The sequence below is a fragment of the Pedobacter soli genome, from assembly GCF_900101435.1.
Lineage (GTDB): Bacteria > Bacteroidota > Bacteroidia > Sphingobacteriales > Sphingobacteriaceae > Pedobacter > Pedobacter soli.
In genome coordinates, this window is sequence record NZ_FMZH01000014.1 from 9020 (window position 1) to 66690 (window position 57671).

Sequence of the window (57671 nt, forward strand, 5' to 3'; positions counted from 1 at the left end):
CGCAGAAATTATCAGTTGGCAATTGGCAGTTTTCATTTATCCTCGCGCTCGTTTCTAACGCGTGCGTTATAATTAGGCGTTTTTAACGCAATACAGCAGTGAAATTTATTTCAACCCCATTCTTGTAACAAAAGCTGGCACGAGGTAAGCTTTTAGTTCAGCAAAAGGAATAAACACCACAATCTGCCCCTGCGCATAGCTGGCCACTTCGTAAGGGTTGTACATAAAAGCAAGCCCGCTGCTATTGAAGTAAAAGTTTTTGTTAGGCTTTAAAAAATTATCAAACAAAACCGAGTTAAGGGCATCGCTAGCTTTAACGTTGTATTCTTTTCTGAAGTTTTTTTCTACAATTCGTTGTAAGGTATTGCTATCAATCTTAACTACATCGCTTAAAGTCATTTGCTTTTTGCTCTGCACGTCTAAGCAATACATGGTACTGCTATAATTACCATGGGCTCCACCGGTGTAGCTATCAGCCAGAAAATCGATTACCACATAACCACTACCATTAAAACTTATGCTTTGCTGGCTGTTATTGGTATAATTCATCCAGGCTTCAAAATCGTCAGTCCTGCCATTTTTTTGCTGGTCGGCCACTTCGCTTACATAATCTTTGAAGTAGGCCTGTGCGATAGTTTTAAAGCCAGTTTCGCGATTTGCATTGTTTTTAATACCAACTATCTGTTTAAGCTGCTTATCTAACCACATGCCATAATCATCTTGCTTTTTAGCTTGTAAATATTCGAAGCTGATTTGTGCTGAAGGCGATTTGGCTTTACTCGCAAAAGCCTTTGCCGAATCCTGATAAATACCGGCTATAAATTCGTAACTACCTTCGGGATAGGTCTCTGTTAGTAAAACCGGATGTTGTTTGGTTTTATCGCCATTTTCCCAGGTACCTTTAAATGCGTTACCGGTCCATTTTAAAGAAAAATGGGGTTGTTTGGCGTTCTGGTCGAAGTAATAATCGTAAAAACTGTTCTCGCGCAACACTACGCTATCTGCTCCAATTAAAGTATCGCTGGCCAAATTAAGCCAGGAGCCATCATAATAATAGTTTCCATCATATTCGCCATTTACTTTTTGCAGATTCACTACAACTGTTTTACCGGCAATTGTACCTGTTAAACGTTTGTAAAAGTTTTCAGGTAAAGCGGTTTTGGTCGTTTGGGTACTGTCAGCACTTTCGGTACTGTTTGTATTGTTTTTAGGGTTGTTACAAGCCGATACAATCAGCAATCCGAAAAGGCAAAATGGGATAAGATATTTCATAAAGCAACAATTAATTCGCTTATAACTTACAGTCGAAACTAAGGTTTTGTTTTATTAAAGCTCTTGTTAATGCTGTAATACAGGTTTTTTGCGGTGTATCTTCCCGGGTCAATTATCCTCCTGATGGTAAGGAGGGGATAGTTTTCATCGCGTGCGGTCGATAAAATAAAAGCGGCCTTAAATCCGTGCTCTTTCAGTTTATGCAGATTTGCCGCTTTGTAAACCCCATAAGGATAGGCGAAATATTCCACTTTTTTGCCTGTAATTTCTTCCAGTTTTTTAGTTGGCTCGTCTATCTGGGTTTTCCAGTCTGCATCCGTAAACTGGGCAAAGTTTTTATGGTCGTAGGTATGGCTTGCAATGGTATTTCCTTCGTCAGAAAGTTGTTTAATCTGCTCTTTGGTCATGTAATTAATGCGGCCTTTTCTACCGATTGAAACCGTCATGATAAAATAAACGCCTTTAAACCCGTATTTTTTCAGTGTGGAGTTGCCCACCGTAAACTGATCTTCGTCGGTATCGTCGAAAGTAATCATAATGGGTTTCTCCGGTAATTTGGCACCATATACCAGATAATTGTACAGCTGATCGGGTAAAATAGAATGGTAACCACTATCGGCCAGCATTTTCATGTGTTCCCTGAATTTATCGGGCGCTATAATATCATCGTGCGCCCTTTTGCTGTCGCTCGCTGTGGTGTTTCTAATCTGGTGATAACACAAAACCGGTACTTCCCGGCGGGCGAGGATCGTTTTGGCATCAGCAGGTTTTGTATTTACCGAATCTGTTTTAACCGCTTCAGTAGCCGTTTTTGCGGCAGGTTTTTCCTTTGCTGCGTTTGATGGCTGGCATGAAGCAAATAACACAGCAGAAAGGGCGCCGTAGAGCAGAAATTTTTTCATGTTCCTTTTTTGGAATTAAAAGCTGTTTTTAATGCTGTTGCTCAACGTTTTTGGCGACCAGTAACCGCTTGCTATGATTCTGCGGATGGTAAACAAAGGATCTTTTTCATCACGTTTGGTAGAAAGCTGATAAGCCATTCTGAAACCGCGTTTTTTCAATTCAGGAATACCTTCTGCATTCCATAAACCAAATGGATAAGCAAATTCAGTCATTTTTTTACCTGTAATCTCTTCCAGTTTTTTGGTTGGCTTATCCAGTTGCTCTTCCCAGTCTTTGCCAGCATATTTTTTAAAGTTTTTATGGTCGTAAGTGTGGCTGCCAATTACATTGCCTTCATCAGCAAGTTGTTTAATCTGCTCCTTAGTCATGTAATCTACAAATTTACCCTTACGGCCAATCGAAACCGTCATGATAAAATAAACTGCTTTAAAGCCTAGCTTATCTAAGGTCGGACGTACAATCGTAAATTGGTCCATGTCGGTATCATCAAAAGTTAACATAATGGGCTTACTTGGCAAGGCTGCACCTGTGTTCAGGTAAGCATAAAGCTGATCGGGAAGGATGGTGTGGTAACCACTGTCGGCCAGCATTTTCATCTGATCTTTAAAATTCTGGATTTCTACGATATAATCTTTACCCACTTTTCCATCAGTCGGTTTCCAGTTTCTAACCTGGTGGTAACACAAAATAGGCACTTGTTTGCGGGCTAAGATGGTTTTGGCATCAGCCACTTTTATTTTCGATACATCAACGGCAGCAGCTCCGGTATTTGCAGTGGTTTGCACTGTTTTACCAGTCGAATCTTTTCCTGTTGAACTTTCTGTTTGTGATTTAGATTGGCAGCTGGCGAATAGGATGGCACCTGCTGTAATTAGCGTTAGTAGGCTGTATTTCATAGTTATTATATATGCTTGCAAAACTATAAAATCCCTTAGTTATTTTATATCAAATGTAATGTTGTTGATAATTATTTGTGTGGGCGTGATATTTAAATAAACTATCGTATTTATTACATAATTAAACACCTTAATCGGCTTTAATTAAATAATTTAGCCGCTCCAAACAATTATTCATGAATAAACTTTACAAACTACTTGTTTGCGCGCAGTTTTTGTCGCTAACTGTTGCCGCACAAACCAAAACATTTACCATTACCGAAAATATTCAGCCTCAACCCAAGGCAAATTATCAGCTTGCTTCGCGTTTTTCGCCAAATAAGCTGAAGAAAATGGTATATTCTACTGCTGTAGATCCACATTGGTTAAAACTAAGTAACCGTTTCTGGTACACTTTCGAAAGCCCAAAAGGCAAATTCTGGTACCTGGTTGATGCCGCTGCCAAAAGCAAAAAAGTAATGTTCGATAATGCCAAACTGGCTGCAGATATTACTTTAATTGTACGCGATCCTTTTGATGCCGAGCACCTGCCTTTAGAAAACCTGAAGTTTGCAGCTGATGAAAAAAGCATTTCTTTCGAAGTTAAAAGTACGGTTGATGAACTGAAAAAAGACCGCAAGGATAAAAAAGCGGCCGATTCATTGCAGAAAAAAGTCTATTCTTTTAAATACGACCTGGCTACGGCGAAATTAACTGAGATCCCTAATTTCAGCAGACCTAAACCAAAACCAGGCTGGGGTTCTGTAGCACCCGATTCATCGGCGATTATCTTTTCGCGCAATTACAATTTGTATTGGATGGATAAAGAGAACTACAAAAAAGCAGTTAAAAATGAAGACGATAGCACCATTGTAGAGCACCAGTTAACCAAAGATGGCGTTAAATTTTATTCGTACGGGAGTGATGGCGATGGTGAAAATAACGTAGAGAATGAGAAAAATAATAAAAAACGTCGGGGAGCTTATGTGCTTTGGTCGCCAAATTCGAAGTATTTTGTGTTAGATCGTACAGATTCACGTAAGGTGAAAGATCTTTGGGTAATTAACAGTGTTACACCTGGCCGCCCAACGTTAGAAACTTATAAATATCAGATGCCAGGTGAGGCAGAGGCCCCTCAGGATGAAGTATTGTTGTTTGATTTTAATGCAAAAACCTACAAAAAACTCAATGTTTCGGCGTTTAAAGATCAAAGCATTTCCGTTTGGAGCAAACCAGCCTTAAATAAAGATCGCGATAACGAATTCCGTCCGTCGGTTTGGCTGGGTAACGATAGCCGTTTCTATTTCTCGCGCACCAGTCGCGATTTAAAGCGCATTGATATCGGTACCGTTGATATTGCTACCGGTAAGGTTACTCCATTAATTGACGAGCGTTTTAATACCTATGTCGAAGTAAACCGTCCGGGTTTGGTAAACGATGGTAAAGAGTTGATTCACTGGAGCGAGCGCGATGGCTGGGCACATTTTTACCTGTTTGATGAAAATGGAAAACTGAAAAACCAGATTACCAAAGGTGCTTTCCACTGCGAAAGTATTGTAAATATCGACGAGAAAAAGCGTGTGCTTTATTTCACTGCAAATGGCCGGGAAGGTAAAGAAGACCCTTACTATTTACATTTATACAGCATTAATTTCGATGGCTCGAACATGAAATTGTTAAATGCGGGCGATTTCGATCATGCCATTAACATGAACGATAACAATTCTTTCTTTGTTGATAACTACTCGAGGGTAAACACAGCGCCAAAATCTACTTTGTATGATGGTTCAGGCCGAAAAGTAATGGAGTTAGAAACTACTGATCTTTCATTGCTGATGGCTGCCGGTTATAAATTCCCCGAGCCTTTTAAGGTTAAGGCTGATGATGGCATAACCGATTTGTATGGTGTAATGTATAAGCCTTTCGATTTCGATCCGAATAAAAAATATCCGATTATCGAGTATGTGTACCCTGGACCACAAACTGAGGCGGTAAACAAAGCCTTTAGCAAAAGCATGGACCGTACCGAGCGTTTGGCGCAGTTTGGCTATATTGTTATTACAGTGGGTAACCGTGGCGGTAATCCTTCGCGCTCTAAATGGTACCATACCTATGGTTATGGAAATCTGCGCGATTATGGTTTGGCCGACAAGAAAACTGCTGTTGAGCAGCTGGCTTCAAAATATGCATTTATCGACGATACTAAAGTGGGTATTACCGGTCATTCTGGTGGCGGTTTTATGTCTACAGCTGCCATGTTGGTTTACCCCGATTTCTTTAAGGCGGCTGTTTCAAATGCAGGTAACCACGATAACAGCATTTACAACCGCTGGTGGAGTGAGAAACACCATGGGGTGAAAGAAACCATTTCGTTAAAAGGCGATACTTCATTTAAATACAGCATTGATAAAAACCCTGATCTGGCTAAGAACCTTAAAGGACATTTATTATTGATGCACGGTGATGTGGATAACAACGTACACCCGGCAAACTCTATCCGTGTGGCTAATGCTTTGATGAAAGCTGGTAAACGTTTCGATTTCTTGCTTATTCCAGGGCAGCGTCATGGTTTTGGCGATATGACCGAATATGCCTTCTGGAAACTGGCCGACCATTTTAATAAATATTTAATTGGCGATTTTTCTACCCCAGCCGATGTGGATCTGGTAGAAATGGACCGTGATATTGAACAAAACGGAAAGTAAGGTTTTTGTTTTTGAATTTTTATGAAATGCCTTGTGGAAACACAGGGCATTTTGCATACCGCCATGGTTTGTGTCATCACAAACCATTTTTTATCTATCCAAAATGCCATGTCTTAGGTCTTTATTCCCTATCTCCATTTCCTAACACCATGGTACATGTCATCACAAACCATCAATTATTATCATTCGAAAAGCAATTGCAGTAGTACTTCGGCTATTGCAGTCCTGCTATTGCCCATAGTCCCGATTTGAAGGAATCGGGAGCTATCTGGCGCTATCAGGTTTGGTTAACTTTGTTCAGTGTTTCAAATGGCAGGGTCAAGGTTCGTGGTCATGGTTTTTGTCACACAAACCATATATCAAAAAACAAAAAAAGGTTCCGGATTCATATCCGGAACCTTTAAGGTAATTAGCTGATCTGATCTGATTTGTTTTTTACTTGTAAAGGTAGTTTACTGCAATTACGTCGTTTGCATTAAAGGTACGGTTACCACCATTAGAGCAGGCTAACATAAATGAAGCTGCATCAGGTTGAGAAGGGGTTCCCGGAATCTTTACGGCTCCTACGGTCGATTTACCTTCGTTACCGGCACCACTTGCCCCGCAACTAAAGGCACGGTTCATGTAATCGGTATGGCGGAAACCAATGCAGTGGCCTACTTCGTGCTGGATCACAGAAGCCAGGTACAATAAATTCGGGTTGCTGCCATAAGCCGCTTCATTGGTATTCATTTTGATCTGATTGTAAGGATTACCTGTAGAAGTTGGGAAACCGGCCGAACCTAAAGTAATGAAACCGCCGCTAGGGCCTTCGTTAAAACCAACTACATCAATGTTGCCTTTTGATCCTGTAGCTGCTCTTTGGAAAGTAATGCGCAGGCCTAAAGAATTATAGCGCGAAATCATGGTATTAACAGCATCGCTGTAAACCTGTGGCAGGTTGGTAACCGATACGGTAATTACACGTGGTAAAGATTTAACCAGGTTTGTGGTTCTGTATTGCTCGGTTTCAGCAATATTCAGATTCGCATCTGTGGAAACCTCGGTTAAATTATCTTCAGTTAAAAGGATATCTCCTTCAACTAAATAGCCACCCTCCACTTTACGGATATTATCGGTGCTAAAGCCCAGCGTTTTTACTTGTGCCAGGGTATTATTCGAAATATCAGTTTTATTCTCTACTGCGTTTTCTGTATTATTACTCTTACAAGAGTATGAGGCAGTGAATAGCAGGCACGCAGTTGCCAATGATAAAAATCTGGTGTTTTTCATTTCTGTTAGGTTTAAATGAATAATGATTGAATAAGTTAGTTAATAATATTTGCTAATTACCTTATAAATACTAATTTAGAGAACAATTGTGATGTAAACAAAATTTTACAATAAAATATTCTTGAAAGTCAGCACTGTATTTTTAGTTATATTATTATGTCTTTGCGTGGGTGCTTTAAACGCACAATCACAACCCGGTGGTGTGGATAAAAATTTTCAAAAATTTATTGCTACTAAAGGTAATATCGAATTATTACAGCCGAACGAGCTCTTATTAGTGAGGTTTAACCATGCCTTAACCGCAAGTGAAATTCAATTGTTAAAGCCCAAAAAGAAACTCGCCAGCGATTACTTTATTGCAGAGAAAAGCACAGTTTCAGTGCTTTCGTCTAGTTTGGTTTACCAGGGGGCAGCCAGTGGTTTGTGGAAGGTAAGCGATGGGTTAATGAAACTGCTAAGCAAAAACAGCAAAACAAGCGATTCGTTGCTGGTTAGGCTCGCTGTTAAAAATTTAGCCGTTTCGCCGGCTTTTCTCAAAAATTTAAAGGTTAAATCGGTTGATAACAATAACAATATCTGCACTGTTTATATCTTACCTGACGATCTACAACAGGTTTTAACTTACGGTGAAGTGCTCTATGCAGATATTATTGCACAGGCAAAAACCGAAGTAGTAATTAACGGTTTAGATTTGGGCCTCAACCAGATTGCCAACGCACATAGTCTGTTTCCCGGTATTGATGGAACGGGCATTAACCTTTCGCTTAAAGAAGGCATGTACGATGTAACCGATCTTGATATTTTGGGTAAAACCGTACAGGGAGCTACACTTACGGGCAAAGCTACTGCGCATGCAACTACCATGGCAACTTTGGCCATTGGTAATGGTAACTCATTTATTAGGGGGCTGGGGGCAGCACCAAAAGCAAAGCTGGCTTTTTCGAGTTTCGATAACCTGCTGCCCGATTTACCTACTGATTTGAATAAATTTCAAATTCGGGTTCAAAACCATTCGTATGGTGTGGGCATCGATAATAACTACGGTATTGAAGCTGCTGCATACGATAAACAGATTTTTGAAACCGATACCTTAATCCATGTTTTTTCGGCAGGAAATAGCGGAACCCAAACGCCTTCTGCAGGTTTTTATCAGGGTATAGCTGCCAGGGCCAATTTAACGGGGAATTTTAAACAGGCCAAAAACGTATTGGTTATTGGCGGGATAAACCGCGAAAATGTTGCTGAAAATTTAAGTAGCAAAGGCCCGGCTTATGATGGACGTGTAAAACCCGAAATAGTAGCTTTGGGCGAAGATGGTACTTCGGGCTCTGCAGCCATTACCAGTGGATCGGTAATACTCTTAGAGCAGTTTTATCACCAGAAATTTAAAAAGGCCCCTTCAGCTTCGCTCATTAAAGCTGCTTTAATTAATGCTGCCGACGATTTAGGAACGCCACACGTAGATTATGTATACGGCTATGGAAAATTAAACGTAGCACAGGCACTAAAAACTTTGGATGAGAACAGGGTTGCTGTTTATACGGTAGCCAAAGCCCAGGATCTGGTTATTCCTTTAAGCATCCCGGCCAATGTTGCCGAAGTTAAAATTACGCTGGTATGGAACGACCCTGCTGCGGTAGTAAATGCTGCACAGGGCCTGGTAAATGGTTTAGACTTGAGCCTCGAAAGTCCTGGTGGTAGCCTAACCTTGCCATGGGTTTTAAATGGAGCAGCCGATTTAAACTCACTTTCAGCGCCAGCTGTGCGTAAGGCCGATTTAATTAATAATATCCAGCAGGTTACTTTAGAAAATCCAGCGGCTGGTAGTTTTAAGATTCACGTAAAAGGGGATAGAATTACACAGGGCAACCAGCAAAATTTCGCTTTGGCCTATAGCTACAGACTTAAAAATACCTTTACTTTCATCACGCCCGAAAAAGAGGGCAGTTTTTTTGCCACAGAAAGCAATTATATCCGTTGGGATAATACCTATAATTCCCAATCGGGCAATTTATCCATAAGCTACGATGAAGGTAAAAGCTGGGAAACTATCGCCGCAGGTGTTGATTTGAGCAGAGGACTGTATAACTGGAATGCACCAGATCGTTTTGTGAAAGCCATTTTAAAAATGGAAGTAGAAGGAAATGTGATTTTGAGTCCTGCTTTTACAATTTCGAGCCCCCGCATATTGAGAGTAGGCTACGCATGCACTGATGGCATTGTTCTAAACTGGAATCCACAGCCTGGCGCCAAAGATTATACCGTTTACAATTTAGTTAACAATGTATTGTCGCCGGTTTTAAACGTAACCGATACTTTAATCAAGCTTGATATGGCTAAAGTTAGCAGTAAGTATTTTGCTGTAGCTGCGAACGGGACTAATTTTACTGGTTTAAAGAGTTATACCATCGATTATACCCAGCAGGGTGTTGCCTGTTATGTCAGGAGTTTATCGGCCAGTAATACCAGTGATGACAAAATCAGGCTCGACCTGAGCATTGGTACTACGCTCGATATTAAAAATATCATTTGGGAGAAACAGACGGGCGTAAATACCTATACGGTTTTAAAACAAACACAGCCCGTTCAAAATCAGCTGGATTACAGTATTTTGGACGAAAACCCAAAACTGGGGATCCAGTTTTACCGGGTTACTTTCGAAACCGCCAACGGGAAGTATAGCAGCGATTTAGCTTCAGCGGTATTTCTTAAAGAGAACGACTTTTCTTTTTATCCTAATCCCGTAAGCGATTACCTCACTATTTTAAGCGGTTCGTTTAAAGATTATAGCCTATCTATCTATAATATGCTTGGACAAAAAGTTTTCGATGAAAAAGCATCAAGCACTAACCGGTTTGGGGTAAATGCATTGGCAACCGGGGTGTATGTGGGGGTAATTGTACAGGATGGGCAGCAGGTTAAAAAGTTTAAGTTGATTAAGAAGTAACTGATTATATTCTCCCTATTTCTTCGTATTTTTCAAAAAATGACACCTTGATATGAAAAAAACATGCCTGTTTTCTGCTTGTGCGCTCTTATTTTTTGTTTCCTGTAAACAAGGAGCAAAAACAACTGCAATTACTGCCGATTCTTTGGCCATCAAAGCCATTAACGATAGTAGCTTAACGCAGTACCTTTCGGTTATTGCTGCCGATAGTTTACAGGGAAGAAAACCCTTTACCCAGGGCGAAACCAAAACCATTAACTATTTAAAGGCACAGTTTGAGCGACTGGGTTTAGCACCCGGCAATGGCAAGAGTTATTTTCAGGAAGTGCCCATGGTTGAGATCAAATCAATACCTGAAGACAAAATGGTGCTGAAGGGAAAAACAGCATCCCTCACACTGAATTACCTAACCGATTTTGTTGCAGGTACAAGGCGCGTGCAGGAGGAGGTAGGTATCAGCAATTCGCCTTTGGTTTTTGCCGGCTACGGTATTGTTGCGCCAGAATATGGCTGGAACGATTATGCCGGTTTAGATGTGAAAGGAAAAACGGTAGTGGTATTGATTAACGATCCGGGTTTTGCCGATTCGACCTTGTTTAAAGGAAAAAACATGACTTATTACGGCCGCTGGACCTATAAATTTGAAGAGGCTGCCAGACAAGGCGCTGCAGGGATTATTATTGTGCATGATACCGAGCCTGCCGCTTATCCCTGGACAGTAGTAAGAAGTGGCTGGTCTAAATCCAAACTCAATCTCCAATCGGCCGATAATGGCATGAACAGGGCAGTGGTTGAAGGCTGGATTGCTTTAGATAAAGCGAGACAACTTTTTGCACTGGATGGAAAATCTTTTGATCAGCTCGCTGTAAATGCACGCAAAAAAGGATTTAAGGCTGTTGATTTAAATGTTACTACCTCTCTTAAAATTAAAAACACCATTAAAAAGTCGGTCACTTATAACGTATTGGCCACTATACCGGGCAACAAGCGTAAAGATGAAGCCATTATTTATTCGGCCCATTGGGATCATTTGGGAATAGGGGAAAAAGTTAAAGGCGATTCGATTTACAATGGTGCGGTTGACAATGCCACCGGAGTAGCTTCGTTGTTCGAAATTGCCTCGGCTTTTAAAAAACTGCCCAAAAATCCTGAGCGCACCATCTTATTTATTTCCTACACGGCAGAAGAGCAGGGTTTATTGGGGTCAGAATTTTATGCCAAACATCCGGTTTTTCCGCTGGCTAAAACGGTTGCCAATATCAATATGGATATGATGGGTATAGCTGGTAAAACCAAAGATGTCGTGGTGTATGGTTTTGGTCAGTCAGAACTCGAAGATTATGCGGCCGAAGCTGCTAAAAAACAGGGAAGGGTAATTGTTCCTGATCCCGTTCCATCGTCTGGCCTGTACTACCGTTCCGATCATTTTAACCTGGCTAAAGTTGGTGTTCCGGCGTTATTTACGGGTTCTGGTGTAGATAATGTTAAGCATGGAAGGGAATGGGGATTAAAACAGGTTGCCGATTTTACCAAAATGCGCTATCACTCGCCACAAGATAATTTTGATGCCAAAACCTGGGATTTATCAGGTATTGTAGCAGATGTACGGATGCTTTTTGACTTGGGCTACCGCCTAAGCAATGAAGATACCTTTCCAAAGTGGAAAACAGGCTCTGAATTTAAAGCCATTAGAGAAGAGAAATAAACAAAAAGCGCCCCGTAGGTATTCGGGACGCTTTTCGAAAAAAAGTCATTAGTTAAATGCTTCCTGTTGGAAGGATTTAATTAAAAGTGAAACTGTACACCTAATTTTGGTGCGAAAGTATTAGCTTCTAAACCGAAAGAGTTGGTAGTAGTTTTTGCACCGGTTGCTTCAGCTTTGATTTGGTTGTTTGCATAACCTAAACCATTAACCGATACTTCGATACCGATTCTTTTGGTTGGGAAGAAAGCAAAACCTGGAGCAATGTTTACACCGATTGAGGTAGTAGTACCTACTTTAGCACCTGTATCGCCGTTAGCATCAACTGCTTTTACGGTACCAAAAGCCATGGGAACTGATAATTGTCCGAAGAATTTAAATTGCTCTGATAAACCAACATAGTAACGGCCAAAAGGCGAAACCTGGAAAGCACCAATTTGGTGTGGAGCTGCACCACTTACAGTTTTAGCATAAGTGTAACCTACACCAGTACCGATGGCAAAGTTGTTGCCTACAAAATAACCAACACTTGGGATTACGCTAAAGTCGATATCAGATTTAGCAGCACCTTCTACTTTGGTTGAATTAAAACCAACATTACCGCCTAAAATAAATTTTCCTTTTTCAGTTTGTGCTTTTGCACCAAAAGCTAAACCTGCTACTGCTACTAATGATAATAATAGTTTTTTCATTGTTTTATTAATTATATTTTGTGTTAAAAATATAGCCAGTTTTACTATTTTAATGTCTGACTATATTTGCCTAAAAGTCAACACTTGTGCCAAAAAACTTCCTTTAAGTCATCAAAAAATCAGTTTTCTGTCAACCCCTTAGTTTATAGTTAGATGTAAATTTAGTGTTAACTCAATATTATTTTCGTGTGACTAAAAATCAATCGATTGATTAATTTTTTGGCTATGACAAATTGACAATCTGACTTTTTTTGTATAAATGTCAGATTTTATTGTAGCAGAAATGGCAGTTTTGGAGAGGAGTGTGCCAGGAATTTTTTTATACTTTACAAGCTGAAATGAGGTTGTCTATTTTCTTTTTGATAATCGCAACAGTTCTTTCATCTGTTAAATTTCCGGTTGCATCGAATTTATTTTGGGCTTGGGCAATTAAAACTTCAGGTTGCAAAACAGGGTTCATATTTAAGAAGGTAAAAACGGGTAAAAAAGCAGTTTGCATTCTTACAGTGCCCCACTGGCCCTGGGTAGCACCCATTACCGCAACGGGTTTATGAAGCAGTGGAGAGTCTTTGCCCCGGCTGGCCCAATCTATGGCATTTTTTAATCCGCCCGGAATAGAATAATTATATTCTGGCGAAGCAATAATAAATGCATCGGCAAGAGCCAGTGAATCTCTGAATTGGGTAACACTTGCTGGTCTTTCAGCAGCTTCTGGTAAATCCTGATCGGCATTATAAAGCGGAATGTCTTCGAAAGATACTATTTCGAAATCAATACCTTCAGGAATCAGGCTTCCGGCAAATTTGAGTAACATGGCATTATAAGAGCCCTTTCTTAAACTTCCGCAAAGGCCAACAATTTTTCTGTTCTTTTCCATAGCTACTAAACCACAACATGATCAAAATGTTTGGCTTTTGCAAGGACAAGAGGTCTCCGTTAAAAAAATATAATCCTTATTTTTGGGACATAATAACATTTTGCTATGACCGAAAATACCTCTACCACAGCTATTATTGAAAAAACTGTTTTTCCGATCCTGTTTGCTTTAAGCTTTTCACATCTGTTAAATGATACCATTCAGTCGCTCATTCCGGCAATTTATCCTATCATTAAAACCAGCTATCACCTTAGTTTTTCGCAGATTGGCTTGATTACCTTAACGTTTCAGCTGGCAGCCTCATTATTGCAACCTTTTGTGGGCTTGTATACCGATAAAAAACCACAACCTTATTCGCTGGCGGTTGGTATGGGCTTTACGCTAATTGGTTTGGTATCGCTTTCACAATCCACGCACTTCTATACCATCTTGTTATCGGTTTGTTTTATCGGTATTGGTTCTTCTATTTTTCATCCTGAGGCTTCGCGCATGGCTCATGCTGCATCAGGAGGGAAGAGGGGCCTCGCACAATCTGTTTTTCAGTTAGGTGGCAATGCAGGCAGCTCTTTAGGACCATTGTTGGCGGCCTGGATTATTGTACCTTACGGACAGTTTAGCGTAGTTTGGTTTTCAGTTATTGCCCTTTTAGCCATCATCATATTAACTTATGTAGGCAACTGGTATAAAGGTTTTATGCTTTCCAGAAGTAAAAAAGTTAATATTCAGACCGTTGTTAACCAGTTTTCTAGAACCAAGGTTATCTTTTCGGTATGTATTTTATTGCTGTTGATTTTCTCTAAATACTTTTACATGGCCAGTTTAACCAATTATTTTACCTTTTATTTAATTGATAAATTCCATGTTTCGGTACAAACTTCGCAGGTTTACCTGTTTGTATTCTTGTTCTCGGTAGCTGCCGGAACGCTATTGGGCGGACCAATTGGCGATAAAATAGGTCGGAAATATGTAATCTGGGCCTCTATTTTAGGAACTGCACCCTTTGCTTTATTGTTACCTTATGCCAGCTTGTTCTGGATAGGCGTTTTAATTGTACCCATTGGGATGATTTTAGCTTCGGCATTTTCGGCTATACTGGTATATGCGCAAGAGCTTATTCCGGGCAAGGTGGGCTTGGTAGCCGGCTTGTTTTTTGGCTTCGCCTTTGGTATGGGGGGGATAGGGTCGGCACTTTTAGGTAAGCTGGCCGATTCAACCAGTATTGAATATGTATTTAATGTGTGTGCATTTTTGCCCTTGATTGGTTTGCTCACCGGTTTCCTTCCCAATATTGAAACCAAAAAGAAATAAAACAAAAAATCCCATCGCTGATGGGATTTTTGTTTTAATTGAGAATTTTGAGGTTAAAATAGGATATAAATTTTAAAGCCCAGGTTGTTGATAAAACCCTGGCTAGTTAAATAAGCCAAAAAGAAATAAGATAATCCCACTCTTCATACTAAAGAGCGGGATTATTTGTTAAAAGTGGAAGTTTAATCCAAGAAATGGATTAAAGGTATTAAGGCCAAATTCAAATGCTTCAGCTTCATACCAGCTATAAGTTGGCGCAGGGCCATCATAATCTATTTTATTATATGATAATAATGAGAAACCTAGTTCAATACCCAGTTTTTTAGTCGGAAAAAATGCTAAGCCAGGATTAATAGAGGCATTGTACTGGATGTATTTGGTATTTGGTTCAAAATTATAAGCATAGGTACTGATTTCATTGGTCTTTACAACTCCTATTGTTCCACTAAATTGACCAAAAGCTTTAAATTTTTCAGTAATATCAACATAATACCTCACTATTGGGCCTACCGAAATTCCCTTTTGTTTACTCGTTCTTGTCGAGGTAAGGTTACTGTTTGCATCATAATTATTATTCAGCGTTTTACCATAATTTGCCCCGATAGTTAATCCAACAGCTAAGTTTTTAGAGAAGAAATGTGCATACCTTGGAGTAATGCTGTAATAATTTCTTTTTTCGTAGTTAGAAGACTCTGTTTTTGAGGTAGAAATACTGAAACTCCCACCAATCATATTGTCTCCTTTTTCGGTTTGGGCATTAACTCCCATGGTGATAGCGCATAATGCTACCAGCGTTAATAATTGTTTTTTCATTTGTGTGTGTGTTTTTGTGTATTCAATTATAAACTAAAAAAATGATATAAAACTAATTTTTTAGTTAAATAATTGTTAAGCGATTGATTTTCAGAAGTAAAAATATTCTGTCCGGTAATCATCTGAATTCAATAGTTACTGGCGGTTAAGTTTTTGGATAAAATAATAGGTATCCAAGGCATCTTCCGATGCTGCATCATCATTTTCATTGGTGATTGATTTTACTTTACCATCACTTTTTGATGAACCAGTGTTATTGTACTCAAATTTGATGTTGCCAATCGATTTCATCTTTCCATCTTCAGATTTAAAAACAGAATTGTAATATTCAATTCTTATATCATCTATCGATTTGATTTTTCCATCCTCTGAGGCGAATACACTATTATAATATTCCACTTTTTTATCACCAATTGATTTTACTTTTCCATCTTCTGATTTAAAAACAGAATTGTAATATTCGATTTTAGTGCCATCAATAGATTTGATTTTTCCATCTTCAGAAGGGAATACACTGCTGTAATATTCTATTTTACCCCGAAAGCGCTGGGCATTTGCCTGATTGGAAAAACTTAATAGGAAAAGCAAGCTTAAACCTGCCAGGTTTAAAATTGAGGTTGTTATATTTTTCATGAGCGGTTAAGATTAGAAATGAATATTGACCGTGAAAGTAGGGGTGAAGTTCTGCAGGGCCAGTCTCAGGTTATTGGTCTTATCGTAATTGTACAGCGATTCAGAAGCATAGTAATTCTGATGAAAGAACGTTACGATCGGAAAAGAAAACTCGAGCGTGGTATGATCGGATATGGAATAAGTAAAACCAGGGCTTAAACTGGCGCCATACCCTTTAACCTTGGCATCGGTCTTAATTAAGTAGCCCTCCTCATCAATCCGATTAAAGGTATTAACCTGAAGCAACAGATTGGCCTGCATAAAGAACTTAAAATGGTCTTTTACGTCTACATATTTGCGCAGAAAAGGAGAAAAACCAAAGCTAAATTCCTTCGGACCATAACGGTCTTCGTAGCGACCATCTTCTTCATCCCACGAAATGTAGCTTTCGCCACGTAATTTGGAAAGGTTTAAAGGCAGCTCGAGGCCAATGGCCAGGTTATTGGCTAAAAAATAACCTCCTCGTGGAGTTACGGTAAAGGTGTTGAGACTTGGGGCCGAACTGTTTTGTTTAGAGGTACCAAAGCTTACGCTGAGGCCGGCAAAGCCTGTTCCTTTTTCAGTTTGGGCATAACAGCGCCAACTGACGGCGCATAGCAGCGCCATGATGATTAATTTAGGTTTCATTATGTTGTGTTTTTGTGTGTAATCAATAATAATCATTATTGAAACAAAAAGCAAGAAATGAAACTATTATGTTAGTTACTTTAAGACGGCTTAAACAAAAAAATCCCATAGACGTTAATCTATGGGATTTTGATTACTATGTTTTAATCTGCCTTTTGGTTCAGGAACACAAAATTATGATCGAACATATCTAACTTAATTTTACTGTCTTTATCTACCTTGCCCGCCAATATCTCTTTCGACAGCTCATTTAAGATTCTTTTCTGGATAACCCTTTTCAGTGGTCTTGCACCAAACTGCGGGTCGTAGCCCAGTTGCGCCAACCAATCTAAGGCTTCGTCGCTAGCTTCCATTTCAATGCCCATCTCGGCCAGGGTATGTTGCACCTGTTTAAACTGCAGGCTCACAATATTCCTGATTTCGCTGCGGTTAAGCGGGGTAAACATAATCAACTCATCAATACGGTTTAAAAATTCCGGACGAATGGTCTGTTTCAACACTTCAAACAGCTCATTTTTGGTTTTGGCAATCACTTCATCGCGGTTTTCATCACTTAAGTTTTTGAAATTATCCTGAATCAAGTGTGCACCAATATTAGAGGTCATGATGATGATGGTATTTTTAAAATTTACCGTCCTGCCTTTATTATCGGTTAAACGGCCATCATCCAGTACTTGCAACAGGATGTTAAACACATCAGGGTGCGCTTTTTCAATCTCATCAAGCAATACTACCGAGTAAGGTTTCCGCCTTACAGCCTCAGTCAGTTGTCCGCCTTCATCATAACCTACGTATCCCGGAGGTGCACCAATTAAACGCGATACCGCATGGCGTTCCTGGTATTCACTCATATCGATACGGGTCAAAGCATTTTCATCGTTAAATAAGAACTCAGCCAATGCTTTGGCCAATTCGGTTTTACCTACACCAGTGGTACCTAAAAAGATGAATGAGCCTATTGGTTTACGCTTATCCTGCAAACCGGCACGCGAGCGACGGATGGCATCTGAAATGGCTTCAATAGCTTCGTCCTGACCAGCCACACGCTGATGTAGCTCCTGTTCTAAATTCAGCAGTTTTTCGCGTTCGCTGGCTATCAGTTTAGTAACCGGAATGCCTGTCCAGCGGCCAACTACTCCTGCAATGTCATCAGCTGTAACTTCTTCTTTCAGCATGCGGCTGTCACTTTGCTGGCTTTCTAAATCGGCTTTTAACTGCTCAACCTTATCTTGTGCTTCTTTAATTTTTCCGTAACGGATTTCGGCGACCTTACCATAATCTCCGGCACGTTCGGCCTGCTCAGCTTCTAATTTATAGTGTTCAATCTGCTCGATCTGGTTGTTTACCGCATCAACTAAATCTTTTTCACCTTGCCATTTGGCCTTAAACTCATCGCGTTCGGCTGATAGATTGGCAATCTCTTCTGATAGTTCTTTAACTTTCCTGTCGTCTTTTTCGCGTTTAATGGCTTCGCGTTCAATCTCCAGACGCATAATTTCACGTTCTAGCGCATCTACATTTTCAGGTACGCTATCCATTTCCATGCGAAGCTTAGAAGCAGCCTCGTCCATTAAATCGATGGCTTTATCGGGTAAGAAACGGTCGGCAATATACCTTTGACTCATTTCTACGGCAGCAATAATGGCCTCGTCTTTAATCCGCACTTTGTGGTGGGTTTCGTAACGTTCTTTCAATCCACGCAGAATGGAAATGGCATCCTGGGTATCAGGTTCCTCAACCATTACCTTTTGGAAACGGCGTTCAAGGGCTTTATCTTTTTCCAGGTATTTCTGGTACTCATCCAAAGTAGTTGCACCAATTGCCCTTAGTTCGCCACGTGCCAAAGCTGGTTTTAAAATGTTTGCGGCATCCATGGCACCTTCGCCACCACCTGCACCAACCAGTGTATGGATCTCATCAATAAACAGGATGATATCGCCATCACTTTGGGTAACTTCTTTAACAACCGCTTTCAGGCGTTCTTCAAACTCGCCTTTATATTTTGCACCGGCAATTAATGCACCCATATCAAGGGAGTAAACGGTTTTGCTTTTCAGGTTTTCGGGCACATCGCCTTTTATAATCCTGAAGGCAATACCTTCGGCAATCGCCGTTTTACCCACACCAGGCTCACCAATTAAAATCGGGTTATTTTTAGTCCGGCGCGATAAAATCTGAATCACCCGGCGGATTTCTTCATCACGGCCAATTACCGGATCTAGCTTTCCACTCTCGGCATATTCGTTTAAGTTCCGGGCATATTTACTCAAAGCCTGGTAAGTGGCTTCGGCATTTTGATCGGTTACACGGTTATCGCCACGCAACTCGATAATGGCTTTTTTAAGGTCTTTCTCGTTAACGCCCTGTTCTTTTAATAATTTCGAAACAGAATCGTTTACGGCTAAAATGCCCAATAATAAGTGCTCTACCGAAACAAATTCGTCTTTAAACTCTTTTAAAAAGGTTTGTGCTTTTTGTAAAGCGCTATTGGCATTTGATGACAGATAGACATTGCTTCCGCTCACTTTCGGGAATTTGGCAATCTCCGCATCAAGGTTTTGATTTAAGGTATTCAGGTTAACGTTTAACTTCTTTAATACATAAGAAACTACGTTTTCATCAACAGTAAGCAAACCTTTAAGCAGGTGTGCTGTTTCAATAGCTTGTTGCTGGTTGCCCTGGGCTATTGCAGAAGCCTGTTGAACTGCTTCCTGGGCTTTTATGGTAAAATTGTTGAAGTTCATATTCCCTTTAAGGTCAAAACAAATGCCATAGCGATTTTGATTTTCAGAATCGGAAATTTTGTCGGTATGAAATTGTTTTTTATGACTAAATTGCTGATTTTTAGTGTTTTATGCTGAAGTTTTGTCGTGTGGTTTGCGTGGTTATTATTAATTGCGAAGAGGCATCTGAATGCAAAAACGATTTTTATTGTTCAGGTATATGTAATCTGCTAACTGATTTGGGCGTTACCCAAGCTGCGCAAGGGTCGGGCTTTTCAGGGCTGCGCTGCGCTCCGGTACCGATTTTTCATCGGTACTAAACCCTTACAATCCCTAACGCGGGATTACCGCTATCAGACCTCGCAGGTTTTTAAAACTTGCGAGGTCTGAATATCAATTTACCTATCGGTCGGTGTCTCACCGACCGAAACCCAACATGCAGGTTTAAACCTTACAGGTTTCTTTGCTACCGCGCTATTAAAACCTGTAAGGTTTATTTTGTCTCTATGGTATATTTTCCTGCTGTAAGTTCTATTTTGTTACTGCTAATTTTACCATTAACCAAAATTTCCATATTGCGAACAATAGGAAGTTCCATGCTGGCAGTCGAATTAGGAGGTATGACAATGTTATACGTCACACCTTTTTGTGTTCTTTTCCAATTACTGATAATTTTTCCATAAGGCCCAACGTGACTCGCATCGAAACCATCCAAACCTGCTACAACATGAGGTTCTAAAATAATATGTTTAAAACCAGGCTGCTTTTCATCAGGTCTGATACCACCCGGCGATTTATACAGCCAGGCGCCAATTTCGCCAAACATAATGTGGTTCATCGAAATATCCGATTTGGCATCAATTGGCCAGTTTTCGTACAACGTAGTGGCTCCGTTTTCCATCCACCAGCCCCAGCTTGGGTAAGTTTTTTGTGCTGCCACTTTATAGGCCATATCCGCATAACCATTCTCACTCAAAGCATTTAAAATGGCTTTGGTACCCAGCAAACCTACATCCAGGTGGAAACCATCTGCCTCAACGCGTTTGGCCAGGTTTTGAGCCACCAATTGTCTCGATTCTTCTGGAACAATTTTCCAATATAAAGGCACACTCATTTCCGTTTGTATACCGGTGCCATAAATACCTTTTTGCTTATCCAGGTATTTAGCGTTAAATGCATTTTTGATTTTCAGTGCCAATGCATTGTATTTTTCATAATCGGCATTCTTGCCTAAAATTTTGGCTGCTTTGGCCAGAATTACCACATCAGCATAATAATAACAGGTAGAAGTAAGCTCTACAGGCGATTTAGATTTCACCGGAATCCAGTCGCCCAAACCCCAGGTTGTTAAGCCAGTAGGGTAGTTTTCATCAATGTGGTTAACGTATTTTCTGATGTTTTCGTAGCAATCTGCGAGTAATTTTTTATCACCATAAAACAGGTAAACATTCCAGGGGATAATGGCAATGGTGCTGGTCCAGTCGGGGCCGTTGCCCCATTCATACCCCCAGCCATCGGTTGGGATAATAGAAGGCAATACACCATTGGGTTGTTGCTCGTCGCGGTGATCGGCCAGCCATTTTTCGTAAATGGTAATGCCATCAAAGCCATAGAGACCGGTTTCTATGGCAATTTGCGCATCGCCTGTCCACCCGTTTTTTTCACGCTGCGGGCAATCTGTTGGGTAACCGAAGAGGTTCGATAAATAAGAATTATTGGTTGCGTAATAAATTTTATTGATGATGGGATCGGTAGATTTAATATCGCCAACCGTCGGAACATCACTATGCATAAAATAGCCTACGAGGTCTTCTTTTTTTAATTCGATAGGAGTAGAAGTGGTAACCTCAACATACTGAAAACCTTTATAATTGAAGTGAGGCATAAACGATTGTGCACCTTTGCCACTTAAAATCAGGATATCGGTTTGAAATGGATCCGTATCATCAGTAGGGCGGTAGTGAGCATCGATATTCGAAACATCCAACCGACCATTTGCATATAAACGTTCACCATGTTTTAACCGAACCACAGTACCTGTCGGACCATTTAAAGTGATTTTACTTACTCCCGAAATGTTCCGCCCCAGATCGAAGAGGTAAGTGGTATCGTTAATTTTTTTAACCGTTTTGGTCGCAATTTCTTCCACATTACGAATGGGATGAAGCGCCTGCGCTACAATATTTCGCGATGGTGCCGAGCGGTAAATTACCGCTTTCCAGTCTTTATCATCAAAACTTACCGTATTCCAGCCTGTTTTTTCCATGGGGGCATCGTAATGCTCGGCGGTGTAAATGCTGTTAAAAACAATGGGGCTTAGCGCCGTTTTCCAGTCTTTGCCCGATTTAATGGTTTCGGTGGTGCCATCTTCGTAGGTAATCTTTAAATCGAAGCAGAAAGTAGGCCTGTTGCGCCAGGGAGCACGATCGAAATACCAAACCGCTGTAGATTGGTGGTTGTACCAACCATTTCCTAAAAGCACACCAATGGCATTATTGCCCTGGTTTATTTCCTGCGTTACATCGTAAGTTACATATAATGTTCTCCTGTCGAAACGGGTGTACATTGGGTCCATGCGGTGGTTGCCAATCTTTTTCCCGTTAATGGAAAGTTCGTATAAACCGGCAGCAGCAATATAGGCCCGGGCCGATTTTATTTTTTTACCGGTTGAAAAGGCATGACGGAAATAGGGGGCAGGCTTTAATTTAACATTTTCATTATCCGAAATCCAGGCACCCTGCCAATTGGCCATATTCATCATGCCCATTTCGAAAGCCGAAATTTTGCTTGCCGTTTTTTTATTTCCGTTGGTAATATCTAGCCGCCAAAAATATTTGGTAAAAGGTTTTAGTGGCTGGCCCGAATAAGTGGTTAAGTTCAGGTCTGACTGCTGCCAGCCCGTATTCCACAAAGTAGCTTTTCCATTAAGCAGTGCTACAGAATCGGTGTTGACCAAAATGCGGTAGGTAAGCTGTCTGGCGCCGGGCGTAGCATCGTTCATTTGCCAGGTAAACCGGGGATTGGGGTTATCTAAACCTATTGGATTGATTAAATATTCGGTTTTTAATGCCGTTAGTGTAGTTTGGGCAGATACACTGGCTACTGGCGCGAGCATTAAAAATAAAGCAGAAAATTGCAGCAACTTAGATTTCATTTGTTTGGTATTTGAAACTAAGGTATCAAAATAATGCGTGGATGGGCAAAGCGCAATGGATTTTTTACGCATAAAAAAAGCGAAGACTATGCTTCGCTTTTTTGAAATAAGATGCTAAATGCTATTGGTATAGTGTCAGGAGCTTATCCTAATATCTCTTTCAGCTTTTGTGTCTGATGATCGACCAGTTTTTGTAATGGGCCCGAAGCCAGCATTTTCATCATCATATTTAAATCAGCAGAGATGATGTGTTTTGCTGTGGTGGTACCATTACCATTATCGTTTAACGTCCATTTTAATTCTACTTCAAAAGGTGCTTTCTCAGTAGGGATGGCGGTTAATTCTTGATTTTCAATACGATTAGAGATTTTAATGGCCAGTTTTGCCATGTTTTGGATGGTAAAACGTGCTTCATCCTCTGTCGATTCCCAGTTATAGATATTCTCTGGCATCAGTTGCTGATGATTGTTCATGTTAGATAGAAAGGCATAAACCTCTGCAACGGGTTTATTTACTTCTACAGCGCTTTCAATAATCGTCATTATATATGGTTTTGTTTTTGTGTGTTAAGACTCTGAACTTAAAGCCTGGCCCCATTCTGATGGGTTTAAGCGCCATTTGCTCAATAATTCCATGTCGCTTTTCGCAATAATGCTGTGCTCGGCAGCATATTCGATTAATGCACCATAGTTTGATAGAGTTAAGTAACGGCATTTTGCAGCTGAAAAATTTTCATCCGCTTTTTCGAAACCGTACGTAAAGATTGCAGCTAAACCGGCAACTGATAAACCTGCGGCTCTTAAAGCCTCAACAGCCTGTAAGCTGCTTTTTCCGGTTGAGATCAAATCTTCGATTACCACCACACGTTGTCCTTCTACCACTTCACCTTCAATTAAGCTTCCGGTACCGTGTTCTTTGGCTTTCGATCTAACATAGATAAAAGGAAGGCCTAATTCCTGAGCTACCAAAACGCCTTGCGGAATTCCTGCTGTTGCCACTCCGGCAATCACATCTACCGAGCCAAACTCTTCCTGAATGGCTTGTGCAAGTTTCTGACGGATGTAAGTTCTAACCTGAGGGTGGGAAAGGGTAATCCGGTTATCGCAATAAATTGGCGACTTCCAACCAGACGCCCAGGTAAAAGGATTATTAGGTTGTAATTTAATTGCCTTTATTTGTAATAAAAATTCAGCTACCTTTAATTCAATATCACTTTTATTATACATGGCCCAAAATTACAGAATTTATATTAACGATAACACCTTGTTTATATCAGATGTTTTACCAGAACAAAAAGAAAAGATTCAACAGCTTGAATTTCAGGATTTTGATTTGCAAACATTTTATAAAAAATTAAAAAATGGGTCTAAAAAAAGCTACATTTTCTTAACAAAGAATCCTCAGGAGACTTTTAGAAAGCTAAAAAAAGATTGTACCATAATTAAAGCGGCCGGCGGATTGGTAGAAAGTGCCAATAACAACTACCTTTTTATTTTCAGGAACAAGAAATGGGATTTGCCTAAAGGTAAGCTCGAGGATGGCGAAAACATGAAAGAAACCGCAGTTAGGGAGGTAGAAGAAGAATGTGGCATTAAAGTTTTAAGGCGGGAAGAAAAGTTGTGCAAAACCTACCATGTTTACCCAATGGGTACCAAAATGGTAATTAAAAAAACGAACTGGTACAAGATGATCGTTAAAGGTGAGCCCAATTTAATTCCACAGAAGGAAGAAGGAATTGAGCAAGCAGTATGGCTGGATAAAAATCATGTTGGTCCGGTAATTAAAAACACCTTTCCATCTATTATGGATGTAATGCGCGCTGGTGGGATTTTGTAGGATATAAAGTTTCTGTGGTGTCAGATATTACTATCTGACGCATTGATAATCAATTAAATAGGTATTGTGAAACTGTCAGGTGGTAACACCCGACAGCACGCACAAAGTTTTCATTAGTGGTGTCAGATATTACGATCTGACACAGCGATAATCAAGAAAATAAATAACTCGGGCCAGTCAGATGGTAACACCTGACAGCGCTTTGGTTCCACTTATTCAAAATCCAGTTCATCTACCACTTTTTTAACCCGTTTTAAATATTTACCATAATAGTACCAGGCCCAAAGCTCGGTAATTATGCCAATAATCAGGATGCTGATAAAACAGTTCAGCAGGACATACACAGGCGAGAGTCTGGCTAATATTTTAGAAAGATCTGCGTTTTCTTCTACCAGGATATAGATTGCACCAAAGGCTACGGCGATAAAAGCTACGATATAAGTTAATGCTTTGTAAAGCTCTATATTCAGTTTCATTTCGTAATAAAACCACAGGATGCTTTTCCTGCTGTCCATGCTCATGTCGTAAGAGTTTTTGTAGAACTTGTAAAACTTAAAAAAGTAATAAGCAGAAAAGCCGCAAATAATAGCATAACAAGCTAAGTAAGCCATTTGTGTCGTGGTAGAAAATGATATCGTCACGGGTAAAAAGAACATAACAACCAGAAAGAAAATCTGGTAAAAAAACTCATGTTTCATTTTTTTTCTGATGATATCGATCGGGGTATAGGCTTCCTTTACCTTTAACATGCTGGCAGAAATGGTTTCTGATCCCGCATCCGGATTATTCCAGTCATTTTTAATGTCGTCAAAATTCATAACCGTTTTTCTTGATAATGATTTGTAATTTTTCTTTGGTTCTGTTGAGGCGGACCCGTGCATTAACTTCACTAATGCCCAGGTTTTCGGCAATCTCTTTATGCGATTGATTTTCGAGAAAAAGAAAAATCAGTGCCTTTTCAACTGCATTTAATTCCTGTACAGCTTTGTAGAGATAGGCTAGTTTTTCTTCTTTCCGATCGCTTTCGTTGTTATCTACCACATCAATGTGTGCATCCAATGGTGTTTTGTCTATTTTCCGCTGATCTTTTTTAAAATAAACCAGGGCGGTGTTTAAAGAAACCCGGTACATCCAGGTCGAGAATTTGCTGTTGCCCATAAAGCTTGGGTTCAGAGCTGCAAGACAATTTCCTGAAACAGATCCCGCTGTTCTTCAGCATCATCCGTATACATTTTCGAAATTTTATGTATAATCGCTTTATGCCGGTTAATCAGGTCGAGAAATGTGCTTTCAGTTTCTTTCATTGAATGTATAACACATTAGTAACAGATTCTTTTAAACGTTACAGATTAAGTTATAAATAATATTTAACCACAGATAAAAAAGATAAACACGGATAATTATTGGCGTCAGATATTACTATCTGATACCTTAGCTGGAATTTTTTACAGAAATACGATAGATAATGGATGAGAAATCTGTCGGATGGTAACATCCAACAGCACGGTCATAGGGGACTAATAAATAACCCTAGTCTGTCAGGTGGTAACACCTGACAACACGCGTAATTACAGAAATTTAAGCGCCTCTTGTGGCACAAAGGGACTCACGTCGCCGTGGTTTCTTAAAATATCGCGTACAATGGTGGAGCTAATGGCCGAATATTCGGGTTTGCTTAACAGTAAAATGGTTTCTACTTCCGGCATCATGGTTTGGTTAATCTGCGCAATGGCCCTTTCGTATTCAAAATCGGCAGCCGAACGGATGCCACGCACCATGTAGGTAGCATTAATTTTGCGACAAAAATCAACCGTTAAACCTTCGTAGGTTTGCACTTCGATGTTCTGATAACCTTCAAAAACGGTATTTAAGATCTGTAAACGCTGCTCTGCGGTAAGGAAGTTCTGTTTCGAACTATTTAAACCAATACCGATTATAATCTTATCGAACAGGGGAGTAGCACGCTGCAGAATGTTTACGTGTGCAATGGTTATCGGATCAAAAGAACCAGGAAATAGCGCTATTTTCATGATTCAAATATAGCTGTTTGTGATGGAATTATTAACCACCAAGACACTAAGGCACAAAGAAGGTTAATTTTTTGCCATGGATGCAAAGATTTACACGGAATTATTTTACCATTAAGAGATTGTGAATATCAAAGCATACTAAAAACTTTGTGTCTTCGTGCCTTTGTGGTAAAAACAATCCAGTTAACTTAATTCAAAGAAACTAAACGATGAATTTCCGTACTTCCTTGTTTCCTGGTAGCCAGGCTGGTTATTTAGCCGCATGTTGCTCTGATGTTCTACTACCAGCAAACCTCCGGGTTTGAGTAACTGTTGTTCCTGCACCAAAACAGGCAGTTGCGGAATATTGGGTAAATGGTAAGGTGGATCAGCAAAAATAAGGTCGTAAGCACCGGTAAGCTGTTTCAATAATTTAAAAACATCGCCTTTACGCACTTCTACCTGGTCAAATTCATATTTCTTTGCCGTATTTTTAACCCAGTTTACGCAACCGTAATCCATATCCACAGCCAGAATGCTTTCAGCATCGCGCGATGCAAACTCGAAAGTTAAATTACCCGTGCCACAAAACAAATCTAAAACTGCACAGTTTTCGAAATCGTAGCGGTTGTTAAGGATATTGAACAAGGCTTCTTTAGCCATATCAGTTGTAGGGCGTACCGGTAAGTTTGCAGGAGGCTGCAAGCGGATCCCCTTTAATTTGCCACCAATTATTCGCATAAATCTAAAGCAAGCAAACCGCTGAAATAGTGTTTGGGCATATCAGCTAACAATTCGCTGTTTTGTTTCCCAGCCGGGAGAAAGAAATAAAGTTGATTGAAATATTTTAACAGGCAGTTGTAATGCTCGTCGTCTTCGTTGATAATGCCCTGAATGTAAACCGGAATGCTGTCGTTTAAACCCAGCTGTTCTATAATCAGCAAAAGGAAATAATTAAATTCTTCGGCATTTTCTGACTGGTAATGGTTTTGGAAAACAACCTTTTTCTGCTTGGTGTACAATACATTGAAAGAAATTGCTGTGAAATCAATCAACAGCGATTCATCTGCCAGGTGGTTAAACAGTGCAACCAATGGTTCTGATTGTGGAAACAGATTCGCGTTTTCAGGTAAATGCGCCTTTACCTCATCATTTAAACAGAAAACGGTATTAAAACCTAAAGCGGGGTTACGTTTGTTGTAGATTTTTGCATCTGTACCCAGGTAGTTGGAGTAAACAGACAGGTTTTCGGCATCAAACCATTCATCCGGAATAAAGATAAAATTAGCAGTATGCACTGCAGCTTTAATTTCGGCATAATTGAGTGAGAGGTACTGATCGGTTTCAAAAGCTGTTTTTAAATCCTCTTGCACATCATCACAGCCTTGTTTGTCGAAAATTAATTTAATCTCATCCGTATCCTTATTTACCACTGCATAAGAAAAGCTATCATTCGTTATTTTTAATAATAAATGGCAGTTTACAGATGCATCAGCTTTAAAATTCGGGTCGACTAATAAAAGGCTGTTGTTACTCATTGAAACAAAAATAGGTTTTTTTAAGGATTAACAGCAAGGTATAGGCTAAATTTTGATTTGGAGGAGAAAGATGTGAGATTGGAGATATGAGATATGAGACTTGAAATTGCATGAAAACCTGACTTTGTTTCTTCACGTCCTGGTGGTTAATATGATAATTGAACTGATTATATTTTTTTAACACAGAATGTGCTGAGGTTTCTATAGTTTAATAAACTATGCAGTAAGGCATAGTTAACCGATTTAAACAGTTAACCAGTTAAGCACATTTTTACCTAAATCAAACCTTTCGGTTATTCAAAAATCAAAATATTCGGCTTAAATTCGGAACATGAGTTACAAGCCTACCTACAAAGCAGCAAACACGATTGCCACCACTATTGAGCAACATTTTATTAAACTGCATAAAAATGCCATTGCACAAGGTGAGGTAGATTTGGCTACCCAGCCCGGCAGTAATGTTATTGAAGCGATTATTGATGTGGCTTTCTGGAGCAGTTTGCGTAAGGAGGAAGGGCATTCACCACGGATCTCTATTGCCTTTTTGCCACCCGATCAGGCTTCTAAACCACTGCGTTTTGCTAAAAAACTGGCTTTAAATGCCAATACTTTAACTAAAATAGCACCGGGGATTGAACGTTCAGGGATCCATTTGGGGGTATGGGAAGAAGATGGCGAGCTGTATATCTGGGGAACTACGCTTAATATCCCGAACTTCTGCTTTGTGGTTGATGTTTCAGAACCGGGTTTGATTGTAATTAAACACCGCAGGATTTATGGCATAGGCAAATTTACCAATGTAGCGGTGCTTAAAGGAGAGCAAATCAGAATTGTGGATGACACAAGCTGTATCAACCGCGATTGCCCGCCTATTTTAAAAGCTTTACTCGATTTAACCGTTCTGGCCAGCTGGAACGATCCGATTAATATTCTTATTCAGTTTGCGGTTTCCATGCGTGCCCATGGGCGCGGCGGAGCCTTGTTAATTGTGCCCAAGGGCGATACCAAGTGGGAAGAATCAATAATTCATCCCATTCAGTATTTGGTTGAGCCTCCTTTCTGTGGCTTGTCCAATCTGGCCAGGCAAAGTGGTAACCAAAGCGAGATTTTCTCACAAGGTGCGGTTCGCCGTGAAGTTGATCATTTAGCTGGTTTAACTGCTGTTGATGGGGCTACTATTATTAATGAAGAATTTGGGCTGATTGCCTTTGGCGCTAAAATTGGTCGGGCAAAAGGTAAACCCACAGTTGAGCAGATTGCTTTTTCTGAACCCATTGTAGGTGGAGAAGATAAAATCCTATATCCTGGTCAGCTGGGAGGTACGAGGCACTTCTCTGTAGCTCAGTTTGTAAACGACCAACCCGATGCCATTGGTCTTGTTGCTTCGCAGGATGGCCATTTTACCATTTTTAGCCACAGCAAAAAACAAAATATGGTAATGGCACACCGTATAGAGACGCTGCTACTGTAGGGAGTATAGTGATAGCATTATTCTTTTGAAAATGTAAGCTACTGCATTTCGGAAAAAGCAGTCCGTCTTTCCATTTAATCTTTTTTGTGAATGTAAATGCTAATTTTGCCGTTAATTGAACAAAAAAGGATATCACTGCAATACGGTTTATTCAACATAACCTGTACTATATACTCAGGTTTCCTTGCAACACCCAAAACAATTAACCATTTCCAGCAATTTAAACAGTTAACCACTGATAAAAAATGATTACCGATAAAAGTCAACTGATTGCCCAGGCTTACGCACATCCACCAACCAAAGAGCAGATGCTTTTTTGCGAGCGGATGTCTGCCTTTTTGCAGGATGATGACGAAGAACGTTGTTTTGTATTAAAAGGTTATGCCGGTACGGGTAAAACCACATCGGTGGCGGCCTTGGTAAAGGTTTTAGCTAAATTTGGCCTCAAGAGCGAGCTACTGGCTCCAACCGGTAGGGCGGCGAAGGTAATGAGCCAATACACCAACCGCAAGGCCTTAACCATACACAAAAGAATTTACCGTAAACGTTCGGCCACCTCGCCCGAAATGCAGTTTCAGCTGGCACCCAATCTGGTTGATAATACTGTTTTTATTATTGATGAGGCCTCGATGATTGCCGATGAGTTTAACGAAACCGGTTCGTCGATACTACGCGATTTGCTGGAGTTCGTGTATAATGATAAGAATTGCTTTTTGGTTTTTGTTGGCGATACTGCACAGCTTCCTCCCGTGGGAAGCTTAGATAGCCCGGCCTTAAACGAGCAATACCTGAAAGATCATTTTTATCTCTCGGTTACTTCAATAGAGTTAAAAGAAGTAGTGAGGCAGGAAAAAAAGTCGGGCATTTTGGCTAATGCTACCATGCTGCGTAACCAGATTGCTAAAAACCCTGAAAAGCCTTTACCTAAATTCCTGACTAAAAATTATCAGGACATTTACAATATGCCCGGTGCACGTTTGGTAGAAGGGCTTGAATATGCTTACCGCAAATTCGGCATTGAAAATACACTGGTGGTTTGCCGCTCCAATAAAACGGCCAATGTGTATAACCAGCAAATCAGGGCACGCTTGCTTTACCGCGAAGAGGAGCTAACCGGTGGCGACCAGATTATGGTGGTTCGGAATAATTATTTCTGGCTGCCCGATAATGATGAAACGGCTTTTATTGCCAATGGCGATATGGCTCGGGTAATCCGTGTAAGGGGAGAAGAAGAGCGTTATGGCTTCCGCTTTGCCGATGCTACACTCGAATTTATGGATTTTCCGGCTGCGGGGCAGATTAGCTGTAAGGTAATGCTCGATACGCTGAATTTAGAATCGGCCAATTTACCTTATGAGCAAAATAAAAAACTTTTCGATGGGCTTAACGAAGATTACGAGCATATTGCCAATAAGCGCCAAAGAATGCTGGCCATTAAGGCTGATCCTTTTTATAATGCCTTACAGATTAAGTTTGCCTATGCAGTAACCTGTCATAAAGCACAGGGTGGACAGTGGGAAGCTGTATTTGCCGATCAGGGTTATTTAACCGAAGATATGATCGATCTCGATTTTCTGCGCTGGTTATACACCGCTGTAACCCGTGCAAAAAAAGAACTATATTTAGTCAATTTTGCGCCACAGCTTTTTGCAAAGACGGCACAGGAAGATTACTATTAAAGATGATCATTCGATTGATTATTTTGGAGTTTGTTTTAATGAGAGACCCTGAAATAAATCCGATAGCTATCGGATCAGGGTGACGGTTAACTAAAAATAAATATTAACCAAATTATACTATGAAATTTGCTTTTAGCCTCAAAAACAAAGTTAAAATTGCCTTTTTGCTGTTCTGCATCATGTGCTGTACGCTGCTGATTCGTTTTCTGGAAGATAAAAGTGTGAAGAAAATCAACGAATCTTTTATTTCAATGTATAACGACAGGCTGGTGCCGGCAACCGATCTTTATTTTATTGCTGAAAACCTGTACCATAAAAATGAAGTGCTCCAGGATGCTTTTATTACGGATAGTACAATACCTGTTGCGCATACCATTTCTAAAATAGACCAGCATAATCAGAAAATTGATTCGGCAATGCATAAATACGGGCTAACCTTACTGGTAAAACAGGAGAAAAGCTTCTTAAACGATTTAAAAAATGCACTTGCTGTGCAGAAAGCACTAGAAAATAAAGCGCTGAGCCTGGGTATTGCAGAAGGTAAAAAAGTTTACGAATCGGTTGGACGCAGTGCTGCCCATCAAACTTTCGATAAGCTTTCGGCTCTGATTAAAATCCAGTCGAAGGTAGGTGATGAACTGATTAAGGATTCGAAAATCTTTGTTTCAGGCACTAAGGTTTACTCTACCATGCAGGTTATCCTGGCCATTGCAATCGGGATTATGATTGTGGCCATTATTTCGGCATCAAATGCAGTTAAGATCAATAATGAGAAGTTTAATCTGAATTGATTTTTAGCCACATATTAGACTGACCAAAGGTCATTATTTTTTTACCACTAAGACACAAAGTCACTAAGTTTTTTTGCCACAGCTGCCCACCGTTCAGGTAGAGGAAACACAGATTTAAATCTGTGTTAATCCTTTTTATCTGTGGTTGAATATTGTAACTGATGCACGGAAAACACAGAAAAATAATCCGTGTTAAATCTGTGCATCTGTGGCTAATGATACGGAATTACTCCGCATCATCATCGCTTAACAATCTGATCGAGTCATCAGAAAGCATAATTAAACGCTCTTTGTATAAAGAACCAATGGTTTTCTTAAATGCACTTTTGCTGATCTGGAAACGGTGGTAGATCTCTTCAGGGGAGCTTTTATCGCCCAGCTCAATTACACCGCCACTCTTTTTAAGTGCAGCTAAAATCACTTCTTTCGAATCTAAAATATGGCCGTAACCACTTGGCTGTAACGTAAGATCAATTTTACCTTCTACACGGATTTTTTTAATCCATCCTTTGCGTGTATCGCCAATCTGGATGTTATCAAAAACCTCGTTGTGGTACAATAAACCAATGTAAGTATTGTTAATAATGGCATTAAAACCCAGGTCGGTTTCTTCGGTAATCAATAAACTTACCTCGTCGCCTTCTTCGAAATCGAAATTTTCTTCTTCTACAAAATCGTAAAGTTTAGATGAAGCCAGTAAACGGTCGTTACTTTCATCCAGGTAGACGTAAACTACATATTTATAGCCTTTTTGCATCGGCCTTTTTTGTTCACGGTCTGGAACATAAACGTCTTTATCAATACCTAAATCCATAAATACGCCATCCTCGTCCGATACAACCTTTAAAAAAGCAAAATCGCCAACCTCGGCGTAGGCTTTTTGTGTAGTTCCCGTTAAACGGCCATCTTTTTGTACAAATACGAAAACAGAGACATTATCGCCAATTTCGAGCCCTTTGGGTACGTGAACATAGGGCAGGATCACCATTTTATCACCATCGGTTAAATTTAAACCAGCTTCGCTTTTACTTAATACTCTTAATTCGTTGTATTTTCCTATTTCAATCATTTTTTGTGGGTTTAACCATTTTCTTCAATGGCTTTTGCTCTGCAAAGGTAACAATCTTTAGAGGCTATGCCCGATTTAAATTTTTAATAACGATTAGCCAACCAAATTTGTACAACTATGCCGGTCTACCCTGCATAAGCCTGTGGTTTTTAGCCCTGACAGAAGCGGGCACGCAGTAAAGCGGATGGCAGGACTGTACTTTAAAAAAAGCGAATATTCCTGCGCTTCAATTTTAAAAAAAAACATCCGATTCCCAAATTGCGGGTGTTCATTAAATTTTTTATATATTTTAGCAGCTTATCTAAATATGATCCATATATGAATAAGCAGATTCCAACATTTTTTCTAAGCGACGAGTATTTTATTGACGAAAAAGTAAACTTCTTAAAGTTTGCGAATGAGTACAAGGTTTACAACGACCAGGGTGCACAAATCGGTATCATTAAACAGCGCATTAGTGGCTGGCAAAAGGCCCTGACCTTATTAATTGATAAGCGCATGATGCCTTTTAAACTGGAAATAACGGATGTAAACGACCAGTTACAGGCAACCATTAGCAGAGGCTGGACTTTCTGGATGTCGAAGATTACCGTTACCGATCCGATGGGTGTTGAAGTGGGCATTATTAAACAAAAATTTAAGTTTTTTAAACCTACGTTTACCATTTCGAACCCGGTTTCGGGCGATGAGATTGCCAAAATAACCGGCGATTGGAAAGCCTGGAATTTTAATATCACCAATAATGCAGGTGCCGAACTGGGTAAAATTAACAAGAAATGGGCTGGGGCGATGAAAGAAATATTCACTACGGCCGATAAGTATAATGTTTCTATTGATCCCAATTACGCAGAGAGCGACCAGAAAGTGGCCATTGTAGCTACTGCCATCACCATTGATATGGTTTTGAAGGAAAGCAAATAGCGGTTAATTGCTCAAATTGTTAAACTGTTTAATTGTTGGGAGTGCCAATAATTAAAGTGAGCGAATTATTGAGTGAGGGTTTGCATATACATTCGCTCATTCAATAATTCAATTATTCAATCGTTTATTCATAATTTTCTTACAAACGAAATCAAATAATTGGGTTAAATTTGAGGTCAACAATTTAAGGTACCTCGTTGAATGGAAAAACCCAAAGCAGCCAAGAAACCCAGTATTTTCAGTTTATTGGGAAATTACCGCGGCCTGATATTAATGCTGATCCTGTTTGCCTTGCTTAGTAATGGTATAAACCTGCTCTTACCCAAAATCATTGCACACGGAATCGACTCTTATACCAACAAAACATTTCACCTTCAATCTATTCTGCTTCAATTTGCCGGTGCCATTGCACTGGTTTTTATCTTTACTTATTTGCAGAGTATTGTACAAACCTATGCATCAGAGCGGGTAGCGCGCGATTTGAGGACTAAACTTTCTGATCAGATATCGAGGCAGAGCCACGCTTATATCATTCAGGCCAATCCCTCAAAGTTGTTAACCAACCTTACCGCCGATGCCGATTCGATTAAGATGTTTGTTTCGCAGGCCATTGTTTCTATCTGTTCTTCTATCTTTTTAATTCTAGGTGCAAGTATCCTGCTTTTAAGTATCAACTGGAAACTGGCACTTTGTGTTATTGCCATTGTACCCATTATTGGCGGGGCTTTTTTCTTTGTGTTGAGCAAGGTACGGGTGCTTTTTAAAAAGAGCAGGGAAGTAATCGATTGGTTAAATAAAGTAATCAGTGAGAGTATTTTAGGTTCGGCTTTAATCCGCGTTATTAACTCGCAACAACTCGAATACAATAAGTTTTTAGATGCAAACGCCAAAGCCAGGGATTTAGGACTTTCTATTCTGCGCCTTTTTGCCGGTCTTATTCCCATCATCATATTTGTTTCCAATTTATCGGGCTTATGTATTCTGGTTTTGGGAGGTCATTTTGTAATCACCGATTCGATGAGCCTGGGTGAGTTTGCCGCTTTTAGCAGCTACCTGTCGCTCATTATTTTTCCTATTTTGGTTATAGGTTTCATGAGCAATGTTATTGCCCAGGCTACAGCTTCTTACCAGCGTATTGAAAGTGTATTAAACGCCGCAGAAGTTAATCATCCTGGTACCTTAACCACCACATTGGAGGGCGCGGTAGCGGGAAAGAATATCAGCTTAAACTTTGGACAAAAACCTATTTTAAAAGACGTTTCTTTTACTGCCAAAGCAGGTTCTAAAACGGCCATTATTGGCCCAACAGCAGCAGGTAAAACGCAACTGCTTTATATTTTAACCGGTTTAATTGAGCCCGAAAGCGGCGAAGTACTGTTTGATGGCCACGAAATTAAAAATTATAACCAGGAAGAGTTTCACAAGCAGGTAGGTTTTGTATTTCAGGATAGCATTATGTTTAACATGAGCATCCGCGAAAATATTGCCTTTAGCGATACCGTTACCGATGAATTTTTGGCCAAAGCCATAGCCACAGCCGAGCTTAAAGATTTTGTGGAGGCATTGCCCGATCAGTTAAACACCATTATCTCTGAGCGGGGCAGCAGCCTGTCGGGTGGACAAAAACAGCGCATTATGCTGGCGCGTGCACTCGCACTCAATCCTAAGGTTTTGCTGCTCGATGATTTTACTGCACGGGTAGATACCAACACTGAAAAAAGGATTTTAGCCAACATTCAGCAAAATTATCCCGGTTTAACCCTGATTTCCGTTACCCAAAAAATAGCTTCTGTTGAACATTATGATAAAGTAATTTTGCTGATGCAGGGCGAAATTATTGCAGAAGGAACCCATCAGGAATTGCTGAAAAGCAGTCCTGAGTACGTTCAGATTTACAATTCACAACAGAGCACCAGTAACTATGAACTACAATCTTAATCAGCTTAGCGAAAAGCGCGAGAAGCAATCGACTTTTAAATCGCTTAATAACCTGCTTAAACTGATCTCGGCCGAGCGTAAAAACCTTTGGCTGGCGCTTGTTATTATTTTAATTAACTCAGGTCTGCTACTATTGGGGCCATTGCTGGTCGGCCACACCGTTGATACTTACATTCGCACCAAGCAGTTTCATGGTGTACTCGTTTTTGGTGGCATCTTGCTGGGCATGTATATGGTTGCAATGGTTACGGGCTATACGCAAACCAAATTAATGGGCGGGATAGGTCAGCGGATGTTGTATACCTTGCGTAATGCCATTTTTAACAAACTGCAGGAGTTTCCGGTTTCATTTTTTAATGAAAACAAGGCTGGCGACCTGATTTCGAGGGTAAATAACGATACAGATAAAGTAAACCAGTTTTTTTCACAGTCGCTCATGCAGTTTATCAGTAGCATTGCAACCATGATTGGTGCAGGTATTTTCCTGCTTTCCATCAATTTCGAATTGGGTGCAGCAACACTGGCGCCTGCTGTAGGGATTGTACTTTTCACCATCACCCTATCACCCTGGGTTAAACGGAAAAATGCTGTAAACTTAAAAAGTATAGGCGGTATGAGTGCCGAAATTCAGGAAAGCCTGAATAATTTTAAGGTGATTATTGCTTTTAACCGGCGCGATTATTTCAGGAAACGTTTTGATGAGGCCAACAAACAAAACTATAAAACTGCTATTGCTGCAGGTTTGGCTAACAACATTTTTGTACCGGTATACGGGCTCTTATCAAGCACAGCACAACTGATTACGCTGTTATTTGGTATTTATTTGATCTCTGCAGGCAGTTTTACATTGGGTTTATTGGTGAGTTATATTGCTTACACCACCAATTTTTACAATCCATTGCGGCAACTGGCAGCCCTTTGGACGAGTTTTCAGGTAGCAATGGCCAGCTGGGACCGTATTTCGCAGATCTTAACACTCGAAAGCGATTTAAAGCAGATCGAAGATAAAGAAACTGCATCGTCTGATGCTTTGCTCGAGTTTAAAAACGTACATTTTTCTTATGATGAATCGAAAGAGATTTTGCACAACATTAACCTCAAATTCGAGAAGGGTAAAACTTATGCGCTAATTGGGCCAACTGGTGGCGGCAAAACCACTACGGCCTCTTTAATTTCGCGCTTATATGATGCTACTAAAGGTACGGTGCTGCTAAATGGCAAAGATATCCGTTCATTTTCGACGGCTGAGCGTACACAAAAAATAGGCTTTATCTTACAGGAGCCCTTTTTATTTACCGGAACAGTGAAAGATAATATCCTGTACGGCAATAGTCAGTACCAGCATGTTAGTGATGAGGAACTGGAGAAAATAATTAAAGAAGCCAATTTAAATGCCCTGCTGGCCATTTTTGATGAAGGATTGAATACACCAATCAACTCTTTAGCAGATAGCATTAGTTTAGGACAGAAGCAGTTAATAGCCTTTATGCGCGCTGTGCTGCGCAACCCCGAACTGTTGATCTTAGATGAAGCCACGGCGAATATCGATACCATAACCGAACAACTTTTGGGCAGCATTTTAAATAAGCTGTCGAAAGAAACCACCCTGGTTATTATTGCACACCGTTTAAATACCATCGAAAATGCCGATGAGATTTATTTCGTAAACGAAGGTGAAGTACAAAAGGCCGGAACATTAAACGATGCACTAAATATGTTACTCAAAGGAAAGCGCGTAAGTTAATATTTTTATAGACCTTACAGGTTGGTAACCTTTAAGTCTAATCAAATCATCATTAATGAAAAGATATTTTTTCGCGCTGGCATTTTCGGCCATTAGTTTAGCGGCAGTTGCGCAAACCCCGAAACAAAACATTTTTGTTCAGGATAGCTTAAAACTGGTTTCATCGCAGTTTAAATTTACCGAAGGTGCTTCGGTAGATAAGCAAGGCAATGTTTTTTTTACCGATCAGCCAAACGATAAAATCTGGAAATATGGAACAGATGGTAAACTGACGGTATATATGGATAAATCGGGCCGGGCCAACGGTACTTATTTTGATAAAAAAGGCAATTTAATTGTTTGCGCCGACGAGCACAACGAAATCTGGTCGATAGATAAAAATAAAAAGATTACGGTACTTTTCAGTGATTTTGAAGGTAAAAAAGTAAATGGTCCAAACGATATCTGGCTAGATGCAAAAGGCGGTATTTATTTTACCGACCCTTATTATCAGCGCGATTACTGGACGCGTAAATCTCCTGAAATTGAACCTCAAAGGGTGTATTATCTGCCGAAAGGTAAGAAAACAGCTGTTGTAGCTGCCGATAATGTTTTGAAACCTAATGGAATTGTGGGCACACCAGATGGAAAGTTTTTGTATGTAGCTGATATGAAAGCCAACAAAACTTACCGCTATAACATTGAGCCTGATGCCTCTTTAAGCAACCAAACCCTGTTTTTAAACCAGCACTCGGATGGGATGACTCTCGATACCGATGGCAATCTGTATGTAACCGGAAAAGGTGTGAATATCTACAAACCATCGGGCGAATTAATTGGCCACATTGATATACCAGAAGAATGGTGCGGAAATATTTGCTTTGGTGGAAAACAAAGAAATATCCTTTTCATAACTGCTTCAAAATCGCTCTACACTATTCCGGTAAATGCGAGAGGAGTAGAGTAGGCCGTTCAATGGCGTTTAAACTTAATTAGTACCTAAAAAACTCTCTGAATTAAACTTTATTTTTTTTCTGTTCAGTTTATTCAGACGCCAAAAATATTAAACGCATTAATTAGTTTTGGGTTCCTACTTATAGGGATAGACGACTATGAAAAAGCCCTCTCAGGATTGAAGGGCTTTTTTACTTTTCTTGCAGTAGTTATGGCTTTAGGTTTTGCATATAGCCTGTTGGTGTAACGCCAAACTCTTTTTTAAATGCCTTTGTAAAATACGATTGCGTTTGTATACCGATGCGGTACATCACTTCGGTCATTAATACATCTTCGTTTTTCATAATTTCAATAGCTTTTCTAAGCCTTGCTGATCGCACAAATTCACCGATAGATTGTCCGGTAATGGATTTTATTTTTTGATAAAGTTTGGTTCTGCTCATGCCGATTTCTTTACAGAGGTAATCGATATCCATTTCAGGGTTAATCATTTCTGCATCGATGATGGCCAGTAATTTGGTTAAAAAGGCTTTATCCTTTTCTGAGTGTGCCAGTGCTTTAGGTTCGGTATCTTTATGCTTTAAGTAATGATCTTTCAGTTTTTGCCTTTGCTCAAAAATATTTTTAATGGTTAAGCCGAGCAGGTTAATATTTATAGGTTTGGTAAAATACAAATCTGCCCCTGATTCGGCTCCTTCTATTTCGGCCTCTACGCTGTTTTTAGCGGTAAGCATTAAAAAGGGGATGTGGCTGGTTTCAATATCATCTTTAACCAAACGGCAAAATTCCGTTCCGTTCATGCCGGGCATCATCACATCGCTGATAATTAAATCGGGTAGTTCTTTTCGGGCCTGCTCAAGGCCGGTATGGCCGTCAACAGCTTCGATAACCTGATAAGCTGGACTTAAAGTATCTTTTAAAAAGGTTCTGAGTTCTTCGTTATCATCTACAATCAGAATGCGGGTTTCGTTAGCCGTGCTAGTTGTTGGTGTATTTTGAACCAGTATTTCGCTTTCTGAGCCGTAGCTGATACTTTCTAACCGTGTGCCGCCCGCTTCTGTTTGTGGGCTAAATTGCTCTGCCAGGCTGTAGTCTTCCTGTTTGTAAGGGATACCAATAATGATTTCCGTTCCTTTATTCCGCTCGCTCGATACCTGTATTAATCCCTTATGCAAAAGGGTTAGGCTCTTTACAAAAGCAAGTCCCACGCCTGAGCCCAAATGCGTTTCTGTAATGCGGTAATAACGTTCAAACAAGTGCTGGATAGATTCTTTTGAAATGCCGATACCACTATCAATTACACGAAGGTAAATGTAGGTCTTTGCTTCATAATCGCTTTTTACAATCAGCTGGTGCTCAAAAGCCGATTGTAAACGGGTTGTATCTGTAAAAATCTCGAGCTTTAAATTACCTCCTGTTTGGGTGTATTTAAGCGAATTGTTGATCAGGTTAAGGATAATTTTTTCGATTACCTGCCTGTCGAACCAGATATCAGCCGGGAGGTTTTCCTTCTCTACAGTAAAACGGATTGATTTTTCTGCTGCCATGTCCGAAAATTCTTCAGCCACTTCATCAATAAACAGGTTTAGGTTCCCATTTACCACATTTAGTTTTAACGCACCGGAAGCAGTTTTTCTAAAATCCATCAATTCATTAATCAGCCTTAACAAACGGTTGGCATTCCGGTGTATGGTCTGGTAATAGTTTTGGAAATTTTCCTGGGTATCTTCTTTTAGTAAACGCTCAATAGGCCCAAGTATTAACGAAAGCGGCGTGCGGAACTCATGCGAAATATTGGTGAAAAACTGAAGCTGTGTCTGGTGCATTTCTTCCCTTTTTTCTTCCTCGATTTTCCTGATCTCCAGCCTGCGTTTAAAGCTGAGTGCTGCATAAATGAGGTAAAGGGTAGTGGCTATAACCAATAACCTAAACCACCAGGTGCCCCAAAAAGGAGGCGAAATTACAATCTTTACTGATGTGCCTGTATTGTTCCAAACATTATCATTGTTAGCAGCTTTTACGCTAAAGGTATAAGTGCCCGGATCAAGGTTGGTGTAAAATGCCTGTTGGGCATGCCCGATATCGATCCAGTTATCATCTTCACCTTCTAATTTATAGGCATAATTGTTATTCTCGTTAGCTACATAATTTAAGGCAGCAAAACGGAAAGATATTGTAGCCTGATCGTAATCGAGATAGATTTCTTTGGTATAACTGATGTCGTTTTCGAGCACCGAACCACTTTCATGGGGTAAAATCAGTTGGTTAAAAATCCTGAATTCGGTAAGGTAAACCGGCGGAATGAATTTATTGGTTTTAATATCTTGGGGAAAAAAGGAGTTGAAACCTTTGGTTCCCCCAAAAAACATTTCACCGTTTCTGGCTTTTAAATAGGCATTGGTTTCAAATTCTAATCCCTGTAAGCCATCGCCGGTATTGTATTTTTTAAAACTATGATTTTGCGGGTTAAATTTGGTTAGCCCTTTTGCAGTCGAAATCCAGAAATTACCTTTTGTATCTTCGGTTATACCTTTTATAAATTCGGTAGTGAGGCCGGCCTTTGTGGTATACAGTTCAAATTTATTCTGGCTGTGGTTAAATAGATACAAACCCGCCTGACCAATCCATAGAACGCCTTTACTGTCAATAAAAATTACACGCAGATCGGGCCTTTTACCGCTGCCCATAAAATAATGGGTAAATACCTGTGTTTTCAGGTTGTAGCAGTTTAAACCACCATCATCGGTACCAATCCACAGGTTTTTGTATTGGTCTTCATTAATCGAAACCACATTGTTACCAATAAGCCGCGTGCCGTTATTGCCTTTTTCGATCCGCTTAAATTGCTGGCTTTGTGCATCAAAAAGGTTGAGGCCGCCATAGTATGTACCTACCCAAATATTTTTGTTGCTGTCTTCGAAGGTTTTCTGCACATAATCAGAGGAGATGGATGTTGGATTTGCGGGATTATGGTTAAAACGGGTAAACGTACCATCGCGGTGCATGAGGTTAAGACCACCTCCCCAGGTGCCCACTAATATTTGCCCGTTATGGCTTTCTGCTATATCGAGCACGGCATCAGCCCCAATGGTATTGGTGTTGAAAGGATTGTAACGGTAGTGCGAAAAGGTTTTATTAGTCCGGTTGTAAATGTCAAGACCGCCACCATCGGTGCCAACGTAAATATTACCACTCCGGTCTTCGAGAAAGGCCTTTACATCGTTATAGCTTAAACTGTTTTTGTTGTGCTCCTGCCTTACGAGATTAAATTTTTCTGCCTGCGGACTATAAAGATTTACACCCCCGCGATGTGTGCCAATCCACAAATTTTCCTGCCTGTCGACAAACAGGGCCGAAACCGTACGTTGCGATAAACTTGATGGGTTTCCGGGTTCGTTTTGGTAATGGGTAAAGGTTCCGGTTTTAGGATTTAAATGATCTAGGCCTCCATTTATTCCACCAATCCAGATATTGTCTTGCTTATCGAAGGCAATGGCCCTTACCAGATCACTACCCAGGCTGTTTTTGCTGGTTTCGAGGTGTTGGTAGCTTTTGACCGAATTATTGCCAGGGATATAGTGAATCAGACCACTTTCTTCGGTGGCCAGCCAGAAAGAGCCGTCTTTTGCTTTTCTTATCGCTCTGAAAGATTTGTTGCTTAATGCGCTTAAGGCATTGGCTAATCCTGTTTTAAGGTTTAATATACGGATCCCGGCATCGGTTGCCATCCAGATATTTCCATTGGTATCGCTATAAATATCGTTAATGTAATCTTCACGGCCGGTTTTAGCCGGTGCTTTAAAGGGATAACGGCTAAAAGTAAAACGATCTGCATGGAGCAGGTTTAATCCGCTGCCATAAGTGCCAACCAAAATGCCTTTGGCAGTTTCAGTAATAGATGTAACAGCGTTGTTGGTTAGGACATTTTGCTCTTTGGTGCGGTAAACTGTAAAGTTATCCTGTTGGGCATTAAATTTGTTTAATCCATCTGAGGTACCGATCCAAAGGGTATGGTTTTTATCTTCAAATATGCACCTGATAAAATTATCGCTTATGCTGTTGGCTTTTTTATCGTGTTTATAGACTTTAATCTGATTGCCATCGTACTTATTCAGTCCATCGCGTGTACCGAACCAGATAAAGCCCCTATGATCCTGAAAAATACATTCGATGGTGCTGTTCGATAAGCCATCTTCTATACTTACCTGTTTAAACCTTAATTGCTGGGCCTGCACATTTCCCAGAGATAGAATAAAAAGTAGGAGGAAAATGGTTCTAATTGGAGCAATCATTTGGTGTTTCGTCAGAAGGTTCTGATGGGGTAAATATAATTTATTTTTTACGAATCAGAATAGCAATGTCATTCCCAGCTGGCGTGAGAATCTCAATGTTTTGGCTAAAATTATATTTGCTTTAGGATTCCCGTTTTCACGGGAATGACGGATCGTGGCAGGGGGGGATGCTTGACAGATCGTGTTAGAAAGTATACTAGAGAATCACTCGTAGACAATCGTCATTCCCAGCTTGACTGGGAATCTTAACACTTTAGCTGGGTTGATACACCGCTTTAGAGATTCCCGTTTTCACGGGAATGACAGATCACGGCAAGGGGGGATGTTTGACGGATCGTGGCAGGGATCATACTTTAGCATCACTCGTAGACGATCGTCATTCCCAGTAAAAACCTGCTCCAATCCCTTAAAATGTATATAATATGTCTGTTAGCACAAAAGATATGAACAATAGCACAAAGCCAATTGAGGCATATCCTGTTCATTTGTCCTAATAATTCTAACCATAATATTCTATGCACATTTTTACATCTTTCTTCAATGGTAACAAGCGTATGTTGATGCTTTTACTTTTGATTTTTACCCACGGATATCTTTTTGCGCAGCAGGCTACCATTTCAGGTGTGGTGAAATCGGCTCCTGATAATCTGGGATTGCCCGGCGTGAGTGTTCGATTAAAGGGTACCAATATTGCCACCTCAACAGATGGAATGGGTAGTTTCAGTATCAAGATTCCCGCAAAAGCCGGAATTTTGGAATTTAGCTCAGTGGGTTACCAAACACGTGAGATTCCGGTATCGAAAACCACGATTTTAACGGTTACCTTAACCGAAGATGCAGCTACCTTAAATGATGTGGTTGTAGTAGGTTATGGAACAACCAGAAAGCAGGATCTGACCGGTTCGGTAGCAGTGGTGGGAGTAAAGGATTTCCAAAAAGGAAACATTACCACGCCTGAGCAGATGTTATCGGGTAAGGTTTCGGGGGTCGCCATTACTTCTAACAGCGGTCAGCCGGGCAGTGGTAGCACCATCCGTATTCGCGGTGGTTCTTCGCTTAATGCCAGTAACGATCCTTTGTTTGTAATTGATGGTGTTCCACTAGAAAATGGAGGGGTTTCGGGCGCATCAAACCCACTCAGTTTCATCAATCCGAATGATATTGAAACTTTTACCGTACTAAAGGATGCCTCGGCAGCGGCCATTTATGGTGCCAGGGCAGCAAATGGGGTAATCATCATTACTACTAAAAAGGGTTTGAGCGATGGACTAAAAGTGAGTTTCAATTCAGTTAATTCGATTTCGAAAATTGTTAAACAGCTGGATGTACTGAGTGCAGATCAAATCAGATCGATTGTAAATGCAAATGGTACTACGGCGCAAAAAGCCATGTTAGGCAGTTTTAATACAAACTGGCAGGACCTGATTTACCAGGATGGCATTTCGACTGATAATAACATCAGTATTAGCGGTGGAATAAAGAAATTGCCTTACCGTTTATCTATCGGCTACCAGAATCAGAGCGGTATTTTAAGAACTGATCAGCTGGAAAAAAAATCTGCTGCATTTATATTGAATCCACGCTTTTTTGATAACCATTTAAAAGTAGACCTGAACTTAAAGGGGAGTATGCAGAAAACCCGTTTCGCTAATACATCAGCTATTGGTGGAGCGGTGAATTTCGATCCTACACAGGCTACCTATACCAACCGTGCAGATTATAACGGTTACTGGGAGTGGCTCGATCCGACCAGCCCAACAGGTTTGGTTAACCTGGTAGGGCGTAACCCTGTTGGTCTTTTGGAACAACGCGAAGATCGCGCTAAACCTTTGCGCAGTATCGGTAATATCCAACTCGACTATCAGTTTCACTTTTTACCGGAACTGCATGCCAATTTTAATGCCGGTTACGATGTAGCATCGGGTAAGGGAACGGTATATGTAGATCCGAATGCGGCCGAATCTATTTTAAGCAAAGGGGTAAATAACCAGTACAAAACTAACCGGAGAAATACGGTGGTAGATTTTTACCTCAACTATATCAAAGAATTTAAATCGATCAAGAGCAGGATAGATGCAACAGCGGGTTATTCGTACAACGATTACTTAACTACCCAATATTTTTATCCGTCTTTTGATGCTTATGGCACTAAAGTACCCAATTCGGATCCTGCTTTTGCCACTAACAAACCGCAATACCGTTTAATTTCTTATTTCGGCCGGTTAAACTACAATTACGATGAACGCCTTTTATTAACGGCAACGGTTCGCCGTGATGGTTCATCCCGTTTCGGACCTGCTTATAAATACGGTGTTTTCCCATCTGTAGCTTTAGCCTGGACGGTTAAAAACGAATCGTTCTTAAAAGATATCAAAGCTATTTCGGCCATGAAACTGCGCGCCAGTTACGGTATAACCGGTCAGCAGGATGGGATTGATAATTATGGCTACTTATCTACCTATGGTTTAAGTACACTTAATGCACAATATCAATTTGGCAATAGCTTTTACCAGATGTACCGTCCGAGTGCCTACATTGCCAACATCAAATGGGAAGAAACGGCAACAGCAAACATTGGTTTGGATTTTGGCCTTTTCGATAACCGCATTACCGGTAGTTTGGATGTTTACCAGAAAAAAACAAGCGATTTGTTAAACCGGATTCCACAACCTGCCGGAACCAATTTTGCCGCTACGGCTGTAGTTAATGTGGGCGATATGAAAAATGAAGGGGTAGAGCTTACCTTGAATTTTAACCCGGTTAAAGCGAAAGATTTCGATTGGAATTTCAGCTTTAATGCTACTTATAACAAAAATACCATTACCAATTTAACCGTGGTGCCGAACGATCCGAATTATGCGGGCTTCCCGAGTGGTACCGTTGCAGGCGGTGTTGGTGGGCAAAATGCATTTATTAATGCTGTTGGCGGACCAAAAAATACATTTAACCTGTTCGAACAGGTTTACGATCAGGCAGGAAACCCGATTGAAGGGGTGTATGTAGATCAGAATGGTGATGGCATCATTAGTCCAGGCGATTTTAAGAAAGGTAAACAGGCCGATCCAAAAGTGTTTCTGGGTTTTAGCAATAACCTGAGCTATAAAAAATGGAACCTGTCTTTCACTTTACGGGCTAACCTGGGGAATTACGTGTACAATAACAACTTTAGTCAAAGTGGCAACCTTACACAGATTTTGGGCACTGCGGTTATTTTAAATGGCTCGCCCAATTATCTGACCACCAATTTTAAAGGCCAGCAATTGCTGAGTGATTATTACGTGCAGAATGCTTCTTTCCTGCGCATGGATAACCTGAACCTGGGTTATTCTTTTGGTCAGCTGTTTAAAAGTAAGGCCAATCTTCAACTTACTGGCAGTGTGCAAAATGTATTTGTGGTTACCAAATATAAAGGACTCGATCCAGAAGTGGCTTCCGGTGTAGATAATAACATCTATCCAAGGCCCCGTGTATTTTCTTTAGGCTTAAACCTTAATTACTAAACCATGAACTGCTTTAACAAAAAATATATGAAACCGCGTGTTTTACAACTCTTCATACTTGCCTGCACAGCTGTAATTTTTACCACATCGTGCAACAAATTAGATTTGGTACCCACCAACGATTTAACGGCAGATAAGGTTTATACCAGTGCCGCAGGTTACAAACAGGCTTTAGCCAAAGTGTATGGTGCTTTTGCGCTTACCGGAAATGCATCAGTAGGGCAGCCCGATATTCCTTCAGAAATTATTAAAGACGAAGGTAACTCAGATTTTTTACGCCTGTACTGGAATTTACAGGAATTAACCACCGATGAAGCGGTATGGTCGTGGAAAAATGATGCCGGTATTCAGGGCTTGCATGAATTAAGCTGGTCGTCAATCAACTCGATCATCAATGGCCTGTATTACCGTTCTTTCTTCCAGATCACCTTGTGCAATGATTTTATCAACCAATCTTCTGATGATAACCTGAGTAAAAGGGGAATAACAGGTGCTGATGCCGATCAGGTACGTAAATTCAGGGCTGAAGCGCGTTTTATCAGGGCTTACCAGTATGCTGTGCTGATGGATATTTATGGCAATCCGCCACTGGTAACCGAAACAACTGAAATTGGAGGAAAAGACCTGCCAAAGCAAATTCAGCGGAAAGATCTGTTTGTTTATGTAGAATCTGAATTAAAGGCCATAGAAAACGACCTTGCAGCACCCAAAGCCAATGAGTATGGCCGTGCAGATAGGGCTGCAGACTGGGCTTTGCTGAGCCGGATTTACCTGAATGCCGAGGTATATACCGGAACGGCGCGCTATACCGATGCCATTACCTATTGCAATAAAATTACTGCCGCAGGTTACACCCTTCATGGCAATTACCGCGAATTAACCATTGCGGATAACCACTTAAATACCGATGAAAATATTTTTACCATTAATTATGATGGTACCAGTACCCAGAACTATGGGGGTACAACTTATTTAATGCATGGTCCGGCAGGTGTGCCCGCTGATGTTTCAGGATCTAACGGTAACTGGGGTGGTTTACGCATTACCCAACAGTTTGTAAATCTATTTGCCGATAAATCAGGTAATACCGATACCAGGGCACAATTTTACATGTCGGGGCAAAATATGGAAGTAAATGATCTTTATACTTCTACCGATGGCTATTCGAGCACCAAATACCGGAACAAAACCCGTTCTGGCGGACCTGCACCACACCAGGATGTGGCTAAAGATTTTTCGGATATCGATTTTCCACTTTTCCGCCTGGGCGAAACCTATTTAACTTATGCCGAAGCTGTTTTACGCGGTGGATCGGGTGGTAGTTTAGCAACTGCGTTAGATTATGTAAACAAATTGCGTACGAGGGCATACAATGGCAGCACAGCCGGTAACATTACTTCGAGTGCCTTAACCACCGATTTTATTCTTGATGAACGTGGACGGGAGCTTTGGTATGAGGCGGCCAGAAGGACCGATTTGATCCGCTTTGGCAAATTTACTACCGCTGCCTACTTATGGGCCTGGAAAGGTGGGGTTAAAGCAGGTACGGCTGTAAACAGCAAGTATAACCTTTATCCATTGCCACCAACCGATCTTTCGGCCAATCCAAATTTACGTCAAAATACAGGTTATTAATTTTATATAGCATGAAAACGATATTTAAGCCATTTTCTATTATTTTTCTTTTCTGCAGCATTTTATCTGCCTGTAAAAAAGATGCGAGTACCAATGTGGTAACGCCTCCGGCTTCAGCTTCGCTGGCCTTTAAAAGCTCAGCAGGAGCGGTGGTTCTAACGGCTGCAAACGATGCCGAAAAGGTAATTACCTTTAGTTTTAAAGCTGCCAACTTCGGTGTAAGCATAACACCAACTTATTCTTTAGCTTTCGATCTGCCATCTGATACCAGTGGTGCCAATGCCTGGGGCAATGCCATAGAGGTAAAATTGCCGGCCGGAGCATTGGAAAAAGTTTATACAGGTGCCGATTTAAATGCATTGGCTGGTGTTCAGCTTAATTTACCTACAGGTGCGGTTAGCACTTTAGCGGTACGGTTAAAGGCCGAGGTTACACAAAATACCGGGGTTGCCTCGAGCATTAAACCCATCTACTCGACCATTACTTTTACCGTAAATCCTTACAAAGCAACTGTCGAATATCCTGCGTTGCTGATTAGGGGCGGCAATTCATGGAAAACGCCTGAAGTGCGTACCAATGGGTTGATTTTAACCTCATCGAAATTCAATTCGAAATATGAGGGATACCTGAACCTGCCAAATGCCGATGGATGGGGAGGTGACGGCTTTCAATTGGTATCCTCAAAAGAACCTGCAAAGGTTTATGGCTGGGGCACTTCGGCTACAACCATGAGCCTGGGCGGTGGCAATTTGTGGCTAACCCCTTCGCCAGCTTACATGAAAGTGAATGCCGATGTAGATGCTTTAACCATTTCTTACACGCCAGTTAAGTTTTTCATTTCTGGCGATGATAACGGATGGAGCACTTCATCAACCCCAATGGTGTACAATGCCGGTACCGGTAAATGGGTGGCGGCAAATGTAGCCTTAACTGCCGGAAAAACCTTCGTTTTTACCTGTAATGGTGGTTACGATATCAGTTACAAAGTAGATGCAAGCGGAGCTCTGGTTTATGCAGGCGCACCAACCTGGGGCGGTATCAATATTCCGGTAGCCAAAACAGGTGTATACACTGTTACTTTAGATTTAAGTGCAGGAGATGGAAATTATACCTATTCAGTAAAATAAAATGATTATGTTAACCATAAAAAATATAAAACGCATGAAATGTTTTGCACTAATTGCTTTGTTAATTACGGCCAATGTGAGCTGCAAAAAAAATGTTAAAGGTGAAACGCAGCTTTATCCTGCACCCGATCCGGTGGGTACTTATGCCAAAGGTGCCGATGTAAGCTGGATTACCGAAATGGAAGCTGCAGGTAAAAAGTTTTACAACAACGCCGGCGAACAGCAAGATATTTTTAAAATATTGAAAGATAAGGGGATGAATACCATCCGTTTACGGGTTTGGGTAAATCCTTCATCGGGTTATTGCAATACGGCAGATGTATTGGCTAAGGCTAAGCGCGCACAAGCTGCCAATATGCGTTTGCTGATCGATTTTCACTATAGCGATTCGTGGGCCGATCCTGGTCAGCAGAATAAGCCTGCCGCCTGGGCGAATCAGGATTTTGCTACCTTAAAAACTTCGGTATACAACCATACCGTAGAGGTATTAACGGTTTTAAAAAACAATAAAATTGTGCCGGAATGGGTACAGGTGGGCAACGAAACCAATAATGGCATGTTGTGGAATGACGGGAAAGCCTCAGTAAATATGAAAAACTTTGCCGATCTGGTACTATCCGGCTACAATGGCGTTAAAGCGGTTGATCCGACCACTAAGGTAGTGGTGCATATTTCCAATGGTTATGATAACGGCTTGTTCCGCTGGATTTTCGATGGATTGAAAAACAATGGAGCCAAATGGGATGTAATTGGTATGTCGATGTATCCTTCGGCAAGCGACTGGGCTGCAAAAAATACACAGTGTTTAGCCAACATGAATGATATGATTTCGCGTTACGGTTCAGAAATAATGATTTGCGAACTGGGGATGCCGGTTAGTGACGCTGCTGCCTGCAGGGATTTTATTAAAGATTTGATGGCGAAGAATAAGTCGTTGCCAAACAATAAAGGCCTTGGCGTTTTCTACTGGGAGCCACAATCTTACAACAGCTGGAAAGATTATAAGTTAGGCGCTTTTGATGATTCGGGCAAACCAACAGTTGCCATGGATGCCTTTTTACCCTAATATGCTGTTGGTATGATGTTGGTCCGGATTTGTAATCCGGACCAGTTAAATCCCGACTAATGAAGATCATCTATTTATTATAAGTAATCATTTCTATACATGTCCCTATTTAGAAAAATATTTTTTACCGTTTTAGCGCTTAACCTTTTTTACTTTAATGCTGTTGCCCAACGAACAGAAGTACTGTTAGATGAAGGCTGGAAGTTTTCGAAAGGGAGTTTTCCTGCCGCTATTGAACCTGGTTTTAACGATACACGCTGGGAAACCGTAACGGTACCGCACGATTGGGCCATTAGTGGTCCCTTTGATAAGGAAATTGATAAGCAGGTAACTGCCATTATGCAGAATAATGAAACCAAGGCCACCGAAAAAACCGGTAGAACCGGGGCTTTGCCCTATATTGGCGAAGGATGGTACCGGAAGAATCTGAATCTGCCTGTAATTCAATCCAATCAAAAAGTTTTATTGCAGCTTGATGGTGCCATGAGTGAACCCCGTGTTTACCTGAATGGGAAACTGGTAGGGCAGTGGAACTACGGTTACAACTACTTTTATATCGATATTACCAATGCGCTAAGGGCGAAGGATAATGTGCTGGCGATCCAATTGCAGAATAAACCTAAATCTTCGCGTTGGTATCCCGGGGCAGGTTTATACCGTAATGTGCATATCATTATTAAAGACAATAAAAGTATCGATCAATGGGGAATTACCATTACTACACCGCTTATAAAAAAAGAATTTGCCAAGGTTAACCTCAAAACCAGATTCACCGGCAAAGGATTAAAACTGGTGACAAGGATTTTAGACAGTTTAGGTCATCAGGTGGCGGTAGATACGGCAAAATCAATTTTTGGTAGCGAAGCAGATCAAAATATAGCGGTACAAAATCCACATCTGTGGAGCCCTGAAAATCCTTATCTCTACGCTGCCGTTTCAACCCTTTACGAAGGAAATATACCAAAAGATGTAGTGCGCACCCGTTTTGGGATCAGGGAAATAAAATACACTGCAGGTACGGGTTTTAGTCTGAACGGTCAGGTGCGCAAGTTTAAGGGGGTTTGCTTGCACCACGATCTAGGTCCATTGGGAACGGCGATTAATACAGCGGCGCTGAAAAGACAACTTACCATTTTAAAAGAGATGGGCTGCGATGCCATCAGAAGCGCGCACAACATGCCTTCGCCCGAGCAGCTGGAGCTTTGTGATGAAATGGGTTTTATGTTCCTGGCAGAAAGTTTTGATGAATGGGCAAAAGCCAAGGTCGAAAATGGCTATCACCTGTATTTCGATACCGATGCAGAAAAGGATGTCGTGAATCTTGTACAGGCCAATAAAAACCATCCCTGCATTGTGATGTGGAGTTCAGGAAATGAAGTGCCCGATCAGTTTGGCGCCGAGGGGGTAAAAAGAGCAAAATGGTTACAGGAAATCTTTCACCGCGAAGATCCAACTAGGCCGGTAACTGTTGGGATGGATCAGGTTAAGGCCACCATGCAATCGGGTTTCGGCGCATTGTTGGATATTCCGGGATTAAATTACCGCGTACATTTGTATGAGGAGGCCAATAAGGCTTTTCCGCAGGGTTTTATCCTTGGTTCAGAAACCGCTTCAACTGTAAGTTCGAGAGGCATATACAAATTCCCGGTAGAAAAAGGAGCAGATAAGCAATACCCTGATTTTCAGTCTTCTTCATACGATATGGAATACTGCAGCTGGTCTAACCTGCCTGATGATGATTTTGTGCTGCAGGACGATAAGCCATGGGTAATTGGCGAATTTGTTTGGACAGGTTTCGATTATCTCGGTGAGCCTACACCTTACGATACCAGCTGGCCATCAAGAAGCTCTTATTTCGGGATTTCTGACCTTGCGGGTTTACCTAAAGATCGCTATTATTTGTACAGGAGCCGCTGGAATAAAACCAAACCAACTTTACATTTATTGCCACATTGGAACTGGGAGGGTAGAACCGGGCAAACTACACCAGTTTTTGTGTACACCAGTTACGATAGCGCCGAATTATTCTTAAACGGTAAAAGTTTGGGCATTCGAAAAAAAGATAAATCGTCGCCTCAAAACCGTTACCGTTTAATGTGGATGGATGTTAAATACGAACCCGGTACTTTAAAAGTTGTGGCATTCGATAGCCAGGGCAAGCCAGTAGCCGAAGAACAGATTATCACAGCAGGCAAACCTGCTAAAATTGTGCTTAGTGCTGACCGGAAGGAAATTATGGCAGATGGTAAGGATTTATCTTTCGTAACCGTTTCGGTGGTAGATAAGGATGGAAATCCATGTCCTACGGCAACTGATCAGTTAAATTTTGAGGTAAGCGGTTCAGGTAAGTTTAGGGCCGTATGTAATGGCGATGCCACTTCGCTCGAATCGTTTGTAAAGCCTACCATGAAACTTTTTAGTGGTAAACTGGTGGTTGTAGTACAAGCTGATAAAAAAGCTGGGGAGATAAAACTGAAAGTAAGTGGTAAAGGTTTAAAATCGGCACAGGTTGAAATGCTGGCTAAATAATTTTAGCCCAGGTAGCATACTGGCTTTTTTGAATAATAATTACTAAACCAAAAGTTTAACCGGCCATTTGTGTTAAATACCGCTAAAACTGAAAGTTTTAAAAGGCTGCAGCATTTTGCTGTGGCCTTTTAAATTTCCCTTCAATTGTAAAAATAAACATACCACACAATTTCTGCTGCATTATAGGGTTTAATGGTAAAGGTTTTTATGCAAAAAGTTGAATGTATAGGTACTGTTACAATTCACCACCATTCAGATAATTTTTTAAATTAGCATATATTAACAAACCTGATCAGCTTATGGAAAAACTTAAAGAAGAAACCAAAATCAAAGCTTTCTTAAGCAAGATAAAAACAGAGTGGCCTGGAATAGTGGAGCGCTTTGAGTTTAAAACAAAAAGTGTAATCTACGTACATTTAAAAGAGGGCGTATCCAGTATCGATTTTCTGGGTAAACTTTCGAGGCAGGTTGAACGTTTTGTCGATTTTACCATGCCAATTATCCTTTATCACATCGAAAGTGATGGTATGAATTTAAGATCACATCCAATTAACTGGTATTCATCTATTGCACAAAGAAATAGTCAATAAAGTGGTTTTTGTGCCTGCTTAAAGCATATTTAACGGTCAAAGTGTAAAGTTAAACGGAATAGTTGTAAAACTTTTTTTCCATTATTGTCAAATTTATTTGCCTGTAATTTTGGTTTTTGGGTTTTAATCCTATTTTTGGGTCTTTAAATTTAAAAACATCCAGTATAATGAAAAACGGAACAGTAAAATTTTTTAACTCAGAAAAAGGCTTCGGCTTTATTAAAGAAGAAGGCGGAACTGAGATTTTTGTGCATGCATCAGGCCTGATTGACGAAATCAGAGAAAATGATACAGTTGAATACGATGTTCAAGAAGGCAAAAAAGGCCTTAATGCAGTGAAAGTAAGAGTTGTTTAATTCTTCCCCTAAAAAGATTTTGAGCAGGATTTAGTCCTGCTTTTTTTATGCCTTATTTTTGGGTTTTGACTTCTTCCTGCCCAATTAAACGGAAATTAAACCTACAATAATATCGTTCAGAAAATGAACAGCGTTCGTTGAAAAAATTTCAGGCTCATTTCTAGTGAATTACCTTTTTTAACACTTTAGCGAAGCTTTTACATAGTTGTTTTCTGGATTGGATTTTTATTTTTGTTATTGTCGATACAGTCGGCCGGAACCAGAAAACTACTTATTTTTGCAACTTTCTATTTTTTCAGTATCTACGCCCGCTACACACAATAAACGTCTGGATGAAGGCACTTTTATGGCAGCAGCACAGTTTGTAATGGCACTTAACTTTGCCGCTGAATTTGAACTGCTAAGCCTTTCGGCCATGAATGTGCAGGCGACCGCTAAAAAGGGTGGATTGGTATTTGTGCGAAATGGAAAACTGAAAATGCATCCCGAAATTTACGATCACCTTTCGCTCATTTCCATTTCTTCTATTTGTGCTTCGAGCGTATATGTTCATGGACTTGATAAGATTTCAACAGAAATTATACACCTGCCATACAGCGATGGTTTGTTGGATGTGAAAGGAGCAGAAGAAGATTATATGTCGTTTAAGCGCTTATGTAGTCCCATTTGCAGATTCTTCTTGCTTCATCCTAAGAAAGTGCAGTGGTCGGCAATTCTGGCTGCATTCAGGTTCTTTTTAATGGATGGTGTTTGGGAAGTAGTTGGCTTTGTAGCTAAGGCCATTCATCAGGCCGATGCTGATGTGTGCTCGTGTGCACAACTTTTAGATGAAATGCAAAAACAGGATTGGTATCCCGGTTTTGCTGCAAACCTCCAAAATTTTCACCAATCCAGATATCCGTTAAGCAAGCAGGGTTTAACTGCTGAACTTCCTGAGATGGCTTAAAACGGATCTACTTCAGATAATTTTCGAGCATTTCAACAATAGGACCATCAATAGTCCTGTTGCCCATATTATTTAGCTTTTGCTGAGAAGAATTGTGTTTTTCGATGTATGTAGCTTCGGTTTTGTTGAATTTTAGATAACCTTGCTCAAAATAGCGCTCCTCAATTTCCGATGAAGAATCGAGCGAACGGAACCATAATTTGATCAATGAACCTGTCATTTTATCAAAGTACAGCCAGTGGTAAGTTGTTTCTGCATCTGCATTTGGAGGTAAATCAAGACGTTGTATTTCCAGTATAATTGTTTCTGAATTTTGGAAGAAGTATAAAACCCTGTATTTAGCCGACATGCGGCAAAAATAAGACATAATTTTTGATCAGAAAAGGGAATTATGTTGTTTAGATTGAATTAAGATTAATACGTTAATTGTATAAAAATACAGATCGCCTGGTAATCAGGCGGGTACTTCTAGCAAATCGTCATTCCCGAGCAAACGGGAATCTTAAAGCGAGTGAGGGATGTATCCAAAGCATTAGGATTCCCAGTCAAGCTGGGAATGACGGATTTTCTTTAGACAATCTTTTCTAGCCTAATGTTTTTCGCCTTTAATTACTTTGAACAAATGAAATACATGCGGAAATAAAGCATCCATACTTTCTTCTACACCGTTTTTTGATCCCGGAAAGGTAAGGACAAGCGTTTGGCCAATAAAACCGGCTACTCCACGCGAAAGCATGGCGTAAGGCATGCGTTCCTGTCCATAATGGCGGGCAGTTTCCATAATGCCTGCTATGGGCCGGTCAATTAAAGGTAAAATGGCATCAGGGGTTACATCTCGCGGCGATAGACCAGTACCTCCGGTAAAGATCAACAGCTGGAAACCTGCATTGCTCAGTTCAGTAGCTTTATCGCCAATGGCTTTAACTTCATCAGGCACGATTTCGTATTTTATAGTATCGATACCAAATTGCTCCAGGCGGGCCATAATGGTTTTGCCAGAGCCATCTTGCGCTTTATTTTCGTAAACAGAATCAGAGCAAACCACAACTGCTGCCTTGATTTCAGGGAACCGTGCATTTTTAAGGTCGGTTTTACCCCCCGATTTTTTAAGCAATTTAATATTGGCTATTTCTACACCTTTATCAATCGGTTTCAGCATGTCGTACATGGTCAATGCTGCAACAGAAGCACCGTGCATGGCCTCCACTTCTACACCGGTTTTGTAAACGGTATGCACTTCAACGGTTATGATTACCTCCAAATTAACGATTTCGTAAGTAATTGCGGTATATTCTACCGGGAGCGGATGGCAATCGGGAATAACATCACTGGTTTTTTTAACGCCAAACAGCCCTGCTGCGCGAGCAAATTCGAACACATCACCCTTGGGTATTTTACGCTGTTCAATGGCATCAATCGTTTCCTGTTTCGATACTTTTACCGTTGCGGTAGCAATGGCAATCCTTAAGCTGTTCGATTTTTTTGTGATGTTAACCATATTAAATATTTTCTTTCCACTGGTGGGTTGTGTCTTCAAAAATTTCTTTTCCCCAAACCGGTAATTCGGCTTTTAAACGTTCTACCATTTCGCTACAGGCATCTATAGCCGGTTTGCGGTGGGCAGAAGAAGTAAACACAAATAAGCAGATTTCACCTGCCTCAATGGTGCCTAAACTGTGGTAAACGTGCATGCAGCTAAGCGGATACTTTTCAAAAATAGCTTCCCTGATTTCGTGCATTTTTTCGAGTGCAAGGGGTTCGTAGGTGGTATATTCGATTGCAGCAACCTTTTTACCTCCAATTTCATCTTTTCGCACCTGACCCATAAAAATGCTGTGGCCACCAATACCTGTTTTGCTACTGTGTTTGGCAATGCTATCGGCAATAAAGGCAGGTTCAATCTTTCCCTGTACAAATATGTTTTTGATCTTCTTGTCGCTCATGTTAAGGCCTCATAAAATAGTCTCTCGATTTAACAATTCCACCTTTTAAGCTGTATATTTTCTTGCTGTTGCCAAATTTTTCCTGTAATGTTTCGGCAGCAGCAACACTTCTGATTCCATGCTGACAAATTAAAACGACATGTTTTTGCGAAAATCCTTTGGTAATAAAAGCATTCAATTCAGACATAGGAACCTGTGTGAAAACCTGTTTATCCAATACCGGTACCTCGTGTTTTTCGCGTACATCGATGAGTATCACCGATTCTTGCTCCCTGAGTTTGCTTAGTGCAATTGTATCTATCTCTTCGTATCCGTGGGGCGCTTCGCAGGTATCCTGATATTCCATATTTAAAAATTCAGCAACAGATTTGGGCAGCACATAATCACTGCTCTGGCTAATGTTGATGATATATTGCTGGTGTGTAAGTAAGTTGTAGTTTAATATTTTATTGCGCAAAGGCTCGCCGGTTTTGGTAATCAGTTTAATGGTTTCGGCTGCTGCCATAGTACCAATTATACCAGGTAAAACACCCAGTACGCCGTTTTCTGCACAATTTGGAATTTCGCCTTTATCGGGCGGCACCGGAAAAATGTCGCGGTAATTGGTGCTTCCTGCCAAATTATCGGCTGCGTTAAATATGGCCAGCTGACCTTCAAAGCCCGAAACGGCTGCAAATATTAAAGGTTTGCTGAGTATGGCACAGGCATCGTTAATTAAATACCTCGATTCAAAATTATCGGTACCGTCTAAAATATAGTCGTAGCGGGATAAAATATCAAGGATATTGCCTTTTTGCAGCCGGATAGGGTGGGTAACGATCCCAATCTGGGGATTCATTTCCTGTAATCTTTTTGCAGCAACCTCTGTTTTTAATTTACCGATATCGGGCGTCGTAAATAGAATCTGACGGTGCAGGTTAGATAAAGAAACGGTATCATCATCAACAATACCCAAATGGCCTACACCAGCTGCTGCGAGGTACTGCAACGCCGGGCAGCCCAATCCGCCAGCACCAATAACGAGCACTTTTGCCTTTAAAAGCTGCTGTTGCGCCGCTTCACCAAACCCTTTCAGGATAATTTGCCTGTTGTATCGTTCTGCACTCATTTTTTATCCTCCTGAAAAAGGCGGCATGATGGCCAATATATCGTTTTGTTCAATTGCGCTGTTTGCCTGTACCAGCTGGTTGTTTAAAGCAAATTTGTATTTGATAGC

At 40.6% G+C, this 57671-nt stretch carries 45 protein-coding genes (1 of these 45 cut by a window edge); 20 read left to right on the plus strand and 25 right to left on the minus strand.

The genetic code is table 11. The features are described 5' to 3' along the window. Nucleotides 1-105: 105 nt before the first annotated feature. Genes BLR37_RS21810 through BLR37_RS21820 form a run of 3 tightly spaced genes read right to left on the minus strand, consistent with a single transcriptional unit; the run spans nt 106 to nt 3071 of the window. A complete protein-coding gene (locus BLR37_RS21810; protein WP_090772374.1) occupies nt 106-1272 on the minus strand; it encodes an RsiV family protein in 1167 nt (388 codons plus the stop codon). Between the two features lie 38 nt (nt 1273-1310). Then, nucleotides 1311-2174 (minus strand): polysaccharide deacetylase family protein, encoded by an 864-nt coding sequence (locus BLR37_RS21815; protein WP_090772376.1) that lies wholly within the window; start codon nt 2172-2174, stop codon nt 1311-1313. Nucleotides 2175-2189: 15 nt separating this feature from the next. Continuing rightward, complete coding sequence (locus BLR37_RS21820; RefSeq protein ID WP_039480003.1) at nt 2190-3071, minus strand: polysaccharide deacetylase family protein; 882 nt, start codon at nt 3069-3071, stop codon at nt 2190-2192. A 176-nt stretch (nt 3072-3247) separates the two neighbouring features. On the opposite strand from BLR37_RS21820, the gene BLR37_RS21825 reads away from it, so the two are divergent. Then, complete coding sequence (locus BLR37_RS21825) at nt 3248-5755, plus strand: S9 family peptidase (protein ID WP_090772378.1); 2508 nt, start codon at nt 3248-3250, stop codon at nt 5753-5755. 435 nt (nt 5756-6190) lie between these two features. On the opposite strand, the gene BLR37_RS21830 is transcribed toward BLR37_RS21825, so the two are convergent. Continuing rightward, a complete protein-coding gene (locus BLR37_RS21830; protein ID WP_090772380.1) occupies nt 6191-7027 on the minus strand; it encodes a M57 family metalloprotease in 837 nt (278 codons plus the stop codon). Nucleotides 7028-7229: 202 nt separating this feature from the next. Here BLR37_RS21830 and BLR37_RS21835 point away from each other — a divergent pair, with 202 nt between their 5' ends. Then, entirely contained in the window at nt 7230-9974 is a 2745-nt protein-coding gene (locus tag BLR37_RS21835; protein ID WP_167356665.1) for a S8 family peptidase, read from the plus strand. Nucleotides 9975-10026: 52 nt separating this feature from the next. After that, on the plus strand, nt 10027-11679 hold the full coding sequence (locus tag BLR37_RS21840; RefSeq protein WP_090772384.1) for a M28 family metallopeptidase: 1653 nt from the start codon (nt 10027-10029) through the stop codon (nt 11677-11679). A gap of 80 nt (nt 11680-11759) precedes the next feature. On the opposite strand, the gene BLR37_RS21845 is transcribed toward BLR37_RS21840, so the two are convergent. Both BLR37_RS21845 and BLR37_RS21850 read right to left on the minus strand, forming a co-directional pair. After that, nucleotides 11760-12368, minus strand: a complete 609-nt coding sequence (locus BLR37_RS21845) for an outer membrane beta-barrel protein (protein ID WP_039479998.1) — start codon at nt 12366-12368, stop codon at nt 11760-11762. A gap of 319 nt (nt 12369-12687) precedes the next feature. Continuing rightward, nucleotides 12688-13245, minus strand: a complete 558-nt coding sequence (locus BLR37_RS21850; RefSeq protein ID WP_090772386.1) for an NADPH-dependent FMN reductase — start codon at nt 13243-13245, stop codon at nt 12688-12690. A 105-nt stretch (nt 13246-13350) separates the two neighbouring features. Between BLR37_RS21850 and BLR37_RS21855 the strand changes: the two genes are divergently transcribed. Next, nucleotides 13351-14553, plus strand: coding sequence for an MFS transporter (locus tag BLR37_RS21855; protein ID WP_090772388.1), 1203 nt, complete (start codon nt 13351-13353; stop codon nt 14551-14553). A 168-nt stretch (nt 14554-14721) separates the two neighbouring features. Here BLR37_RS21855 and BLR37_RS21860 read toward each other — a convergent pair whose 3' ends face one another. The 7 genes from BLR37_RS21860 to pyrE all read right to left on the minus strand — a co-directional run bounded on the left by BLR37_RS21860 (nt 14722) and on the right by pyrE (nt 23768). After that, the gene (locus tag BLR37_RS21860) at nt 14722-15366 is read right to left on the minus strand and encodes an outer membrane beta-barrel protein (RefSeq protein ID WP_090772390.1); all 645 of its coding nucleotides are present in this window, start codon (nt 15364-15366) and stop codon (nt 14722-14724) included. 135 nt (nt 15367-15501) lie between these two features. Further along, nucleotides 15502-15999 carry a hypothetical protein gene (locus BLR37_RS21865; RefSeq protein WP_090772391.1) on the minus strand — a complete coding sequence of 166 codons (498 nt, stop codon included), beginning with the start codon at nt 15997-15999 and terminating at the stop codon, nt 15502-15504. Between the two features lie 12 nt (nt 16000-16011). Then, a complete protein-coding gene (locus BLR37_RS21870; RefSeq protein WP_143009646.1) occupies nt 16012-16665 on the minus strand; it encodes a hypothetical protein in 654 nt (217 codons plus the stop codon). Nucleotides 16666-16808: 143 nt separating this feature from the next. Continuing rightward, nucleotides 16809-19409 (minus strand): ATP-dependent chaperone ClpB, encoded by a 2601-nt coding sequence (gene clpB, locus BLR37_RS21875; protein WP_090772395.1) that lies wholly within the window; start codon nt 19407-19409, stop codon nt 16809-16811. Nucleotides 19410-19881: 472 nt separating this feature from the next. Next, a complete protein-coding gene (locus tag BLR37_RS21880) occupies nt 19882-22542 on the minus strand; it encodes an alpha-L-rhamnosidase (protein ID WP_090772397.1) in 2661 nt (886 codons plus the stop codon). A 143-nt stretch (nt 22543-22685) separates the two neighbouring features. After that, the gene (locus BLR37_RS21885; protein WP_039478626.1) at nt 22686-23084 is read right to left on the minus strand and encodes an SRPBCC family protein; all 399 of its coding nucleotides are present in this window, start codon (nt 23082-23084) and stop codon (nt 22686-22688) included. A gap of 24 nt (nt 23085-23108) precedes the next feature. Next, nucleotides 23109-23768 (minus strand): orotate phosphoribosyltransferase, encoded by a 660-nt coding sequence (gene pyrE, locus BLR37_RS21890; protein ID WP_039478623.1) that lies wholly within the window; start codon nt 23766-23768, stop codon nt 23109-23111. Between pyrE and BLR37_RS21895 the strand changes: the two genes are divergently transcribed. After that, the gene (locus tag BLR37_RS21895) at nt 23767-24378 is read left to right on the plus strand and encodes an NUDIX hydrolase (RefSeq protein ID WP_039478621.1); all 612 of its coding nucleotides are present in this window, start codon (nt 23767-23769) and stop codon (nt 24376-24378) included. The genes pyrE and BLR37_RS21895 overlap by 2 nt on opposite strands. 212 nt (nt 24379-24590) lie before the next feature. Here BLR37_RS21895 and BLR37_RS21900 read toward each other — a convergent pair whose 3' ends face one another. The 5 genes from BLR37_RS21900 to BLR37_RS21920 all read right to left on the minus strand — a co-directional run bounded on the left by BLR37_RS21900 (nt 24591) and on the right by BLR37_RS21920 (nt 27925). Continuing rightward, nucleotides 24591-25196, minus strand: coding sequence for a hypothetical protein (locus BLR37_RS21900; RefSeq protein WP_090772398.1), 606 nt, complete (start codon nt 25194-25196; stop codon nt 24591-24593). Then, on the minus strand, nt 25186-25536 hold the full coding sequence (locus BLR37_RS21905) for an RNA polymerase sigma factor (RefSeq protein ID WP_244154730.1): 351 nt from the start codon (nt 25534-25536) through the stop codon (nt 25186-25188). Before BLR37_RS21905 ends, BLR37_RS21900 begins: the two co-directional genes overlap by 11 nt. Before the next feature lie 410 nt (nt 25537-25946). After that, the gene (coaD, locus tag BLR37_RS21910) at nt 25947-26408 is read right to left on the minus strand and encodes a pantetheine-phosphate adenylyltransferase (protein WP_090772400.1); all 462 of its coding nucleotides are present in this window, start codon (nt 26406-26408) and stop codon (nt 25947-25949) included. A gap of 183 nt (nt 26409-26591) precedes the next feature. After that, nucleotides 26592-27128 (minus strand): 16S rRNA (guanine(966)-N(2))-methyltransferase RsmD, encoded by a 537-nt coding sequence (gene rsmD / locus BLR37_RS21915; protein ID WP_090772402.1) that lies wholly within the window; start codon nt 27126-27128, stop codon nt 26592-26594. Beyond that, nucleotides 27119-27925, minus strand: coding sequence for a DUF3822 family protein (locus BLR37_RS21920; RefSeq protein WP_090772404.1), 807 nt, complete (start codon nt 27923-27925; stop codon nt 27119-27121). Before BLR37_RS21920 ends, rsmD begins: the two co-directional genes overlap by 10 nt. 331 nt (nt 27926-28256) lie before the next feature. Between BLR37_RS21920 and BLR37_RS21925 the strand changes: the two genes are divergently transcribed. The 3 genes from BLR37_RS21925 to BLR37_RS21935 all read left to right on the plus strand — a co-directional run bounded on the left by BLR37_RS21925 (nt 28257) and on the right by BLR37_RS21935 (nt 31866). Beyond that, nucleotides 28257-29396: a putative sensor domain DACNV-containing protein gene (locus BLR37_RS21925; protein ID WP_090772406.1), complete on the plus strand. Its 1140-nt coding sequence runs from the start codon at nt 28257-28259 to the stop codon at nt 29394-29396. 245 nt (nt 29397-29641) lie between these two features. After that, a complete protein-coding gene (locus BLR37_RS21930; RefSeq protein WP_039478606.1) occupies nt 29642-31075 on the plus strand; it encodes an ATP-dependent DNA helicase in 1434 nt (477 codons plus the stop codon). A 119-nt stretch (nt 31076-31194) separates the two neighbouring features. Then, nucleotides 31195-31866: an MCP four helix bundle domain-containing protein gene (locus BLR37_RS21935; protein WP_090772408.1), complete on the plus strand. Its 672-nt coding sequence runs from the start codon at nt 31195-31197 to the stop codon at nt 31864-31866. A 226-nt stretch (nt 31867-32092) separates the two neighbouring features. Here BLR37_RS21935 and BLR37_RS21940 read toward each other — a convergent pair whose 3' ends face one another. Then, nucleotides 32093-32935 (minus strand): CvfB family protein, encoded by an 843-nt coding sequence (locus BLR37_RS21940; protein WP_039478602.1) that lies wholly within the window; start codon nt 32933-32935, stop codon nt 32093-32095. Nucleotides 32936-33253: 318 nt separating this feature from the next. Here BLR37_RS21940 and BLR37_RS21945 point away from each other — a divergent pair, with 318 nt between their 5' ends. The 4 genes from BLR37_RS21945 (at nt 33254) to BLR37_RS21960 (ending at nt 38484) form a co-directional block, all read left to right on the plus strand. After that, nucleotides 33254-33856: an LURP-one-related/scramblase family protein gene (locus BLR37_RS21945; RefSeq protein ID WP_039478683.1), complete on the plus strand. Its 603-nt coding sequence runs from the start codon at nt 33254-33256 to the stop codon at nt 33854-33856. 201 nt (nt 33857-34057) lie between these two features. After that, complete coding sequence (locus tag BLR37_RS21950; protein ID WP_090772410.1) at nt 34058-35794, plus strand: ABC transporter ATP-binding protein; 1737 nt, start codon at nt 34058-34060, stop codon at nt 35792-35794. Then, nucleotides 35778-37538 carry an ABC transporter ATP-binding protein gene (locus BLR37_RS21955; RefSeq protein ID WP_090772412.1) on the plus strand — a complete coding sequence of 587 codons (1761 nt, stop codon included), beginning with the start codon at nt 35778-35780 and terminating at the stop codon, nt 37536-37538. The genes BLR37_RS21950 and BLR37_RS21955 overlap by 17 nt, the downstream gene beginning before the upstream one ends. 55 nt (nt 37539-37593) lie before the next feature. Next, nucleotides 37594-38484 carry an SMP-30/gluconolactonase/LRE family protein gene (locus BLR37_RS21960; protein WP_090772413.1) on the plus strand — a complete coding sequence of 297 codons (891 nt, stop codon included), beginning with the start codon at nt 37594-37596 and terminating at the stop codon, nt 38482-38484. A gap of 196 nt (nt 38485-38680) precedes the next feature. Here the strand turns inward: BLR37_RS21960 and BLR37_RS21965 are convergent, their stop codons facing one another. Further along, nucleotides 38681-42763, minus strand: a complete 4083-nt coding sequence (locus BLR37_RS21965) for a hybrid sensor histidine kinase/response regulator transcription factor (RefSeq protein WP_090772415.1) — start codon at nt 42761-42763, stop codon at nt 38681-38683. 515 nt (nt 42764-43278) lie between these two features. Here BLR37_RS21965 and BLR37_RS21970 point away from each other — a divergent pair. The 8 genes from BLR37_RS21970 (at nt 43279) to BLR37_RS22005 (ending at nt 54512) form a co-directional block, all read left to right on the plus strand. Further along, on the plus strand, nt 43279-46263 hold the full coding sequence (locus tag BLR37_RS21970) for a SusC/RagA family TonB-linked outer membrane protein (protein ID WP_090772417.1): 2985 nt from the start codon (nt 43279-43281) through the stop codon (nt 46261-46263). A 27-nt stretch (nt 46264-46290) separates the two neighbouring features. Further along, nucleotides 46291-47898, plus strand: coding sequence for a RagB/SusD family nutrient uptake outer membrane protein (locus BLR37_RS21975; RefSeq protein WP_090772504.1), 1608 nt, complete (start codon nt 46291-46293; stop codon nt 47896-47898). An 11-nt stretch (nt 47899-47909) separates the two neighbouring features. Then, nucleotides 47910-49025 (plus strand): SusE domain-containing protein, encoded by a 1116-nt coding sequence (locus BLR37_RS21980; protein ID WP_090772419.1) that lies wholly within the window; start codon nt 47910-47912, stop codon nt 49023-49025. Nucleotides 49026-49032: 7 nt separating this feature from the next. After that, the gene (locus BLR37_RS21985; RefSeq protein WP_244154731.1) at nt 49033-50091 is read left to right on the plus strand and encodes a glycoside hydrolase family 53 protein; all 1059 of its coding nucleotides are present in this window, start codon (nt 49033-49035) and stop codon (nt 50089-50091) included. Between the two features lie 99 nt (nt 50092-50190). Continuing rightward, the gene (locus BLR37_RS21990; protein WP_090772421.1) at nt 50191-52620 is read left to right on the plus strand and encodes a DUF4982 domain-containing protein; all 2430 of its coding nucleotides are present in this window, start codon (nt 50191-50193) and stop codon (nt 52618-52620) included. Between the two features lie 299 nt (nt 52621-52919). After that, the gene (locus BLR37_RS21995; RefSeq protein ID WP_090772423.1) at nt 52920-53210 is read left to right on the plus strand and encodes a hypothetical protein; all 291 of its coding nucleotides are present in this window, start codon (nt 52920-52922) and stop codon (nt 53208-53210) included. Nucleotides 53211-53377: 167 nt separating this feature from the next. Further along, a complete protein-coding gene (locus BLR37_RS22000; protein ID WP_039478673.1) occupies nt 53378-53566 on the plus strand; it encodes a cold-shock protein in 189 nt (62 codons plus the stop codon). Nucleotides 53567-53843: 277 nt separating this feature from the next. Beyond that, entirely contained in the window at nt 53844-54512 is a 669-nt protein-coding gene (locus BLR37_RS22005) for a hypothetical protein (protein ID WP_090772425.1), read from the plus strand. 7 nt (nt 54513-54519) lie between these two features. On the opposite strand, the gene BLR37_RS22010 is transcribed toward BLR37_RS22005, so the two are convergent. The 5 genes from BLR37_RS22010 to BLR37_RS22030 all read right to left on the minus strand — a co-directional run. Further along, nucleotides 54520-54879, minus strand: coding sequence for a hypothetical protein (locus BLR37_RS22010; RefSeq protein WP_143009647.1), 360 nt, complete (start codon nt 54877-54879; stop codon nt 54520-54522). Between the two features lie 222 nt (nt 54880-55101). Then, a complete protein-coding gene (moaCB, locus tag BLR37_RS22015; RefSeq protein WP_090772428.1) occupies nt 55102-56010 on the minus strand; it encodes a bifunctional molybdenum cofactor biosynthesis protein MoaC/MoaB in 909 nt (302 codons plus the stop codon). A 1-nt stretch (nt 56011) separates the two neighbouring features. Then, the gene (locus BLR37_RS22020) at nt 56012-56455 is read right to left on the minus strand and encodes a molybdenum cofactor biosynthesis protein MoaE (RefSeq protein ID WP_090772430.1); all 444 of its coding nucleotides are present in this window, start codon (nt 56453-56455) and stop codon (nt 56012-56014) included. Between the two features lies 1 nt (nt 56456). Next, complete coding sequence (locus BLR37_RS22025; protein ID WP_090772432.1) at nt 56457-57563, minus strand: ThiF family adenylyltransferase; 1107 nt, start codon at nt 57561-57563, stop codon at nt 56457-56459. 3 nt (nt 57564-57566) lie between these two features. Next, nucleotides 57567-57671: the 3' portion of a MoaD/ThiS family protein gene (locus BLR37_RS22030; RefSeq protein WP_090772433.1), read on the minus strand. The gene runs 129 nt beyond the window's last position; 105 of the gene's 234 nt are visible here — the last part of the coding sequence; the start codon falls outside the window, past its right edge; the stop codon is at nt 57567-57569.

Coding starts and splice junctions, on each gene's coding strand:
- BLR37_RS21810 (WP_090772374.1), bottom strand. CDS start 1,272: ATGAAATATCTTATCCCATTTTGCCTTTTCGGATTGCTGATTGTATCG.
- BLR37_RS21815 (WP_090772376.1), bottom strand. CDS start 2,174: ATGAAAAAATTTCTGCTCTACGGCGCCCTTTCTGCTGTGTTATTTGCT.
- BLR37_RS21820 (WP_039480003.1), bottom strand. CDS start 3,071: ATGAAATACAGCCTACTAACGCTAATTACAGCAGGTGCCATCCTATTC.
- BLR37_RS21825 (WP_090772378.1), top strand. CDS start 3,248: ATGAATAAACTTTACAAACTACTTGTTTGCGCGCAGTTTTTGTCGCTA.
- BLR37_RS21830 (WP_090772380.1), bottom strand. CDS start 7,027: ATGAAAAACACCAGATTTTTATCATTGGCAACTGCGTGCCTGCTATTC.
- BLR37_RS21840 (WP_090772384.1), top strand. CDS start 10,027: ATGAAAAAAACATGCCTGTTTTCTGCTTGTGCGCTCTTATTTTTTGTT.
- BLR37_RS21845 (WP_039479998.1), bottom strand. CDS start 12,368: ATGAAAAAACTATTATTATCATTAGTAGCAGTAGCAGGTTTAGCTTTT.
- BLR37_RS21850 (WP_090772386.1), bottom strand. CDS start 13,245: ATGGAAAAGAACAGAAAAATTGTTGGCCTTTGCGGAAGTTTAAGAAAG.
- BLR37_RS21855 (WP_090772388.1), top strand. CDS start 13,351: ATGACCGAAAATACCTCTACCACAGCTATTATTGAAAAAACTGTTTTT.
- BLR37_RS21860 (WP_090772390.1), bottom strand. CDS start 15,366: ATGAAAAAACAATTATTAACGCTGGTAGCATTATGCGCTATCACCATG.
- BLR37_RS21865 (WP_090772391.1), bottom strand. CDS start 15,999: ATGAAAAATATAACAACCTCAATTTTAAACCTGGCAGGTTTAAGCTTG.
- BLR37_RS21870 (WP_143009646.1), bottom strand. CDS start 16,665: ATGAAACCTAAATTAATCATCATGGCGCTGCTATGCGCCGTCAGTTGG.
- clpB (WP_090772395.1), bottom strand. CDS start 19,409: ATGAACTTCAACAATTTTACCATAAAAGCCCAGGAAGCAGTTCAACAG.
- BLR37_RS21880 (WP_090772397.1), bottom strand. CDS start 22,542: ATGAAATCTAAGTTGCTGCAATTTTCTGCTTTATTTTTAATGCTCGCG.
- BLR37_RS21885 (WP_039478626.1), bottom strand. CDS start 23,084: ATGACGATTATTGAAAGCGCTGTAGAAGTAAATAAACCCGTTGCAGAG.
- BLR37_RS21895 (WP_039478621.1), top strand. CDS start 23,767: ATGGCCCAAAATTACAGAATTTATATTAACGATAACACCTTGTTTATA.
- pyrE (WP_039478623.1), bottom strand. CDS start 23,768: ATGTATAATAAAAGTGATATTGAATTAAAGGTAGCTGAATTTTTATTA.
- BLR37_RS21900 (WP_090772398.1), bottom strand. CDS start 25,196: ATGAATTTTGACGACATTAAAAATGACTGGAATAATCCGGATGCGGGA.
- BLR37_RS21905 (WP_244154730.1), bottom strand. CDS start 25,536: ATGGGCAACAGCAAATTCTCGACCTGGATGTACCGGGTTTCTTTAAAC.
- coaD (WP_090772400.1), bottom strand. CDS start 26,408: ATGAAAATAGCGCTATTTCCTGGTTCTTTTGATCCGATAACCATTGCA.
- rsmD (WP_090772402.1), bottom strand. CDS start 27,128: ATGCGAATAATTGGTGGCAAATTAAAGGGGATCCGCTTGCAGCCTCCT.
- BLR37_RS21920 (WP_090772404.1), bottom strand. CDS start 27,925: ATGAGTAACAACAGCCTTTTATTAGTCGACCCGAATTTTAAAGCTGAT.
- BLR37_RS21925 (WP_090772406.1), top strand. CDS start 28,257: ATGAGTTACAAGCCTACCTACAAAGCAGCAAACACGATTGCCACCACT.
- BLR37_RS21930 (WP_039478606.1), top strand. CDS start 29,642: ATGATTACCGATAAAAGTCAACTGATTGCCCAGGCTTACGCACATCCA.
- BLR37_RS21935 (WP_090772408.1), top strand. CDS start 31,195: ATGAAATTTGCTTTTAGCCTCAAAAACAAAGTTAAAATTGCCTTTTTG.
- BLR37_RS21940 (WP_039478602.1), bottom strand. CDS start 32,935: ATGATTGAAATAGGAAAATACAACGAATTAAGAGTATTAAGTAAAAGC.
- BLR37_RS21945 (WP_039478683.1), top strand. CDS start 33,254: ATGAATAAGCAGATTCCAACATTTTTTCTAAGCGACGAGTATTTTATT.
- BLR37_RS21950 (WP_090772410.1), top strand. CDS start 34,058: ATGGAAAAACCCAAAGCAGCCAAGAAACCCAGTATTTTCAGTTTATTG.
- BLR37_RS21955 (WP_090772412.1), top strand. CDS start 35,778: ATGAACTACAATCTTAATCAGCTTAGCGAAAAGCGCGAGAAGCAATCG.
- BLR37_RS21960 (WP_090772413.1), top strand. CDS start 37,594: ATGAAAAGATATTTTTTCGCGCTGGCATTTTCGGCCATTAGTTTAGCG.
- BLR37_RS21965 (WP_090772415.1), bottom strand. CDS start 42,763: ATGATTGCTCCAATTAGAACCATTTTCCTCCTACTTTTTATTCTATCT.
- BLR37_RS21970 (WP_090772417.1), top strand. CDS start 43,279: ATGCACATTTTTACATCTTTCTTCAATGGTAACAAGCGTATGTTGATG.
- BLR37_RS21975 (WP_090772504.1), top strand. CDS start 46,291: ATGAAACCGCGTGTTTTACAACTCTTCATACTTGCCTGCACAGCTGTA.
- BLR37_RS21980 (WP_090772419.1), top strand. CDS start 47,910: ATGAAAACGATATTTAAGCCATTTTCTATTATTTTTCTTTTCTGCAGC.
- BLR37_RS21985 (WP_244154731.1), top strand. CDS start 49,033: ATGTTAACCATAAAAAATATAAAACGCATGAAATGTTTTGCACTAATT.
- BLR37_RS21990 (WP_090772421.1), top strand. CDS start 50,191: ATGTCCCTATTTAGAAAAATATTTTTTACCGTTTTAGCGCTTAACCTT.
- BLR37_RS21995 (WP_090772423.1), top strand. CDS start 52,920: ATGGAAAAACTTAAAGAAGAAACCAAAATCAAAGCTTTCTTAAGCAAG.
- BLR37_RS22000 (WP_039478673.1), top strand. CDS start 53,378: ATGAAAAACGGAACAGTAAAATTTTTTAACTCAGAAAAAGGCTTCGGC.
- BLR37_RS22010 (WP_143009647.1), bottom strand. CDS start 54,879: ATGTCTTATTTTTGCCGCATGTCGGCTAAATACAGGGTTTTATACTTC.
- moaCB (WP_090772428.1), bottom strand. CDS start 56,010: ATGGTTAACATCACAAAAAAATCGAACAGCTTAAGGATTGCCATTGCT.
- BLR37_RS22020 (WP_090772430.1), bottom strand. CDS start 56,455: ATGAGCGACAAGAAGATCAAAAACATATTTGTACAGGGAAAGATTGAA.
- BLR37_RS22025 (WP_090772432.1), bottom strand. CDS start 57,563: ATGAGTGCAGAACGATACAACAGGCAAATTATCCTGAAAGGGTTTGGT.